At 42.3% G+C, this 57,671-nt stretch carries 46 protein-coding genes (2 of these 46 cut by a window edge); 32 read left to right on the top strand and 14 right to left on the bottom strand.

What is annotated here, in order from left to right:
• The 8 genes from BM015_RS15680 to BM015_RS15645 all read left to right on the top strand — a co-directional run.
• Positions 1 to 32: the final stretch of a sulfatase gene (locus BM015_RS15680; RefSeq protein ID WP_090660587.1), read on the top strand. Its footprint begins 1,399 nt before the window's first position; the window shows 32 of its 1,431 coding nt (coding positions 1,400–1,431); its start codon lies off the left edge, out of view; its stop codon occupies positions 30 to 32.
• Entirely contained in the window at positions 22 to 2,703 is a 2,682-nt protein-coding gene (locus BM015_RS15675; RefSeq protein WP_090660583.1) for a DUF4962 domain-containing protein, read from the top strand. Before BM015_RS15680 ends, BM015_RS15675 begins: the two co-directional genes overlap by 11 nt.
• Before the next feature lie 6 nt (positions 2,704 to 2,709).
• Complete coding sequence (locus BM015_RS15670; RefSeq protein ID WP_090660580.1) at positions 2,710 to 4,305, top strand: sulfatase family protein; 1,596 nt, start codon at positions 2,710 to 2,712, stop codon at positions 4,303 to 4,305.
• Positions 4,306 to 4,311: 6 nt separating this feature from the next.
• Positions 4,312 to 5,841, top strand: a complete 1,530-nt coding sequence (locus BM015_RS15665; RefSeq protein WP_177191931.1) for a sulfatase family protein — start codon at positions 4,312 to 4,314, stop codon at positions 5,839 to 5,841.
• 52 nt (positions 5,842 to 5,893) lie between these two features.
• Positions 5,894 to 7,447, top strand: coding sequence for a sulfatase family protein (locus BM015_RS15660; protein WP_090660574.1), 1,554 nt, complete (start codon positions 5,894 to 5,896; stop codon positions 7,445 to 7,447).
• Positions 7,448 to 7,484: 37 nt separating this feature from the next.
• Positions 7,485 to 9,026 carry a glycoside hydrolase family 28 protein gene (locus BM015_RS15655; protein WP_090660572.1) on the top strand — a complete coding sequence of 514 codons (1,542 nt, stop codon included), beginning with the start codon at positions 7,485 to 7,487 and terminating at the stop codon, positions 9,024 to 9,026.
• A gap of 81 nt (positions 9,027 to 9,107) precedes the next feature.
• On the top strand, positions 9,108 to 10,724 hold the full coding sequence (locus BM015_RS15650; RefSeq protein WP_090660570.1) for an arylsulfatase: 1,617 nt from the start codon (positions 9,108 to 9,110) through the stop codon (positions 10,722 to 10,724).
• 62 nt (positions 10,725 to 10,786) lie between these two features.
• Positions 10,787 to 12,943, top strand: coding sequence for a hypothetical protein (locus BM015_RS15645; protein WP_090660566.1), 2,157 nt, complete (start codon positions 10,787 to 10,789; stop codon positions 12,941 to 12,943).
• A gap of 4 nt (positions 12,944 to 12,947) precedes the next feature.
• On the opposite strand, the gene BM015_RS15640 is transcribed toward BM015_RS15645, so the two are convergent.
• The 6 genes from BM015_RS15640 to BM015_RS15620 form a co-directional block, all read right to left on the bottom strand.
• Positions 12,948 to 14,144 carry a glycoside hydrolase family 88 protein gene (locus BM015_RS15640; protein ID WP_090660563.1) on the bottom strand — a complete coding sequence of 399 codons (1,197 nt, stop codon included), beginning with the start codon at positions 14,142 to 14,144 and terminating at the stop codon, positions 12,948 to 12,950.
• Positions 14,145 to 14,246: 102 nt separating this feature from the next.
• Complete coding sequence (locus BM015_RS15635) at positions 14,247 to 14,960, bottom strand: sensor histidine kinase (protein ID WP_143075892.1); 714 nt, start codon at positions 14,958 to 14,960, stop codon at positions 14,247 to 14,249.
• Positions 14,912 to 16,552: a tetratricopeptide repeat protein gene (locus BM015_RS15630; RefSeq protein ID WP_090660557.1), complete on the bottom strand. Its 1,641-nt coding sequence runs from the start codon at positions 16,550 to 16,552 to the stop codon at positions 14,912 to 14,914. Before BM015_RS15630 ends, BM015_RS15635 begins: the two co-directional genes overlap by 49 nt.
• A gap of 39 nt (positions 16,553 to 16,591) precedes the next feature.
• Positions 16,592 to 17,062, bottom strand: a complete 471-nt coding sequence (locus tag BM015_RS21885; protein ID WP_245751455.1) for a sigma-54-dependent Fis family transcriptional regulator — start codon at positions 17,060 to 17,062, stop codon at positions 16,592 to 16,594.
• Between the two features lie 27 nt (positions 17,063 to 17,089).
• On the bottom strand, positions 17,090 to 18,466 hold the full coding sequence (locus tag BM015_RS15625; protein ID WP_245751453.1) for a sigma 54-interacting transcriptional regulator: 1,377 nt from the start codon (positions 18,464 to 18,466) through the stop codon (positions 17,090 to 17,092).
• Positions 18,467 to 18,822: 356 nt separating this feature from the next.
• Complete coding sequence (locus BM015_RS15620) at positions 18,823 to 20,118, bottom strand: epoxide hydrolase family protein (RefSeq protein ID WP_177191930.1); 1,296 nt, start codon at positions 20,116 to 20,118, stop codon at positions 18,823 to 18,825.
• A 531-nt stretch (positions 20,119 to 20,649) separates the two neighbouring features.
• Here BM015_RS15620 and BM015_RS15615 point away from each other — a divergent pair.
• The 5 genes from BM015_RS15615 to BM015_RS15595 all read left to right on the top strand — a co-directional run bounded on the left by BM015_RS15615 (position 20,650) and on the right by BM015_RS15595 (position 25,951).
• Positions 20,650 to 21,168, top strand: a complete 519-nt coding sequence (locus BM015_RS15615; protein ID WP_090660554.1) for a LytR/AlgR family response regulator transcription factor — start codon at positions 20,650 to 20,652, stop codon at positions 21,166 to 21,168.
• Positions 21,169 to 21,532: 364 nt separating this feature from the next.
• Positions 21,533 to 22,288: an alpha/beta hydrolase gene (locus BM015_RS15610; protein ID WP_090660551.1), complete on the top strand. Its 756-nt coding sequence runs from the start codon at positions 21,533 to 21,535 to the stop codon at positions 22,286 to 22,288.
• Between the two features lie 59 nt (positions 22,289 to 22,347).
• Complete coding sequence (locus tag BM015_RS15605) at positions 22,348 to 23,649, top strand: epoxide hydrolase family protein (RefSeq protein ID WP_090660548.1); 1,302 nt, start codon at positions 22,348 to 22,350, stop codon at positions 23,647 to 23,649.
• Positions 23,650 to 23,742: 93 nt separating this feature from the next.
• Complete coding sequence (locus tag BM015_RS15600; protein WP_090660774.1) at positions 23,743 to 24,837, top strand: redoxin family protein; 1,095 nt, start codon at positions 23,743 to 23,745, stop codon at positions 24,835 to 24,837.
• A 61-nt stretch (positions 24,838 to 24,898) separates the two neighbouring features.
• Positions 24,899 to 25,951: an alpha/beta fold hydrolase gene (locus BM015_RS15595; protein WP_090660545.1), complete on the top strand. Its 1,053-nt coding sequence runs from the start codon at positions 24,899 to 24,901 to the stop codon at positions 25,949 to 25,951.
• 178 nt (positions 25,952 to 26,129) lie between these two features.
• Here the strand turns inward: BM015_RS15595 and BM015_RS15590 are convergent, their stop codons facing one another.
• Complete coding sequence (locus BM015_RS15590; protein ID WP_090660542.1) at positions 26,130 to 26,993, bottom strand: AraC family transcriptional regulator; 864 nt, start codon at positions 26,991 to 26,993, stop codon at positions 26,130 to 26,132.
• A gap of 239 nt (positions 26,994 to 27,232) precedes the next feature.
• Between BM015_RS15590 and BM015_RS15585 the strand changes: the two genes are divergently transcribed.
• From BM015_RS15585 to BM015_RS15520, 14 genes are all read left to right on the top strand, one after another.
• Positions 27,233 to 30,328, top strand: a complete 3,096-nt coding sequence (locus tag BM015_RS15585) for a SusC/RagA family TonB-linked outer membrane protein (protein ID WP_090660539.1) — start codon at positions 27,233 to 27,235, stop codon at positions 30,326 to 30,328.
• A gap of 17 nt (positions 30,329 to 30,345) precedes the next feature.
• Positions 30,346 to 31,980: a RagB/SusD family nutrient uptake outer membrane protein gene (locus tag BM015_RS15580; protein ID WP_177191929.1), complete on the top strand. Its 1,635-nt coding sequence runs from the start codon at positions 30,346 to 30,348 to the stop codon at positions 31,978 to 31,980.
• 55 nt (positions 31,981 to 32,035) lie between these two features.
• Complete coding sequence (locus BM015_RS15575; protein ID WP_090660533.1) at positions 32,036 to 34,864, top strand: hypothetical protein; 2,829 nt, start codon at positions 32,036 to 32,038, stop codon at positions 34,862 to 34,864.
• Between the two features lie 27 nt (positions 34,865 to 34,891).
• Positions 34,892 to 36,271, top strand: coding sequence for a GH39 family glycosyl hydrolase (locus tag BM015_RS15570; protein WP_090660531.1), 1,380 nt, complete (start codon positions 34,892 to 34,894; stop codon positions 36,269 to 36,271).
• A 77-nt stretch (positions 36,272 to 36,348) separates the two neighbouring features.
• Positions 36,349 to 37,206 carry an amidohydrolase family protein gene (locus BM015_RS15565; protein WP_090660528.1) on the top strand — a complete coding sequence of 286 codons (858 nt, stop codon included), beginning with the start codon at positions 36,349 to 36,351 and terminating at the stop codon, positions 37,204 to 37,206.
• Positions 37,203 to 38,198 carry a zinc-dependent alcohol dehydrogenase gene (locus BM015_RS15560; RefSeq protein WP_143075891.1) on the top strand — a complete coding sequence of 332 codons (996 nt, stop codon included), beginning with the start codon at positions 37,203 to 37,205 and terminating at the stop codon, positions 38,196 to 38,198. The genes BM015_RS15565 and BM015_RS15560 overlap by 4 nt, the downstream gene beginning before the upstream one ends.
• Before the next feature lie 19 nt (positions 38,199 to 38,217).
• Positions 38,218 to 39,369 carry a mandelate racemase/muconate lactonizing enzyme family protein gene (locus tag BM015_RS15555; RefSeq protein ID WP_090660522.1) on the top strand — a complete coding sequence of 384 codons (1,152 nt, stop codon included), beginning with the start codon at positions 38,218 to 38,220 and terminating at the stop codon, positions 39,367 to 39,369.
• Positions 39,370 to 39,372: 3 nt separating this feature from the next.
• A complete protein-coding gene (locus tag BM015_RS15550) occupies positions 39,373 to 40,140 on the top strand; it encodes an MBL fold metallo-hydrolase (RefSeq protein WP_090660519.1) in 768 nt (255 codons plus the stop codon).
• A 41-nt stretch (positions 40,141 to 40,181) separates the two neighbouring features.
• Positions 40,182 to 40,865, top strand: a complete 684-nt coding sequence (locus BM015_RS15545; RefSeq protein ID WP_218148512.1) for an RraA family protein — start codon at positions 40,182 to 40,184, stop codon at positions 40,863 to 40,865.
• A gap of 14 nt (positions 40,866 to 40,879) precedes the next feature.
• The gene (locus BM015_RS15540) at positions 40,880 to 41,587 is read left to right on the top strand and encodes a PIG-L deacetylase family protein (protein WP_090660513.1); all 708 of its coding nucleotides are present in this window, start codon (positions 40,880 to 40,882) and stop codon (positions 41,585 to 41,587) included.
• Positions 41,584 to 42,363 carry a hypothetical protein gene (locus BM015_RS15535; protein WP_090660511.1) on the top strand — a complete coding sequence of 260 codons (780 nt, stop codon included), beginning with the start codon at positions 41,584 to 41,586 and terminating at the stop codon, positions 42,361 to 42,363. Before BM015_RS15540 ends, BM015_RS15535 begins: the two co-directional genes overlap by 4 nt.
• A gap of 39 nt (positions 42,364 to 42,402) precedes the next feature.
• Positions 42,403 to 44,007, top strand: a complete 1,605-nt coding sequence (locus BM015_RS15530) for an SLC5 family protein (protein WP_090660508.1) — start codon at positions 42,403 to 42,405, stop codon at positions 44,005 to 44,007.
• A gap of 361 nt (positions 44,008 to 44,368) precedes the next feature.
• Positions 44,369 to 44,620, top strand: coding sequence for a hypothetical protein (locus BM015_RS21425; RefSeq protein WP_143075890.1), 252 nt, complete (start codon positions 44,369 to 44,371; stop codon positions 44,618 to 44,620).
• Positions 44,621 to 44,936: 316 nt separating this feature from the next.
• Positions 44,937 to 45,773 (top strand): carbohydrate-binding family 9-like protein, encoded by an 837-nt coding sequence (locus BM015_RS15520; RefSeq protein WP_090660503.1) that lies wholly within the window; start codon positions 44,937 to 44,939, stop codon positions 45,771 to 45,773.
• A gap of 25 nt (positions 45,774 to 45,798) precedes the next feature.
• On the opposite strand, the gene BM015_RS15515 is transcribed toward BM015_RS15520, so the two are convergent.
• Together BM015_RS15515 and BM015_RS15510 are read right to left on the bottom strand one after the other, a co-directional pair.
• Positions 45,799 to 46,320, bottom strand: a complete 522-nt coding sequence (locus BM015_RS15515) for a hypothetical protein (protein ID WP_143075889.1) — start codon at positions 46,318 to 46,320, stop codon at positions 45,799 to 45,801.
• A 155-nt stretch (positions 46,321 to 46,475) separates the two neighbouring features.
• Complete coding sequence (locus BM015_RS15510) at positions 46,476 to 48,038, bottom strand: hypothetical protein (protein ID WP_143075888.1); 1,563 nt, start codon at positions 48,036 to 48,038, stop codon at positions 46,476 to 46,478.
• A gap of 202 nt (positions 48,039 to 48,240) precedes the next feature.
• On the opposite strand from BM015_RS15510, the gene BM015_RS15505 reads away from it, so the two are divergent.
• From BM015_RS15505 to BM015_RS15490, 4 genes are all read left to right on the top strand, one after another.
• The gene (locus tag BM015_RS15505) at positions 48,241 to 48,582 is read left to right on the top strand and encodes a cupin domain-containing protein (RefSeq protein WP_090660771.1); all 342 of its coding nucleotides are present in this window, start codon (positions 48,241 to 48,243) and stop codon (positions 48,580 to 48,582) included.
• A 61-nt stretch (positions 48,583 to 48,643) separates the two neighbouring features.
• Positions 48,644 to 49,312 (top strand): ribose 5-phosphate isomerase A, encoded by a 669-nt coding sequence (rpiA, locus tag BM015_RS15500; RefSeq protein WP_177191928.1) that lies wholly within the window; start codon positions 48,644 to 48,646, stop codon positions 49,310 to 49,312.
• Between the two features lie 162 nt (positions 49,313 to 49,474).
• On the top strand, positions 49,475 to 49,789 hold the full coding sequence (locus BM015_RS15495) for a hypothetical protein (protein ID WP_090660488.1): 315 nt from the start codon (positions 49,475 to 49,477) through the stop codon (positions 49,787 to 49,789).
• Positions 49,790 to 49,969: 180 nt separating this feature from the next.
• Positions 49,970 to 50,695 (top strand): DNA-formamidopyrimidine glycosylase family protein, encoded by a 726-nt coding sequence (locus BM015_RS15490; RefSeq protein WP_090660485.1) that lies wholly within the window; start codon positions 49,970 to 49,972, stop codon positions 50,693 to 50,695.
• Positions 50,696 to 50,713: 18 nt separating this feature from the next.
• Here the strand turns inward: BM015_RS15490 and BM015_RS15485 are convergent, their stop codons facing one another.
• The 5 genes from BM015_RS15485 to BM015_RS15465 all read right to left on the bottom strand — a co-directional run bounded on the left by BM015_RS15485 (position 50,714) and on the right by BM015_RS15465 (position 54,483).
• Complete coding sequence (locus tag BM015_RS15485) at positions 50,714 to 51,823, bottom strand: carboxylate-amine ligase (protein ID WP_090660482.1); 1,110 nt, start codon at positions 51,821 to 51,823, stop codon at positions 50,714 to 50,716.
• A 117-nt stretch (positions 51,824 to 51,940) separates the two neighbouring features.
• Positions 51,941 to 52,897: an ATP-grasp domain-containing protein gene (locus tag BM015_RS15480; RefSeq protein ID WP_090660477.1), complete on the bottom strand. Its 957-nt coding sequence runs from the start codon at positions 52,895 to 52,897 to the stop codon at positions 51,941 to 51,943.
• Between the two features lie 375 nt (positions 52,898 to 53,272).
• Complete coding sequence (locus BM015_RS15475; RefSeq protein ID WP_090660474.1) at positions 53,273 to 53,704, bottom strand: SRPBCC family protein; 432 nt, start codon at positions 53,702 to 53,704, stop codon at positions 53,273 to 53,275.
• Positions 53,705 to 53,714: 10 nt separating this feature from the next.
• A complete protein-coding gene (locus tag BM015_RS15470) occupies positions 53,715 to 54,053 on the bottom strand; it encodes an ArsR/SmtB family transcription factor (protein ID WP_090660469.1) in 339 nt (112 codons plus the stop codon).
• Positions 54,034 to 54,483, bottom strand: a complete 450-nt coding sequence (locus BM015_RS15465; RefSeq protein ID WP_090660466.1) for an SRPBCC family protein — start codon at positions 54,481 to 54,483, stop codon at positions 54,034 to 54,036. Before BM015_RS15465 ends, BM015_RS15470 begins: the two co-directional genes overlap by 20 nt.
• Positions 54,484 to 54,763: 280 nt before the next feature.
• Between BM015_RS15465 and BM015_RS21880 the strand changes: the two genes are divergently transcribed.
• Positions 54,764 to 57,671: the 5' portion of a glycosyltransferase family 117 protein gene (locus BM015_RS21880; RefSeq protein ID WP_245751452.1), read on the top strand. The gene runs 521 nt beyond the window's last position; 2,908 of the gene's 3,429 nt are visible here — the first part of the coding sequence; the start codon lies at positions 54,764 to 54,766; its stop codon lies off the right edge, out of view.

The raw sequence follows: 57,671 nt of genomic DNA, 5'->3' as shown, positions 1-57,671 counted from the left end.
ACGGAAAAAAACAAAAAGGTGATGATGATTAAAACCAAAGCTTTGAAAGAAATGATTACTTGTAATACTATAAAACTGACTTACATAAAACGCTGCCTTTTATACATTTTTATCTGCTTCTCCGTAAAAGGTTTATCCCAGCCTGTTACGGCGGCAAATTTTTCTGCTGATTATCCTGTTATTCATCCGCAGTTCAGGCAATGGCCGTCGCCGGCGTTGAATAATGTGGCTGATTGTGTTTCGCCAACATTGCTTTGGCCCAATAATAAAAAAGCAACCGGTTACGATATTCGTCTTTCACAGGATGCTTCTTTTGCTGCTGATAAAACCATCAGCAAGCAAAATATTCAATGGACGATGTACACGCCACACCGTGCCTTAAATGAAGGAACATGGTATTGGCAATACAGGCAGCACGATGGTAAATGGTCTGATGTGCTGGCTTTTCGCATAACAGGCGCATCCAATAAAAATTTCTCTCCGCCGGTTGAAAAAATGTATGCAGCCATTCCCGCCGCGCATCCCAGGGTATTGATTGATAAAAGTGGGCAAAAAACATTTTCAGCACAAAATAAAAACACGGCTGATGCAAAAATGATTATTGAAGAAGCCGCTAAACTGGTAAAACTTGCCCCTCCACCTGAAACAGATGCAAAAAGTAAATTAAAGGGGAAGTCAAAAGCAGAGAATGATAAGATTGCACTTGTAGCCAGTTCCCGCGCCAGCAATAAAATTTATAATGCGGTCCACCTCTTTTGCAAAGCCTATATATTAACCGGCGATCAGAAGTATGCAAAAAAAGCAATTGAATGGGCCATGTCTGTTTCGGGCTGGGACCCAAACGGGCTAAGTTTATTAAGCGATTTTGGTGACGCCCGCTGTATGTTGTCTATGGCGCTTGCACTCGATACTTTTTACGACCAGTTAACCCCATCACAGAAAAAAATATTAACAGATGCCATTCATATAAGGGCAGACCGCTTTTACCATAGCTGGATTAATAACATTGATGCCAAGGTGCTTTCCAATCATGTATGGCAATATATATTTCATTATTTCTTTCAAACGGCTATTGCGGTATATGGCGAAACGCCCGATGCTGCCAACTGGATAAATTATGCTTACGAACTGTGGCTGGCAAGGGCGCCGGTATTAGGCGGCGATGACGGCGCCTGGTGCGAGGGCGCTTCTTATTTCCGGCTTAATATGGAAACCCTGCTGGATGTGCCAATGATTATAAAACAATACACCGGTTACGATTTTATAGCCAATAAGAAATGGTATGAATTGAACCCTTACTGGATGGCCTATTCTTTCCCTCCCGGTTCTTCAACTGATGGTTTTGGCGATGATGTTGAAAAAATTTATTCGCCGGGAACAGAATATCTGGCGTATGCAGATGCCTTGTCTAAGCTAACCGGCAATAAGCTGGCTGCGTGGTATGCCGGTGAAATTGAAAGGATGGGAAAAAACAATACAAAAACAGAAGAAAGGGTGAACGGCGTTACGTCGTATAAAAAAAGCGCCGATGATAAACTGAAGTTATCTGATGCAGATATGCTTCGCTGGTTCAGGATGCGTTACCTGTATGGTGTAAAAAGGCCTGATCCTATTGATGTATCAACGCTTTCTGCTGCACAAAAATTTCCGGGCACCGGCGTGGCAGATATGCACTCGGCCATTACAAACAGGCAAAACGATGTAATGGTTTCCATGCGCTCCAGCCCTTATGGTTCTTATGGCCATTTGCTGGGAGATCAAAACACATTCAATGTATTGGTTGGCGGCGACAGGTTGTTTTATATGTCGGGCCACAAAGTGGCAATGCAGGACCCGCACCGGCTCGGCTGGTATAAAGCCACCCAGGGGCACAACGGTATTCTGATAGATAATAAAGGGCAGCCGTTTAACTCAGAAGCCTATGGTTACCTGCCCCGGTTCATAGATGGTAAAAACCTTGGCTATGTGGTGGGCGATGCATCGCAGGCATATTCCAGCCAGGCTGAGAAAGAGCAAACAGGCTTAACAAAATTCCGCCGCCACCTGCTGTTTCTTTATCCGGACATTTTGATTGTGTATGATGAGCTTGAAGCAGACCATGCCGCAAAATGGTCATGGCTTATCCACAGCCCTTATCAAATAAAAATAGATGCAGGAAAGCATGCGTTTTATTGCAATTCCGAAAAAGTATCAGCCAATACTTCTTTATTCACTACACAAAACCTGCAATGGAATATAACTGACACGTTTGCCGTGCAGGCTGTAAACTGGCTGGGAAGGGAAGATGAAGATGGCAACCTCATTGAATATAAAAATGACCAGTGGCATTTAACGGCAGCCACAACAACAAACGTTGATAAAATAAGGTTCCTCGCTGTAATGAAGATAAACCAGCATGGCGAAGTAAATGCAGCGCCGGTATCGTATCAATTAAACAGCAAAGGCGAATTAATTATAGACAACTGGGTTATAAAAGCGGAATTAGATGCAGCCAAACCCGCTTTACTGGAAGCGTTTAACAATGATAAGCGCATTGCTTTTACCTCCGGCGGTGATGAACTAAAAATGGGTAATGAAACATTTAATGGTAAAATAAACGGGAGCAGCAAACTGGCAGAATGGATTGATGGAAAGTATGTTTTTTCTGAAGCGGGAGATGTAATGCCTGATGCTGTTAAAAATATCCCTGTTGAAAAACATTGATTGCTTATGAAGAAGATAAAATTGCTGGTAATAATGCTGACGGCTTTTGGCAGCATCGCCGTTATTATTGCATGGAAAGAAAAACAAACTGCTGCGCCCGCAAAAAGGCCGAATATCCTTTTTGTGATTGCAGACGACCAGTCTTATCCTTATGCATCCATCTATGGCGCAAAAGGTGTGCAAACACCGGCATTTGATGCTGTAGCCAAATCAGGCATTTTATTCAACAATGCTTTTGCAGCGGCACCGCAATGCAGTCCTTCCCGTGCGGCTATACTTACCGGTAAAAATATTTGGCAACTGGAAGAAGCGGGCACACACAGCAGTTATTTTCCAAAGAAATTCCAGGTATTTACCAACCTGCTGGAAAATGCAGGTTACCGTATTGGTTACACAGGGAAGCCCTGGGGGCCGGGCAACTGGAAAGATGCAGGATGGGAAAGAAACCCGGTTGGGCCTGAGTTCAATTCAAAGAAACTGCAGCCGCCAACAAAAGGCATAAGCAATATTGATTACTTCGAAAACTTTGTTGATTTCTATAATCAAAGAAAAGGTGATAAGCCATTTTTCTTTTGGTTTGGTGCGAATGAACCACACCGTGTTTATGAAGAAGGTTCAGCAAGAAAAGCCGGTAAAAATATTCAGGAGGCATTTGTTCCCGGCTTTCTTCCAAATGATGCTGTTGTGCAAAGCGATATAGAAGATTATGCCCTTGAGATAGAATGGTTCGATACGCAGTTGGGAAAAATGATTGATTTTCTGAAACAAAAAGGTGAATTGGAAAACACCATGATTGTTGTAACATCTGATAATGGTATGCCTTTTCCATCTGCCAAAGCCAATCTTATGGAATATGGATCGCATGTGCCGCTTGCTGTAAGCTGGCCCTCAAAGATTAAGGGCGGCGCCACTTCAGATGATCTTGTAAGCCTTATTGATCTTGCGCCAACATTTCTTGATATTGCCGGTGTGAAAGATGCACCCGCCATGACCGGCAAAAACCTGCATGATATCCTTTTCAATAAATCATTTAATAAAACCAATTACAGAACATGCGTGTTAACAGGAAGGGAAAGGCATACACATGCACGGCCTGATGATGTGGGTTATCCGTCCCGCGCCATTCGTACAGATAGTTTTTTATTGATCTGGAATATAAAGCCAGACCGCTGGCCGGCCGGCGACCCGCCACCGGATAATGAAGAAAAGCCAGACCCTGCAAATAAAGATATTAAGGCAATTGGTGTTGGATATAATGATATTGACGATCCTTCGCCAACAAAATTATTTATGCTGGAAAACAGGAACCGGTGGCCTGATTTATTTGATGATGGTTTTGCCAAACGTGAAGAAATACAGTTATTCAATATCAGGAATGATGCAGCCTGCCTTAACAACCTTGCAAATGACAAATCTTATACTGCAATAAAGGATGCATTGAAGGATAAACTGCAGCAATTGCTTACGGAACAGCATGATCCGCGCATGCTTGGTTATGGGGATATTTTTGAAAGTTACCCGCGCTTTGGGCTTATGCGCAACTTTCCGGGATTTAAGGAAAGGGGAAAGTATAACCCGGCTTATCAAAACAAAAAAAACTAAATGCGTATGAAACAAATTGTTGTTTTTATTATAGGCGCATTGATTGTTCAGCAGCAGGCGCTTGCTCAAACAAAACAGGCGCCCGTTATAATCATTATGTGCGACCAGTTGCGGTATGATGCAATTGGAGAATATACGCCGCATATCAACGAGCTAAAAGCCGATGGTGTGTCATTTAACAGAACTTATTGCGCTTCGCCGCTTTGCGCACCATCGCGGGCTGCTTTTTTTACAGGAAAATATCCTAACGATAATGGCTGTCTCATTAATGGCTGGCAGGATGAAGATGCCCATTATGGCGAAGTGAAATCCGGCACCCTAAACATGTATGGTTTGCTGGGCGATAACTGGAATAGCCGGCATATAGGCAAACAGCATTTTGTAACGCAGGATAAAATAGACAAAGACCCGCAATCAAAAACAAAATGGATTACACCGCAAACCTATAAGCAATGGGTGAAATCGGTGAATGAAAAAGCGCCGGGCGGCCCGCAGTTTAAAGCTATGTTACCGGAACTTGTATCAAACAAATACACACAGTATAAAAATTATTCCACACCTAAATACGATGTGTATAAACCCGGCTTGCAATATTTTGATGATAATTATTATACAGACAAGGCTATTGAAACCATTAATGAAAGCAAGCACGATAAAAAGCCTTTGTTTTTAAGCCTGATGTATTTGTCGCCGCACCCGCCTTTTGATGTGCCCGAGCCTTACTACAGTAAATTTAAACCGGAAGACTTTGCTATTCCTGATAACATCGGCGAGTGGTATGCCGGCCAGTCAACATTGCAATTGTATAATTTAACAGGCTTTATTGGTACCCGTTATACCAAAGAACAATGGAAGCAGGTATGGCCAAAATATTTTGGGCTGGTAAGCCTTGTTGATGATGAGATTGGAAGGGTAATAGATGCCCTAAAAACGAATGGTTTGTACGATAAAGCATTGATCATTTTCACATCCGATCATGGCGAAATGCTGGGCAGCCACTCGCTGTGGCAAAAAATGTGCATGTATGAAGAATCAGCGAGGGTGCCATTCATTATAAAATTTCCTTCAGATTATAAACCGGCATTAAAAGAAGTTAACGATAACGTCAGCCTTATTGATGTATGGCCAACATTGATTGACTATCTCGATATCGATAATGCCGGGAACACAGACGGGCAATCGCTTATGCCTTTACTGCAAGGGAAAGCAACAGGCAGAAAAAATGTATTTATTCAGTATGATGGCAACGGCGCTTATGGCAATAATCAAAGATGTATTGTAGAGGGTGATTATAAACTGATAATAGACACATTTAAAGATGAAGTGTTTATTGAACTGTATAACCTTTCCACTGATCCGCTGGAAAAAAATAACCTGGCCGTTAATATAAAGTATGAAGCCATCGTTAACCAGCTCATTGAGAAAGTAAAAAAACACATGAGCGATACAAATGACCTGTTGAAGTTGCCGGATAATATCTATCAAAATTTTGTTACGCATTATACAACCAGCAATAAGAGCAGTAGCGGCGATTAGCATTAATATGTAAAACCAAACTGCTTTATTCAAAGTAAAAAATCATTACTAAATGAAGTGTAAACGTTATTTGTTTTTATTAAGCGTCATTGTTGCCAGTTGCCATTCAAAAGAAAAAGAAAAGCATATTGATGTTGCGGAAGCCAGCCATCCTAACATCATTTATATTTTGGCCGACGATTTAGGGTATGGTGATATTTCAATTTATAATCCCGGTTCAAAAATCAATACGCCTAACATTGATGCTTTTGCAAACCAGGGCATCCGCTTTACAGATGCACATGCAGCATCATCTGTTTGCACGCCTTCGCGTTATTCCATATTAACGGGAGAATATTGCTGGCGAAGCCGGCTTCCGCAAAGCGTGTTATCGGGATATGGGCGCGCATTAATAGAACCCGGCACACCAACTGTAGCCTCTTTATTGCAAAACCACGATTATGCTACCGCTATTATTGGTAAATGGCATTTGGGTTTGGACTGGGTTGTGAAGCCCGGCCATGAAAAAGCATTGATCGTTCCGGAGAATGATCCTTCCGGCGCCAGGATGATAAAGGATATGAATCCCGATGATATTGATTTTACAAAACCACCAACCGACGGGCCTTTGAAACATGGTTTTCAATATTCGTATATACTTCCCGCTTCGCTTGATATGGCGCCTTATTGCTACCTCGAAAACGATACGCTTACGCAGCCTTTAACTGCCTCAACAAAGGGCAGTGAATTAAACCCGAAGAGCAGTCCCAACTATGCAACCGGCGCATTTTGGCGGACCGGCCCCATGTCGCCCGGTTTTGACTTCACTAATGTATTGCCACATTTTACTGGTAAGGCGGTTGATTATATTAAAAGCCATGCACAGGCAACCAAACCATATTTTCTTTATTTCGCCATGCCAGCTCCGCATACGCCCTGGCTGCCGTCGAAAGAGTTTGCAGGCAAATCAAAGGCCGGCGCTTATGGCGATTATGTAATGGAGGCAGACGCCATGGTAAAACGCATACTGGATGCAGTTGAACAAAGCGGTGATGCTGACAATACCATAGTGATTTTTACCAGTGATAACGGCCCTTACTGGCGACCACAGTTTGTGAAAGAATACAATCATCATGCTGCTTATGTTTACCGGGGCATGAAAGCTGATGCATGGGATGGCGGCCACAGGGTGCCATTTATGGTAAGATGGCCCGGTCATATAAAAGCGGGAACTGTAAGTAATATCACAACAACGCTTGCCAACCTTATGTCAACCTGTTCGGCATTGATGGGTGGAGATAGTTTGAGTAAAAAAGCGCCGGACAGTTACAGTGTTTTACCGGTGCTGCTCGGCAAGCCAGATTCATTATTATGCCAGCAGGTAATAATGAGCGAGTCTTCCCAGGGTTTGTTTGCCGTAAGAAAAGGCGAATGGAAATTAATTGCCGGAAGAGGTTCAGGCGGGTTTAGCGAGCCCGTAAATTATACACCCAAACCAGGAGAGCCCAAAGGCCAGTTGTACAACATAAGGGAAGATTCTTCGGAAGCAAATAACCTGTATTTGCAATACCCGCAACGCGTGCAGGAATTAAGCCTGTTAATGGACAGCATTAAAAAATTAAAATAAATCAAGACCAAATAAATCAAAAATAAAACAACAAAAAATGAGAATTATCTTATTGCTTATTTCCGTAGCCCTGTTTGCATTTGCCCCTCCTGAAAAAAATAAGACCTATAATATCGTTGATTTTGGGGCTGCAGGCAATGGCGTTAAACTTAGTACCGAAAATATCCAGGCGGCTATAGATAAAGCAAGCCAGGATGGAGGCGGCCAGGTAATTGTACCGGCAGGTAAATTCGTAACCGGAACATTAATATTGAAGTCAGGTGTTGACCTTCACCTGCTTGCCAATGCTTTTTTGCTGGGCAGCACTAACCCTTATGATTATCCTTACACAAAAAGCATATTGGAGAAAACAAAAGATGAAAACAATTACATACGCGGTTTGATTGTGGCTGCCGGGCAAAATAATATAAGCATTACCGGAAAAGGAACGATAGATGGCCGGGGGCGCACAGTAGCGCTTACACTCGACAGCCTTTTTTATGCAGGCGTACTCGATAGCAGCCATTATAACCTTAGAAGAAAAAGGCCGGAAGCCAGACCAAATGTTTTGCGGATACTCGATTGTAATAATATAAAAATAACGGGTGTAACCATAAAAAATGCTACAGACTGGGTGCAGGATTATATACGCTGTAAAAATTTAATCATTGATTCTATCCGTGTGGAAAGCGATGCTTACTGGAACAACGATGGCATTGATGTGGTGGACTGTTCCAATGTGCGCATCACCAACAGTTATGTAAATTCAGCCGATGATGGCATCTGCCTTAAATCTGAAAACAAAGGGTATTTTAATGATAGTATTTATATTGATAACTGTACTGTTCGCTCCAGCGCCAGCGCTGTTAAATTTGGCACAGCTTCCGTAGGCGGCTTTAAAAATGTTATCGTTAAAAACATCAGGGTGTTTGATACTTTCCGTTCTGCTATTGCAATAGAATCGGTAGATGGCGGCGTGCTTGAAAATGTGTTGGTAGATGGCATTAATGCCGTTAATACCGGTAACGCCATCTTTATACGTCTCGGCCATCGTAACAGAGATGAAAATGTGGGCACGCTTAAAAATGTATTCATCAGGAATATAAAAGTAGAAGTTCCGTTTGGCCGCCCCGATGATAAATATGATTTGCAGGGGCCGGACCTGCCTTTCTTCCATAATATATTTCCTTCTTCCATTGTGGGTATTCCCGGCCACCCGGTGCAGAAAGTTACCATTGAAAATGTAGAGATCAGTTACCCCGGCAGGGGTAATGACGGGCTTGCTATTTTGCCTTTATACCGTTTAAAAGATGTTCCCGAAGTTGAAGTTGGGTATCCTGAATTTTCCATGTTTGGGGAGTTGCCTGCATGGGGCTTTTATGTGCGCCATGCAGAAGGGCTTACACTGAAAAATATTAAAGTTGTAGCAAGGGATAAAGACTATCGCCCGGCTTATGTTTTTGATGATGTAAAAGGGTTAACGCTAACCAACTGTGCAGTAAAAGAAGATGACAACGGTAAGCAGTTTATCTTAAATAATGTGAGCGGGGAAAAGCTGGATGCAGATAAGGACCTGGTGCAAATAATCGCCCCGAAATAATTTTTGCGCAGGAAGGCGTTAACGGAATATTTTATTTGGATACAAACCGGGAGTTTAATTAATCACGCTTACAGAAAGCCTATGCGACTGCTCGTTTACCTGGCCATAACTGTATTATTCGGTACTGCGGATAATACACCTAAAGCGCCAACGGCAACTAAACCGGGGAAGCCAAACATTATTATCATAATGGCGGATGATATGGGTTTCTCAGATATTGGCTGTTATGGCAGTGAAATAAGTACGCCTAATATTGATGGCCTGGCAAAAGAAGGTATCAGGTTTACTCAAATGTATAATAATGCCTGGTGCTCTCCTTCAAGAGCATCGTTGTTAACGGGTTTATATCCGCACCAGGCTGGCATGGGTATATTGGCGGGGCCAAAGCCGGGGCCTGAAGGGCCTTACCAGGGTTATCTTACCGATGATTGTGTAACGTTGGCCGAAGTATTGAAACAAGCCGGTTATTCAACAGCTTTATCGGGTAAGTGGCACCTGGGCGAGTTTAAACCACACTGGCCAACGGACCGTGGGTTTGATCACTATTTCGGGTTGATTAGCGGCGCTGCCAACTATTTTGATATAACAAAAACAAAAGGAAACAATGTTGTCCGTTATATGGCGCTTGACGATAAGCCATACACACCTTCTAAAGAAGGGTTTTATATGACTGAGGCAATAACAGACTATGCCATAAAAATGCTTGATGAGAAAAAGAATGATCAAAACCCGTTCTTTCTGTATGTGGCTTATACCGCACCGCATTGGCCGCTGCAGGCTTTGCCGGAAGATATTGCCAAATACAAAAACAAGTATAATATAGGCTGGGATTCTTTACGGGCACTTCGATACAAAAAACAGGAAACGCTTGGCATACTTAGCAATGAGGCAAAGCTTTCGCCGCGTGATAAAGAAGTGTATGCCTGGGATAAATTGTCAGATGAACAAAAGAAAGACATGTCTTCAAAGATGGAGGTGTATGCAGCGCAAATTGACCGTATGGATCAGGGCATCGGTAAAATTCTGGATAAGCTGAATACGGCTGGAAAAAAAGAAAATACTATCGTGATATTTTTATCTGATAACGGCGCCTGCGCAGAAGAGGGTTTATGGGGATTTGATAAAAGAAATAACGGCTTGCCGCCAGGAGGCGAAGACTCTTATATGAGTTATGGCCAGTCGTGGGCAAACGCAGGCAACACGCCTTTTCGCTTCTTTAAAAAATGGCTGCATGAAGGGGGAATATCAACACCGCTTATTATAAGATGGCCTGCCGCAATAGCAAAAAAAAGGGAAGGGAGCATAATAAAACAAACCGCACATCTTACAGATATAATGCCTACAGTTTGTGACCTTGCCGGCGCAACCTATCCACAACAATATAATGGCAAAGCCATTCTTCCAATGGAAGGGCAAAGTTTGTTACCGGTAATTAATAATGATAAAATAATACCGCATAAACCGGTGTGCTGGGCGCTTAATGGCCATAAAGCAATATTGGCAGACGATTATAAATTGGAAGCGGTAAGTGAAGACGCCCCATGGGAATTGTACAATATTAAAAATGACCGCAGTGAATTAAATGATCTTGCAAAGGCATATCCTGAAAAAGTAAAGGAGATGGCCGGCTTATGGAAAAGCTGGGCAAAAAAAGTAGGCGTGTTTAATCAACAGCCGGCAAACAAACAAAAGAAGTAATCAATATTTATTCCGGGAATTATCAGTGTTATTAATAATTTCTAAAACTTATTTTATACAATATGACAGTTAGAATTTTGGCCTTTATTATATTTTTTATGCATGCTGTTGCAGCTTTCAGCCAGGGTAATACCATAACTGTGAAAGTGGATGAAAAGAGCGGTAATTATTTAATTGAATCCACAGGGCCGGCATATAAAATTGGCGGCAGCATCAACCATCCCTTAAGCAATGTTCAACATACAGAAGGCAAGGATGCGGCAGGTGCATATAAGGCCATTCATTTTAGCTGGCAATCAGGCCTTAATTATTCAGGCGCCATACGCTGGTATATGAAGCAGCCGGTTGTTGTTTTTGACCTCATCTTGCCCAATGGCGCAAATGACCAGGCGCCGGTAGCCTTTCCCGATTTTACCATATTGCCCGATATGCCTTATCATTATAGTTTTCACAACAGGATTTTTCCGCTGCCGCAGTTTTTCCTCGAAGAAACTTCAACGCCGTGGATGCTTTTTAATGATAATGCAGACGCCTGCCTTATTTCCCCGGCATCAGATTTTATTGTTTCTCTTATGACCAATAAAGACTCCACCGCAATATGCAGCGGCCTTAACCCTGAAGTAAAGAACCTGCCCGCAGGTTTTACCCATTCAACCATTATGGTTATGACCAATGGTATTCGCACTGCATGGAATACATGGGGTAATACCTTGAGGGCATTGTATAACCGCCAGCGGCCAGCCAGCGATTGTGATGCCGTGCTTAAATATTTTGGATACTGGACAGACAATGGCGCAGACTATTATTATAATTATGATACGGCAAAAGGATATGCGGGAACATTGCTGGCCGTAAAGGATTATTATAAACGTGCAGGCATACCCATGGGCTATATGCAACTGGACAGCTGGTGGTATGAGAAAACAAGGTATAATGTATATGGCAAGCTGGGCGCTGATATAAAAAAGAAAGAATTGCCTGCAGGGTTATGGAACCGTTCCGGCGGGCTATACCGATATACGGCAGACACATTGTTGTTTCCGGATGGCCTCGCAGATTTTCAGCAAAAACTGGGTGTGCCGCTTATTACGCATAACCGCTGGATTGACTCAACAAGCCCTTATCATAATCAATATAAAATATCAGGTATTTCGGCAGTGGATACGGCTTTCTGGTACCACATTATGCATTACCTGAAGCAGTCGGGCGTTATTAATTACGAACAGGACTGGATGAATTATATGTACACACTTAACCCCGAAATGATAGCCGATATTAATATTGGCAATGCCTTTACCGATGGTATGGCAAAAGCGGCGGCTGCCAATGGCATTAACCTGCAATACTGCATGGGTTTGCCACGATATTTTATGCAGGGCGTGAAATATAATAACCTCACAACTATTCGCGTAAGCGGCGACGGATTTAAACCTGAAAGGTGGAAGAACTTTTTATTCACTTCACAACTGGCCTACGAAATGGGTATCTGGCCCTGGTCTGATGTATTTAAAAGCAGCGAAACAGGCAATCTTATTCTTTCTGTATTATCAGGCAGCCCGGTAGGCACAGGCGATGCTTTGGGAAAGGAAAATAAAGCGAACATTTTAACGGCTTGCCGCACAGATGGCGTAATTGTAAAACCGGATGTGCCCATAATGCCTATTGATAAAGATTATATCCAGTTAGCCAAAGAAGAAAATAAGCCGTTATTAGGTTATACCTATACCCGTCATAATAATATTACAACAGCGTATGTATTTGCTTTTGCCGAGGCTTATTCAATATCAAAGCATTTCAGTTTTTATACCAATGAAATTGGAATAAATGGCAAGGCTGTGGTGTATAACCCGGGGCTTAATACAGTAAGCGTAATAAATGCTGATGAACAATTTGGTGACAACCTTCCGGCTGATAAATATGCATATTATATTGTTGCACCTGTTACGGCTTCGGGCATTGCATTTTTGGGTGATGCGGGCAAAATAACCGCAACCGGTAAAAAGAGGATTGCAGATATAATCCAGAATGATAAAGGATTGCAGGTAAAAGTATTATTTGCAAAAGGGGAGGAGCCGATTATTTTGAAAGGCTATGCAGAACATGCTGTATCAACAGATAAAGGCAAAGTAAGTTTTGATGCGGCCTCGCATATATTTACAATTGTGTTGCCTGCGCCGGCTAATGAAAGCAGCGTAACCGTTAACATCAAGGCCAGGTAAAATTTTATTTGTCTTTGTAATGTTTATAACGCCATAAGGCTTCCAGAAAATAATAATCAGCATAAATAACCGGAACATCAACGCCTTTATTTCTTGGCTTGTTTACAACGCTGTGCCGCAACAGGAAATATTGATTGGGTGCAGCGTTTGAAAAGCACAGGTATTTATCGCTGCACAAACTGGTTAGCATTTGCAGGGCAGTATTATAATATAGCTTTCGTGATGTTGGGGTATAATTGCTTAATTCTATCAGCGCCGATGCTGCAACAGCCGCCGCCGATACATCTTTTTCAATATTTGGAATACCGGGATCATTAAAATCCCAGTAAGGAATGTGGTCTGGTATTTTATTTATTTGATGAATAAAATACTGTGCGGCTTTTTCTGCAAACGATAAATAGTTTTTATTGTGCGTGTACCGGTAAGCCATTGTAAGACTATAGATTGCCCATGCCTGGCCTCTTGCCCAGCAGGAAGCATCGCTATAGCCCTGCCATGTTTTTTGGGTTAAGAGCATGCCCGAAGCAGAATCAAAATCGAGCACATGAAAAGTACTTCCATCTTTTCGGAAACGGTATTTTAAGTCGTTGTTTATGTGAGATATCGCTATATTGAAAAAGGAAGAATCATGAAAAGTTTGTGCAGCCCAGAATAACAATTCCAGGTTCATAAGGTTATCCACTATTACAGGGTAATGCCAGGGGCCGTTATCCCACGAGCGGATGCTGCCAATGGCAGGATTAAACCTTTTGCTGAGTGATTTGGCACCTTGCAATAATATTTTTTTATAAGCGCTGTCTGCTGTAAACCGTAGCCCGTTGCCAAAAGAGGTAAACAGCATAAAACCAAGGTCGTGTTTATTCGTGAGCAGGCTGGCCGGTTGCAGGTTGTTCGTCCACTCATCTGCATAATGTTTCCATTCGCTGTTATTGCTAAAACCATATAAATACCATAAACATCCCGAAAAAAAACCGCTTGTCCAGTCTTTATAGTTTACAGTTAAAAGTGCCGAGTCATCATCAAAGCTGTAAAGGTGCACCAGTGGGTTATTGTAATGATTGATGAAAGAACGGTATTTTTCTTCTGCAAGCTGAACAATCTTGTCAACAGGCAAATTATTATTTGCCTGGGCGAAAGTTTTATTGCTGCAAAAGGCAATACAGGAGATAATAAGAAGAATGTAAGTACGCAAGCTATCCATAATTAAAAACAGTATTTTTAAAATTAGAGCTTGCACATAACTTATTACTATTTTTCAACGGAAACGTTTTCATGCCACAACGGAATACTATCCCAAAACATGCTAAACCGGAATTGCGTCAGCTAATGTCGCATGATACGCAGCCGTTTTGAAGTTCAGCATAATTTCTAAACCATTATTATTTGCAAAATGCAGATCTCCTTCCAATTGCTCTGAGAACAAACGGATAAGTTTTAGTCCAAGTGAATTGGTATGCATAATATCAATGCCCTCGGGTAACCCTTTTCCATTATCTGCAATCTTCAAAAACACACTTTCGTTATCCTGCGAGTTTAAAGAGATTTGTATTAAACCCCTTTCATCTTTGGAAAAAGCGTACTTCAATGCATTGGTGATTGCTTCATTAATGATGAGGCCAAGGGGCATTGACTGTGCAATATCGAGCGCCACATTATCAATGTCAAGCCTGAATCGTATGCGGCTGTTGTCTGCAAAATTGTCTTTGATATTTTCCACCAATTCATTTATGTAGCCGGGCATATTGATTACTGTGGTGTTATCTGCATGGTAAAGTTTTTGGTGAATGATAGCGATAGTTTGCATGCGTTCACGGCTTTCTTTTATAGCGTCCAGCGCAGATGGAGTGTGAAGAAACTCAGTTTGGGCATTCAGCAAATTCACCATCATCTGCAGGTTGTTTTTTACCCTGTGATGAATTTCTTTTACCAGCCAATCCTTTTCTATTATCAATTTTGTTTGCTGCTCATTCAGCCGCTGCAATTCTTTATTGCTTCCATCAATCTCTTCCTTTTGCAATATAGCAACAACTCATTGCTTTTTTGCTTATGCCTGTATTGACGATAAAGCAAAATGATAACAGCAAGCGCCAGTATAATGCCGCCTATAGTTATATTCTTAATCAGGCTTGCCTGCCGGAGGTTTGCCTGCTGAAGATTAGCTTTTTGTCTCAGGAAAGAAATATCATTATCCTTTGCCCTTATGGAATCCTCTTTCATTTCGATTTCATATTCCATACTTATTACTTCTAATTGTTTTTCCATTTTGGTAACGGAAACAGAATCGTTCTTTTGCTTATACAGCAGCAAATACCTGAACGCGGAAGGTATGTTGCCTTCTGCAGAATCGAGCTTATACCGCAATTGAAGGTTTAGGATCAGGCCGGTTTCAAATTTTATGCTGCTATCTATTTTTTCTGCTTTAACCAGGTAGTTACGGGCTTTGGGTAATTGATGCGTTTTAAGATAATAAGTTGCTACTGCCCGGTAACTCCATGTTCGCAATGTATTCCAGAGCATAGGGTCGTCAACTCTTTGTAACAATTCTTCACAATACCTCCAGGCTTTATCATACTGTTTAAGATTAAGATACAACGAGACATAAGTTACGCAAACGCTAACCTGGTCAGAAATATTCGGATAGGACAAAAAACTCGCAGGAATTAAATTCATCATTTTAGCGCCCTCATCCGGTTGCCCCTTATTGATATACATTTGTGCAAGGATGCTTGCTGTCGCATAAATATCATATTCATCCTTGTTTTTTTGCGCTATTTCCAATGACATTTTATAGTAATTGATTGCCATTGGTATTCTGCCGATAGACCTGTACACTGAACCCAAATTAGTAGCAATCTGGCACACCTGTGTACTGCTATCATGCAACTGTTGTGCTATTTTTAAAGCCTTCAGCGTATTCGATAGCGCCTGCCCGTTATTCCCCAGCCACCTGTATGCAATGCCAAGCAAAACATACACCCCCTGCACGTTCTCATATTTTGCTGCATTATAAGCAGCAAGCGCCTGGTTAAGTATTTCTACTGCCTTTGAATAATTTTGCATATTCACATTCAGGTCGCCCAGCATTTCAAGGCTGCGGCCCTTTCGTTTTAAATCATTTGCCTGCTGAAAAGCAACTACTGATTGATTGACAAGCTCTAATCTTATAGGAAGTTCTGTGCTGTCTGCATAATTATAATACCATGAAAGGGCAAAATATGCCTGCCCGAGATAGCTTTTATTGGTACCGGATTTTAAAATATCAATGGCATCTTCCAGCATTTTTTTTGCTTTATCGGATTGGCCTTTTTCTTTGATCATACCGGCACGCACAAGTAACAGATAGCCGGTGGCATCGGCAGATTTTATACGTGCATTCAATGCTTCGGCTTTTTTTAAATACACTTCAGCGCTATCAAAGTCAATTTGATTTTCGCCCGGCTTGAGTATATAAAATTGAGCTATCCCCGCCATCAAATCAATACGTTCTATATCCGTTTTGGCCTTGCTTAATTTAACCAGCATCGAATCAGCATCGTGGCGGGAAATGCCTTGTGCTGCAACAATAGCAGCAGAAAACAGCACTAATGAAAGTAAAATAATCCGTTTCATACAAGCAGCAATTATTGGGTTATCACTATGCAAGTGAAATTATTCAATGCTCTCTTTCTTAATCCCCAGTTTTTTCATTTTTGACTTTAGAGTAGATGGCGGGAGGTTTAATATTTCCGCGGCCCCGCCTGCGCCCCATATCCTGCCATTACATTTTTTCAATATGCTGATAATGTAATCCCTTTCATTTTCATGCATCGTTTTTATGTGTAAGTCTACAGAAATACCGGGACTATTTTTTTGCATGGTTACAGGCAGAGAAATATCTTCAATTATGGTTCCTTTTGAAAGCAATACACTTCTTTCAATAATATTTTCAAGCTCACGGATATTCCCCGGCCAGTGATAATTGGTCAGGTTTTTTAATGCCTTATCCGACAAGCCGGTTATCTTTTTCCCGGATTTACGATTATAATGGCTGGCAAAATGATTGGCGAGAAGAGGAATATCTTCCGTGCGTTCGCGCAGTGGCGGCAGTTCAACCGGGAATACGTTAAGCCGGTAATACAAGTCGAGGCGGAAGCGGCCTTCTGCTACTTATTTCTCCAGGTTTCGGTTCGTTGCAGCAATCACGCGCACATTAACTTTTGTAATATCCCTGGTGCCAATCCTTTCAATATATTTTTCCTGCAATACCCTTAGCAACTTCACCTGCAAATCGAGCGGCATCTCTCCAATTTCATCTAAAAAGATAGTGCCGCCGTCTGCCTTTTCAAATTTTCCAATGCGTTTATCCAATGCCCCGGTAAATGCTCCTTTCTCATGCCCGAATAATTCAGATTCTATCAATGTGGAAGGCAATGCTGCACAGTTCACTTTCACAAAAGGCTTATTTTTTCGGGGTGACAAATTGTGAATGCAATCTGCAATTCGCTCTTTACCTGTTCCGCTTTCTCCAAGTACAAGCACAGATGTGTCGGACGGCGCCACCTGCGTAAGCATGTCAAAAACATTTAACAGCGCCGGGCTTCTGCCAACTATGCCCTCAAAACCCTGCCCGGTTCCAGGAAATTCAGTCGCCGGTGTTTTACCTGCAATGGTAACACTGCCAGGTTCGTTTTTATTGAATAAGGTTTCGACAACCGAAGTAATTGCTTTTTTAAAATGCGTTAATAATGCGGTTAGCTCCGGAGTATAAGTATCCTTCTGACGGGAATAAAATGAAATCGTGAATTGCCCGCCGCCGGAAAGCTGCAAAGGAAGTGATGTGCGAGAATTTATATGAAATGTTTGCGACAGCAGTTCATAAAAAGATGAAGTATTGATAATGGAGATAACTTCTTTCAACTTCAACTTCGTTATGGTTAACAATTCCGGGACCCCGATTTGCTGGTACTCGTCAAAGCCTGTTCGCAGGAAACTGACGGCCTCATTGGGTTTGTCTTCAATTGCATCAAATCCTGCAGTTACATAATCGAAAGAGATAAAGGGTTGTAATGCCCGGAATAAAAAAAGCAATTTATTATTATTTGTTTCTGAAGTATGAACCAGGGCCGCTAATTTATCATTTAGAATGTGCTCCTTTTTCAGTTTCGATTCAATGCTGTGCTCGTGCCTGTAACGGGCAATTTCGAGCATGATTAAAAGGTCCTTTTCCCGGAATGGTTTTACCAAAAAACCGTAGGGTTGCGTAGCTTTTGCTTCATTCAGCACCTCTTCATTGGAACTTGCAGACAAGTAAACAAAAGCAATATTTTCCTGTGCTAATTGGCGTGCAAGATCAATGCCGGTCAATTTTCCTTTTACAAAAATATCCAGCAATACTATATCAGGTTTTTCCCTTGCTATCAGTTCCTGTGCCTGTGGAACAGAATGCGCTATGCCTGTAATCTGGTAACCCGCCCTGGTGAGCATCATGCGCAGGTAATCTGCTTCCATAAACTGGTCTTCCACAATAAGAACTTTCTCCTTCATAACTCGATAAAAGCCTTGATTTTGTTTTTCGTGTATTCCTTTCAATCCCGTGTTCAGGCAAATTAATCGTCGGACAGTTAGCTGCTTCAACGGTTATTAATTGTCAAATCTACAACAAAAATAATGGTACATATATTCATTTGCAGGCGATTTTCCTCTCTTTTCGCCCTGATCCTTGCTGCCACTTTACTTGCTGATTTATGCAATAGCTCAGGATTTTAAAATTATACGAAATCATCCGGTAGCCATGTCTTTAATTTTTTCGGAAGAAACCGGGCCTCTTGGTAACGCCACACTAAAAAGGGGCGTGACCTGCGTCACGCCCCGTAATTTCCAAAACAAAACCAACTGCTGAACTAACGAAGTGTTTTAAAGGCAGCACGCAGGTCTTCAGTAAGAAGCTGAGGTTGTTCCCATGCTGCAAAGTGCCCGCCTTTATTATGTTTATTGAAGAAGATCAGTTTCGGATATGCCTTTTCTGCCCAGGGTTTTGGGACTGCATAAATTTCGTCGGGAAATGAACTAACGGCAACAGGTATCTGTACATTCCTTGGGTCAAAAAAGCCGCCACCGGTTGAGGCTTGTGTTGCTTCCCAATAGAGCCGGGCTGAAGAGACACCGGTATTTGTAAACCAATACAAAGAAATGTTATCCAATATATCATCCTTCGATAATCCTTCCGTTTCACCATTAAATATACGTGTGATGAGTTTGTAACTTGCGTCATCATGATCCAGCATCCAGGCAGCTAATCCAATTGGTGAATCTGCAATGCCATACAATGTTTGGGGGCGAAGCCCCATTTCCTGTGCGTATGCCAATCCTTTTTTATTAAAGAAATCCAATTGCTTATATGCTTTCTTTTCATCGTCTGAAAGGCCATCGGGCATGGTGCCGGCGGCCAATGCTTTTGAAATTTCTGCCGGTTCGGCTGCCGCCATATTGGTGTGAATACCCAATAATTCAGGTGGGGCAATTAATGCCATAGATTCTGAAATTGCATTTCCCCAGTCGCCGCCCTGGGCAACGAATTTTTTGTACCCTAAACGTTTCATTAATTCAATCCATGCTTTTGCTACCCTAACAGGGTTCCATCCGAGTTCTGTTGCTTTGGCTGAAAATCCATGGCCCAGGAGAGAAGGGATGACCACGTCAAACGCATCTTCCGCTTTGCCGCCATAAGCGGTAGGGTCTGTAAGCGGCCCGATAATCTTTAGCTGTTCAATTATAGAACCCGGCCAGCCATGCGTAATGATGACCGGCATTGCATCTTTATGTTTAGAACGGACGTGTATGAAATGAATATCCAACCCATCGATGTTTGTGATAAACTGGGGATAGGAATTAAGCTTTGATTCTATTTTACGCCAGTCATATTTGGTTGCCCAGTATGCTGCCAATGCTTTCATTGTTGCCAGTTGAACACCTTGTGACTCATCTTCCACCAGTTCCTGGTCTGGCCATTGTGTTGTCAATATTCTTTTTTTTAAATCATCAATTTTTTCCTGCGGAATATGTACCTGGAAAGAACGTACTGACTCGTCGAGTGAGAAAGTTGTGCCTGTTTCTGTTTGAGCGTTGCTTAATGTGCTTTGTAATGCGAGGGCGCCTGCCATCACGGCATTTGCAATTATTTTTTTATTCTTTTTCATTTTAAGATGTTTTTTATCTGGTTTTTTAAATAAGGTCTAAAGTTATCCGGGTGGCAATGCCATGGCAATCTTAAAATGTTCCAGGCAGACATCTTTGTGGATAAAACGGACATTATTATGGCCGGACTAAATTGTATTTATTGACTTCTTCGATACGTTTTACGATTTTTTCTGATAGCTGCGGTATGCTGCCGTTCTATTTCGTGGCCAGCGCTGTTTATCGCCGCGCTATTTCGCTGTGATAAATAACGCTCTAAGAGCAATTGATTGATATATAATGATTTATTTCTAATGGCATCCCGTTTGAATACAATATGGCACAAACAACAACAGGATGGCAACTTTTCAAATTCGTCTGTTTTTATTACTGAACATTTATAGTCACAAACAGCTATGTTGAATCAAATCAAATAGGTATTTCCTGTTTGGAGTATTCGAGTGGAAATAAGAAGCGGACTGCACCGCAGCATTGGTTGCAGTTTCTGAATAAATCTGTAATTCATCTTAATCTATATCATAAAATCTATTGAAATGGAAGCTCGTTCGGTTACTAACAATGTAAACCCGGCAGTGGTATTGCCGGAGATACTTTTTCAGCACACAACTTCGGACATCAATGAAACAACAAAGGAAGAACTCAGAAATTTCTTCCGCCACATTCGTTTTCCATGGTTGGAAGAAGCGCTGAATAAATTAACATCAACAGCAGGAAAAAAAAGTTTCCTTGTCTTTAAGAATAATAAGTATGTAAATGTACTTACCGACAAAATTGCTTTCTTCTATATAAAATATGAGTCGGCAATGATTATGACTTTTAATAGAGAAGAATACTTTGTCAATTATTCGCTCGAACAGGTTCAAAATTTGTTACCGGAAGAGCAGTTCTTCCGTTTGAACCGGCAATACCTGATCAATTTTAACGCTGTAAAAGAAGTGGAGCATTATTTTGCCAGGAAGCTATTGGTAAACCCTGTAATCCCTATGAAAGATAAACTTATCGTTTCCAAAGAAAGAGTGACTGAGTTTTTACAATGGCTGGATAACCGGTAATCCACCCTGCCTGTTCATGCAGCAATGTGCTCAAACAATTGTTGGAGATATTATTAGCAGCTGCTTCTTATCCTGCACAGTTAATCATGAACAACTTCACGCGCATGAGAAATAAAATAGCCCAATGTGAATGAAAAAACTGCAGAGAATTTCAGGGATGTATTTGGCCGGTCTGACTTTTATTTAGTCCATGTGAAGTAGTTGAAGCTTGTTCACGGAGCGCTCTTGCTAATATTTTTGAAAACCGGTTTTCAGCTTAAATAAACGCGTTGATTTGACATAACCGGCACAGCGCGAAACAAATGCAGGCTTCGTTATCGGGAGCTTGACCTTCTTCATACTATAAACAATAAAAACATAAAAAATGACAAAGACAAAATTGCTTTTTGCGACCATCTTCCTGGGTATGGTTAGCATTACTGCAGTAGCCCAGGTTAAAAACATTGTATTGGTTCATGGCGCTTTTGCTGATGGCTCCGGATGGAATAAGGTGTATTCTATTTTGAAAGACCGTGGCTACAACGTAAGCGTAGTTGGTAACCCCAATACCGGCATGGAAGACGATGTAGCAGCAACCCAACGGGTATTGGACAGGCAGGATGGCCCCGTAATTCTCGTTGGCCATTCTTATGGAGGTGCAATCATTACTGTAGCAGGTAATTCGGCCAAGGTTAAAGGCCTTGTGTATGTTGCCGCTTTTGCGCCGGATGAAGGAGAAACTTTAGGAAAATTATTCGGTGATTATCCTGCGGATCCTATTAATGGAATACTTCCGGCGGTGAATGGGTTTGCCTGGTACGATCATGCAAAATATCATTCCGGGTTTTGCGCCGATTTGTCCAAAGAAGAAAGTGAATTTATGTACGATTCCCAGGTTCCTGTAGCATCGTCTGCTTTTACTTATGTATTCGACAAAAACATAGCGTGGAAAACAAAGCCGAGCTGGCATATCATATCAACAGAAGATCATTCAATTCCGGTAGCGCTGGAAAGGTTTATGGGCAAACGGGCCGGCGGCACTATTACGGAAATCAAGGCCAGCCATGTCGTTTTTATTTCTCATGCCAGGGAAGTTGCAGATGTTATTGACACTGCAGCAAAATCAATAAGCGAAAAATAGAAATGAGGCCAGTTAAAAACAAAAAACATACATACCATTTAATATTAAAAACTTAAGCAATGAAAAATGTAAAAGCCGGTTTTAGCTATATAACTATAATTAGTTTAATGGCCCTTACTTCTTCTACGGGATGTTCTGATACGTCGTCGTCTGCATCACTTCCGGAAGCACACATTGACAACACAGTAGTGCCTTTCAAAATCAATATTCCGGATGCGGATTTAAATGAACTTCGGCAAAGAATAGCAGCCACACGCTGGCCCGATAAAGAAACGGTTGCAGACCGTTCACAAGGAGTGCAATTGGAAAGGTTTAAAACACTTGTAAATTATTGGGGCACTGCTTACGACTGGAGAAAGATAGAATCAAAACTGAATGCACTGCCACAGTTCAAAACAAATATTGATGGACTGGATATACATTTTATCCATGTGCGTTCAAAGCACAAAAACGCATTGCCACTGATTGTAACGCACGGCTGGCCCGGCTCGGTTATCGAACAACTTAAAATAATCGGGCCGCTTACCGACCCTACAGCTTATGGCGGAAAGGAAGAAGATGCTTTTGATGTGGTGATTCCTTCAATGCCGGGTTACGGTTTCTCCGGCAAACCGGAAAATAGCGGTTGGGGCCCCGACCGTATTGCAAAAGCCTGGGACGTATTAATGAAGCGATTGGGGTATACAGAATATGTGGCTCAGGGCGGCGACTGGGGCGCGGTAATCTGTGATGCAATGGGCCGCCAGGCGCCGAAAGGATTGCTGGGCATTCATGTAAACATGCCCGCAACTGTTCCTGCAGATATTGCAAAAGCGCTTAAGAATGGCGACCCCGCGCCTGAAGGCTTATCAGAAGAAGAAAAGAAAGCATACGAATCAATGAATGATTTGTACACAAAAGGAGGAGCGTATGCGGGCATCATGGTAACCCGTCCGCAAACGCTGGGTTATAGTCTTGCCGATTCACCTTCTGGTTTGGCTGCATTCTATTACGACAAGTTTAATGACTGGACATTCAGTGGGGGCGATGCAGAGAAATCTCTCTCGAAGCATGATATGCTGGATGATATTACGCTGTACTGGCTGACAAATACAGGAACTTCCTCTGCACAATTATACTGGGAAAACAATAATAATAATTTCAATGTGGTGGAGCAAAGAACTGCAGAAATTTCGGTACCGGTTGCCGTTACCGTATTTCCCGGAGAAATATACCAGGCGCCAAAAACCTGGACAGAACAGGCCTACAAAACCCTTATCTATTATAACAAAGTTGATAAAGGCGGCCATTTTGCAGCCTGGGAAGAACCGCAATTATTTACACAGGAGCTAAGGGCTGCATTCAGACCGCTCCGTAAATAGCAATTATAGCAGGCGAGACGTGAACGGCGCCCAGTCCAGTGTGCCACTTCAGTTTCTGAATTACATTATTTGAAACTGGTTCAAATAAAAAATATGATAAAAAAATTTATTTCTGATTCACGCCGTAAGCTGGGTGCATTAGTGATAACAATTTGTTTCGCCGGCATTGTTTCTATGAGTTTTTCGGGTAACTATTCTAATGAATCAATGCAAAATGATAAACCTTATATGAAAAGCGAATTGTCATCTATCAGCAAGGCCGATGCCTGGATTAATGCTGACGGGTTAACTGCAGAGGTTTTAAAAGGAAAAGTAGTCTTGATCGAATTCTGTACATATACCTGCATTAACTGGTTGCGTACGATGCCCTATGTTCGGGCCTGGTCGGAAAAATACAAGAACAAGGGGTTAGTGGTAATCGGGGTGCATACACCTGAATTTCCCTTTGAAAGAAATATTGATAACGTGCGGAAATCAATGCAGGATATGAAGATTCAAATTCCGGTTGCAATTGATAATAATTATGCAATCTGGAATGCGTTTAGCAACCGGTATTGGCCTGCGCTCTACTTTATAGATGTAAAAGGCCGCATCCGTTATAGCAAATTCGGGGAAGGTGATTATGAGGAATCTGAAAAGGTGATCCTGCAATTGTTGAAAGAGACGGGAATTAATGATTCAGATAATGATTTAGTAGCTACGGAAGGTGAGGGGATTGAGTTGGCTGCCGACTTAAATAATTTAGCCTCGCCGGAAAATTACCTGGGGTATGAACGAATGGAAAATTTTTCATCGCATGGTTTGGTACATGAAAAGCCATATAGCTACACATTGCCCGGTTATTTAAATCTTAACCAGTGGGGTGTTTCAGGGAAATGGACTATTGGTAAAGACCGCATAAGCCTGAATGAAGCTAATGGGAAAATAGTTTACCGTTTTCATTCCCGGGACATGCACATCGTGATGGGGCCATCATCCCCTGATGCTTCTATCCGTTTCCGTGTATTGATAGATGGTAAGCCTCCGGGGCAGGCACATGGGATTGATATTGATGAACAGGGATATGGTGATGTAAAAGAACAACGATTATATCAATTGATCCGTCAGCAGGACACCATAATTGACAGGGATGTTGAAATTGAATTTCTTAATGGAGGAGCCGAAGCTTTTTCTGTGACGTTTGGCTGATATATATTGATATGTCAATATTAACCAGGGTTTAAATTTTATCACTTAAAAATTAAAAAAGATGTTAGAAGAAAAACAATATGGCCGCCGCCATTTCTTAAGCAATTCAATACTGTCAATCGTAGCTGTTCCGCCTGCAATGACTGTATTAACCGATGGATTTTTGAACCATTCAAACGAACCGCGTATGAATAACCGAAGGCCGGCTAATAACACTGTATTCGAAAATATAAAACAGGTTAACGCCGGGGATTTGAATGTTGGTTATGTGGATGAAGGGCCGGCAAACGGGCCTGTAGTTATATTGCTGCACGGGTGGCCTTACGATATTCATAGCTTTATTGAGGTTGTTCCAATATTGACAGCAAAGGGCTACAGAACAATTGTTCCTTATTTGCGTGGTTATGGAACAACACGCTTTCTGTCTGATGCAACCATGCGTAACGGCGAACCTGCCGCATTAGCTTATGATGTTATAAACCTGATGGATGCCCTGCATATAAAAAGTGCAATTATTGGGGGATTTGACTGGGGCGCACGCACTGCTAATATTGTGGCAGCGATCTGGCCTGACAGATGCAGAGGAATGGTATCTGTAAGCGGTTACCTCATCGGAAGCCGGGAAAGCGGTAAGCAGCCTTTGCCTCCGGCTGCGGAGTTGCAATGGTGGTACCAGTTTTATTTTGCAACAGAACGAGGAAGGGCAGGTTATGAAAAATACGCGAATGATTTTAACAGGTTAATATGGCAACTCGCTTCTCCAAAATGGAAGTTTGATGATGCTACTTTTGAAAAATCTGCGGCCTCATTCGCCAACCCAGATCATGTGAGTATAGTTGTTCATAATTACTGCTGGCGCCTCGGGCTCGCCGAAGGAGAAGCGAGGTACAATGATATTGAAAAGAAGCTCTCCACATTTCCTGTAATTAACACCCCTGCTATTACGCTTGAAGGAGAGGCAAATGGCGCTCCCCATCCGGATAGTAGTGTGTATTCAAAAAAATTCACAGGCAAGTACAAGCATTTATTACTTAAGAATGGTATAGGTCATAATCTTCCGCAGGAAGCGCCAAAAGATTTTGCAGAGGCAATTATTGAAGTAGGTAAACTTTAGAAAAGAAGCGATTAATTTAGGAGTTGCTGAAACGTATAGAAGAAACGCCGCCTGATATGAGCATAGTTCTACAAAAGCTAAAGCAGAAATTGGACTTATTTATCAGCATGCGAATAATGTTCTTTCTGTAATGCCTTAATTCGCCCGTATCATATCAAAGCATATTCAGGGATATAAATCATACCGGCTGGTACATTAGCACCTTCTGAAAGTTTATGCGATAAGCTTTAGGCTGGCAATCTTTAAATTTCTTAAACTGCCTGTAAAAAAAGGGGATGCTTTCAAACCCGGAAGCATAACATATTTCGCTGATCTGTTTATCTGTTTCAATAAGCAATTTGCAAGCCCTGTTGATTTTATATTCATTCAAAAATTCGAAGAAGGGTTTTTTCATTGTTTTGCTGAAATAACGGGAGAAATATTCTTCGCTCATATTTAATCTTGAAGCAATATCTGCCAGGGATACCTGGCGCTGATAGTTTTTCTGAATGTAGTCATAAACGCAGTTGATGCGTGTTTTGTCCGTGTCATCCAGGTCAAACGTAAACTCCTGCCCGCATAAAAACCTGGATTTGTGATTATGGGAAAGATACTCAAGCACCTGCAGCAAAATCATCAATTTTTCAAATGGCGATGCATTAAGCAGTTCATAGAATTTCAGCTTAAGTGCCGAAGCTACTTCCGGGTCAACTTTTATTCCCTTATTCATTAATACAGACAGGTTCCTGATGCTTTCAAATTCAATACTGTGCATCCAGTTTTTATCAAAAAAATCTTCCTTCAGGTAAATTACAATCGCAGTTACCGGCTCATCCTGTTCTGTCCATACATGCGGCAGGTTTGAGCCAAGCAGCACCAGTTCTTCCCCATGAAAATTTTCAATGGAATTACCCACATATCGCACACCCTGGCCGCTTAATATAAAAGTTAATTCAAGCTCGGCATGGTAATGCCAGGGATAATAAAACTCCTGGCTTGTTTTCTGAAATTCAACCTTAAACAGCTTTGATTCTGATGGAATTGGTTTGTAATGCGGCTTCATTATTCAAACATAAGCAAATGGCAAAACCTATCCTGATTTTGTATGCTATATAGCAGAATAAGATAATAATAAGTCAAAATAGGATAATTAGTGTTTGAGTGTTAACAAGATAAGATATTGATTAAGCAAGATTGTGTAAAAAATGCGCGGGCCTGAAAAATAGTTTTGTTTACGCAATCAAAATAAAACTGATTGTCCGGTATTAAACCAATTAAAGTTAAACAAACAAGACGATTGCTATGAAATCAGCGCATTCAAAATTTATCTCTCTCAAGCAAACATTCTTTGCATTGTTTGTTTTTTTGCTTTTTGCGAAAGGAGTGGTTGCACAGACAACATTTACATTATCCGGTAAAGTTACTGATGGCGAAGCAGCCCTGGCGGATGTTTCTGTTATGGTAAGGGAAACGCAGCAGGGCACGGTTACCAACGAAGCCGGTGAGTTCACACTGTCTGTTTCACGCGGGCAAACACTTGTAGTTTCTCACACAGGTTTTGAAACACAAAACGTAAAAGTGGGCAACGGGGACCATATCTCCATTAACCTTATTGCTTCGGCAGGAAATGTGCTGAGCGATGTGGTAGTGGTAGGATATGGAACACAGAAGAAGACTTCCCTAACGGCTGCCGTATCAACCATGCGTGGAAAAGAAATTGCCTCTGTGCCCATTGCCAATTTAAGTAATGGATTGGGCGGCAGGGTATCCGGTGTTATTTTCAAACAGGGGTCCGGTGAGCCGGGCAGGGATGGCTCCAATATTTATATAAGGGGCCTGTCCTCTACAGGGTCTAACCAGCCTTTGCTTATTGTTGATGGCATACCAAGAACTTTCCAGCAACTTGATCCCAACACTATAGAATCCTTTACAGTATTAAAAGATGCCGCTGCTGTTGCGCCCTATGGTGTTGCCGGCGCCAATGGTGTAATACTGGTTACCACTAAAAGGGGAAAATCAGGTGCGCCTTCTCTCACGTATAATGGTTATGTGGGTTCTCAAAACCCGGTTGTATTACCAAAATTTGTAAACTCCTACCAATATGCCACGTTGAGAAATGCAGCCGCTGTAAATGAAGGCTTACCCGAGCCATATTCCGCCGAAGAACTGCAGAAATTCCAGGATGGCTCAGACCCTGATGCTTATCCTACTTTTAAAGATATATGGGGTATGATCACCAATAAAAATGCCTTGCTGACACAGCATAATGTTGAAATTTCCGGTGGTTCGGAAAGAGTGAAATATTATGCAGCATTGGGTTACCAGTACCAGGAAGGCATGTGGCCAGCCACCAATACCCGCCGGTTTAATCTCGTGCTTAATTTAGATGCGCAGGTAACATCCACTACCAATGTATCATTAAATGTAAACGGGCGAAACCAGAAAAATATGTATCCCGCGGTTTCCACGGGCCGCATTTTTGAGCTCATTGGTTATTTGCACCCATTGTACGGGCCACTGCGTTTCAGCAATGGAATGCCCGGAACTTTTCTTACCGGCAGCTTGTTTAACAGCGGGTATCAAAAAATTCTTACCAATGCGCTTTATACGCAACTTTCCGTTGAACAGAAATTACCTTTTATACCAGGCTTAAAAGCAAAAGGTACCATCGCATTCGACCCTTCTTATGCCATGAATAAACTATGGACTTTGCCGGTGCACAAGGCAAGCCTTGATAAATCGCAAACACCTTATGTGATTACAGATGGTATTTGGGGCCAGACAAAGCCTTCGCTCAGTCAAAATATTGATTATGCTACACAGCTTACTTACCAGGTTGGCCTGAACTATGACCATTCATTCGGACAGCATAATGTTTCAGTATTGGGTTTATTTGAAGCAAAAGGCAACGACCTGGTAAGTCTTGCAGCCTCCCGCAGAAATTTTAATCTCACGGTTGATGAGATTAATATGGGCAGTTCCAGTGCTGCGGATATGACCACAGGCGGCGCCTCCAGCGCTGCAAGACAGGAAGGGCTGGTGTACAGGGTGGCTTACAATTATGCGCAGAAATATTTGCTGGAAGCAAGTGGCCGTTATGATGGAAGCTACTATTTCGCACCGGATAAAAGATGGGGTTTCTTCCCTGCATTTTCGGTGGGCTGGCGTTTGTCTGAAGAAAAATTCCTGAAGGATAAATTTAACTGGCTTGACAACCTGAAAATAAGAGGCTCTTATGGTGAAGTAGGGGCTTTGGCAGGAAGTCCGTTTCAATACATGAGTATATATAATGTGTTGGGTACAAATTATGTTTTGGGCGGCAATGCGGTGCAAGGCATCAGCGAAAGTGCAGAACCTAATCCTAACATTACCTGGGAGCGGGCAAGAAAAACGGATATTGGCCTGGAAGTGAATTTATGGAAAGGGTTACTGAATGTTGAGTTCGATTATTTTCATGAAAAAAGGTCTAACATGCTTGTAAGCCCCGATGTAATTGTACCGGCTGAATACGGCGTAGGACTTAGCCAGGTTAATGCAGGCATCATGTCAAACCAGGGTTTTGATTTTACCATCGGGTCCGTGCATGAATTTTCAAAAGACCTGAGTGTGTCTTTATCGGCCAATATGACTTATGCAAAAAATAAATTGCTCCAGGTTTTTGAAACGCCTACCACCTATAATAATCCCAATCGCCGGGTTACCGGAAGGCCGCTCGGAACGCAATTTGGTTTTCATGCTTTAGGTTATTTCCAGGCTGATGATTTTGATGCGGATGGTAATTTAAAATCCGGTATTGCAACACAACCCTGGGGCGCAGTTCAGCCCGGCGACATCCGGTATGAAGATATGAACAAGGACGGGAAGATTGATAATGATGACTTAACCGTAATTGGTAACCCAACAGCCGTGCCGGGCATTGTTTATGGGTTTGCGCCTGCCGTTCGCTATAAAGGTTTTGGGCTGGAATTATTGTTCCAGGGTGCGGCAAAAGTTGACTGGTACTATCATGGCTCTACTATTATGCCGTTCTGGGAAACCATGCTTCCGTACGTACAGGATTTTGATTACTGGACGCCGGAAAATACCAACGCTAAATTCCCAAGGCTTACATCTTCTCCAACCGTTAATAACTCTCAAACATCTTCTTTCTGGATGGGGAATGCAAATTACCTGCGGCTGAAAAGCGCTACATTATCTTATACAATACCGGCTTCGGTAATGAGCAGGATCAAGCTTCAGTCTGCCAGGATTTATTTATCAGGACAGAATATTTTAACCTGGACAAAACTGATGAATTACGATCCGGAAATTGGCCCCAACAATTCATGGATACCCAACGGAAGCTGGGGCTATCCAAACCAGAAGGCAATTTCAATAGGTATGAACATTACTTTTTAACCGGCAAACCAAACATTATGAATAAGCAATTTTTTAAAATAGCATTTGGCATCATTATCATTTCATCATCTGTTTTGATAAGCTCCTGCAAACGATACCTTGAAGTGGTACCCAAACAGCAGGTTTCAGATGCAACATTATGGGCAACTTCAGATAATGCAGATTTATTCCTGAACAATATCTATGCGGCCGTACCTACGCTGGACGTGAGCGACCCCTGGGAGAATTTTTCAGATAATTCCCTCAACGGGCAGGCAGGCCGCACAAGCACAAATATTTACGGGCCCGGAATTTATACCCCGGCCAATACGCCCAACAAATGGGGACAGTACGCTAACATCCGCAAATGCAATTTGTTCATAGAAAAAGTTACGGCTTCATCATTGCCCGAAGACTGGAAAAAAACAAGGCTGGCAGAAGCGCGTTTTCTGAGGGCTTATTTCTATTCTCTGTTATGGACGTATCATGGCGGTGTGCCCATCATTACCGATGTATTGAATATTAACGAGCAGGGAGATGCAGTATTCCGTTCGAGAAATACTTCCGAAGAAACCGCTGGCTTTATCATCTCTGAATGTGCGGCCATTGCGGGTGACTTACCGGTAGATGCTGAATCCGGAAGGGCAACGAGAGGCGCAGCGCTTACGCTTGAAGGTTATACAGAGCTGTTTAATGCAAGCCCGTTAAAAAACCCTTCAAACGATTTATCCCGCTGGGAGCAGGCTGCAGCCACATATAAAAAAGTAATAGACCTGAATAAATACAGTTTATTCCCTGACTATTCAACACTTTTTTATGAAGACAACAATAATAACCAGGAAGTGATATTCAGCCGCCAGCATCTCGGTGGTACTTCCCTCGCGAATTATATCGGGCAGATAGGGCCGCGTTTTGTAAATGGCTCTCTTACAGGATGGGGGCATGTGGATCCTACTCAAGACCTGGTGGATGAATATGCCATGGCTAACGGACTGCCTATTACCGATCCGGCTTCAGGTTATGATGCGCAGCATCCTTATGAAAACCGTGAAAACCGCTTTTACCAGTCCATCATATACGATGAATCCGTTTGGCTGGGCGCTACCATGATCATGAAACAGGGTGTAGGCAGCCTGAATGCAACAGATTTAAATAACAGCAGCATATCAACAAGAACAGGCTATTATGTTATTAAAGGCGTAAACCCGAAATATGCAGGCGCACAGGATAATGGCAACAGCGCTAACTGGATCATTTTCCGCTATGCGGAAGTATTGCTTAGCTATGCGGAAGCCAAAAACGAAGCCGCCGGTCCTGATCAATCTGTATATGATGCTATTAACGCCGTAAGAAACCGCTCAAACCTGCCGGATATTCAAACCGGCTTAAACAAGGAAGAAATGCGTAAGGTAATTGCCCGTGAAAGGAGGGTGGAGCTTGCTTTTGAAGAAAAAAGATTACCGGATTTATTAAGGCTTAAGCTTGCAGAAACAAAACTTAACGGAACAGTGCATGCTATAAAAATTGATATAGTTGGCGGAAATACAGTTTATACGGTTGTTCCGGCCGGCGGCGGCGCAAAAGTTTTTGATCCTGCAAAGAATTATGTACTTCCTATTCCGCAATCGGCAATTGATAAAAATCCTAACCTGGAACAAAATCCCAATTATTAAATTAGCATAGAATTAAATATAATTGTAGCTGTATATCAGCGATGGAAGGATTATTATGAAAAGAACAACGCGTTTTATAACCGGAGTTATTACAGTATGGGGGTTGGTTACCTGCCTGGCTGGTGCAGCACAGCCACAGTTAGGTAGTACGGAAAGAATACAGGTAAAACTTTCGCTGGGGCATAAAGCTTCGGTGCGCAATGCACGTTTTGTACAATTGGTAAGTGGCTCTTCCGGTGTTATTGTTTCAGAAGTATCAGGCAGGCAAACAGAAAAAAATGATCGCTTAAGTGCGGCTTCGGCTATGCTTAACTGCGGCGCAGGTGATGTGGACGAACTGGTTGCGGATATAAATTATATCAAACCTTCAGCACCTTTAAGAAAATTGGCCGGGCATAAAGATTCCTATACGCTGAAAGATGATGCCATGTGGGGCTATCTGATGGAAAACGGTTCTCCGGGACAGTCGGCAAGTTTAAAAGATGATTCATGGTTCAGGCCCGACGCACCTTTACTTACCATACGCCTGAATGATGACAGCACTGCAGGTTTTACCATCGCATTGGAGCAACTGCTAAAACATGGTGCTATGTGGCTGCCGGAACAGGATGTTTATATAACCCTGGCGAATAAACCTGTTGATTTCAAAAAACATCTTGCTTCTTTAAAAGGAAGCAGGGTGCTGGATGAAGTGGCAAAACAACCAGATGCTTCAAGAGAAACTTTTAACCGGTTATGGCCGGATATTGGCAATCCATACCAATGGGACGTATCCTGGCAAACACAATGGATGGGCACCCGCGGCCATCTTACTGTAACGGCAGCGGCAGCAGGATCAATATATAAATTTGCTATCGACCGTTGGGGTAATGTACGGCCCGATTTTGCGTCCCCGCACAAGTTCAGGCTTGATCTTACATGGCCTGAAAGCAGGTGGAAAGGCCAGAAAATCAGTGACGGACTTCCGGTTATTGTTACTGCACTTGAAAAGAATGGGCAGCAAGCCACGATAGAACAGTTTGCCGGGCCGCTGGCTGATCTCTCAACCACTATACGCGGTTACATTCCGAGTTTGATATATAGCCGGGTAAAAATATCAGGAAAACCCGGGCCATTCAATTTTAATATATCACTAAGCAATGAATTAAAAAGCCATGATATTGAGGCAATACAAGATGCAGGTAAATGGATTATTGCAGATAAGCAAAACGGCAGTATTCTTTTAGTGCTCGATGCAGGAAAAGATATAACTGTTACGCCTAAAAATCCTGTAACTGCCGATAATGGGCAGCAACTTACCTTAACTGTTTCAGGCCTGCTTTCAGAAGCGGGAAATGCTGAGTTTATAGTCAAGCTGCCTTCTCCTGCTATTGCCCCGTCTGGATTAACGAGATTGTATAACCTGGATTATGCAGCGGAAAAACATAAAACAATTGCTTATTGGGAAAACTGGCTCGCAAAAGGGGCACAGTTTAAGGTACCCGAAGAAGCCGTTAATGACTTATGTCGCGCCAATCTCTGGCATGCACTCATCCTGCCGCGGCACACATTGGATATAGATGGAAAACCGCACATGGATTTGCCTTACGCCAACACGGCTTATGGGCAAAGAAATGCTGACTGGCCCATTAACCAGGCAGTTTATGTGGATTATATGATTTATGGTTTACGTGGTTATGATACAACGGCGCAGGAAGAATACGCCGCCATGTTTAAAAGCCAGCAACAGCCTGATGGCAGGATAGGCGGTTTTGCCAACTGGGGTGTATATTCTCCCGGCCAGTTATATGCTATTGCGCAAAATTTTTTGTTGTCTGGTAATAAAGAATTGTTTGATCAGCTTCTGCCCAATTCACTTAAAACGCTTGACTGGTGTATATCGCAGGTAAATAAAGCAAAAGAAGGTTCCGGTAAAAACGGGCTGATCTTAGCGCCGCTCAATGACTTAACCAATGCCGAAAGAGAATGGGCTTTCACACAGGCGTATTATGTTGGCGGGCTTGAAATGTTTGCGAGGGCGCTGGCATTATACGGGCATCCGCGGGCTGATGAAACAGCTAAAATTGCAGATGAATTAAAAGCATCAGTAGTAAAGGAATTCTCAAGAAGCAGCGTTAAATCCCCTGTGGTACGACTCGCCGATGGCACCTGGATTAATTATGTGCCCACAGATGCGCTTACCCCGCGCCGCATGATGGAACAATGGTACCCAACAGACGTTGATTGCGGCCCTTTGCATTTATCACGTCTTGGTGTATTTGATGCAAATAGTTGGTTAACTACGGCCATGCTGCATGATAATGAAGATAACTTGTTCCTGAAAAACCAGGGCGCTGCGAACGAGCCGGTGTATGTGCAGCAGGCAGCCCCGTATTTTTTAAGGGATGATGTTAAGGCTGTGATACGTGCATTTTATAGTTTGATGGCCTGTGGGTTTTCCCACGAACAATTTACGTCGCTTGAACATCGCTGGGCATGGGGACAATATTACGGCCCTCCAAGCACAGACGGCGCCTGGTTTGAAATTTACCGGAAAATGTTATTGAATGAGTTGGGCAATGATACGCTTATGATTGGCCAGGCAATACCCCGGCAATGGCTGGAAGAAGGAAAGAAAATAGACGTGAAAGATGCGCCTACTTATTTCGGTAAAATATCATTTTTAATAGAAGGTTTGAACAAGGAAAACGAAATCAAAGCAACGCTTGAAACGCCGGAACGCAATCCGCCAAAACAGTTGATTATCCGCTTTCGCCATCCATTGGGAAAACAAATCAAATCTGTAATGGTAAACGGAAAGCGTTGGACGAATTTTGATATTAAAAAGGAATATATCAGCATTCCTGCACCGGCAGGAAAATATAATATCACGGCAAAATATTAAAGATCATTTCCGGCTCAATTAAACAGCATGCTTAAAATAAAAAATATCATTGTTTACATTTTGATTAGTGTGCAATTACATGCACAGGTTACTAATGTAAAAGTGGAGTTTGACAAAGAACTCGGCCCCATGAAAATGGAGCAAATGGCTTTAGGCCAGGGCGGGCTCTCCGAAGAACCAATGTTGGCCAGCCGGGTAACGGAAATAAGGGCTTTACATCCCGGCATTATAAGAATATTTGTGAGTGAATATTATGATGTTATCCCGGAACCCGGAAAATATCATTTTGCTACGCTCGACAGCATGGTGTCTAATATCCTTCAAACCGGCGCCAAACCATTTATGAGTTTTTGTTTAAAACCCAAACAGTTTTTCCCGGTGGTAGATCACGATATTGTTGAGCCCAATGACTATGCAGGCTGGGAACAATTTGTATATGACGTAGTAAAACATTACCTGGATAAAGGAGCGGGCATTACTTACTGGGAAGTGGGAAATGAAGTGGATATAGGTGAAGATGGCGGTACGCCCTATCGTTTTAAGCCGGAGAGTTACGCCAGGTATTACAAACATACAGTTGCTGCCATCCTTCGTGCAGACCCCAAAGCCAAAGTGGGCGGCCCTGCACTGGCCTGGTATAAATCACCGATTTTACCCGAACTGCTGCGCGTTTGTTCAGCAGAAAAACTGCCACTGCATTTTGTTTCTTTTCATCATTATAACAACAGCCCAACTGTTATACGGGGCCAGATAGAATATGTAAAAAATCTTATCAGCCAATATCCCGGGCTGAAACCGGAAGTGATCATGGATGAATGGAACATGGATCTGTTTAACCCACCTCTGGATCCCAGGTTCCAGCCCTGTTATGTGGCTGAAACAATCTGGCAAATGAAAGATGCGGGCCTTGACTGGTCGTGTTATTATCATATCCGCGACTGGTATGTGTCGTTTGATACATTCTCAAGATTTTTCTCACCTCACGGCACGGCATTTATGACGCGCTGGTGGAACCGGCAGGCGCAGTTCAGCGGGTTGATTGATTATCAAAACCAGTTGCGCCCGGCCTACTATACATTCAAATTATTGTCAAGGCTGGGCGGAAACAGGGTTGCCGTTAGCTCTGATAACGATAAAGTACACGGCTTTGCTGCACACGACACAAAAATGCTGATGCATAACCTGGTGCTCTGGAATTTTTCGGATCAGCCGGTAACGGTTAAGCTTAGCCTTGATGATATGCCAAAAGATATGCAGGTTCGCCATATTGTGCTGGATGCATCAGGATCAGGCCTGGAAGAAAACCAGCGGCTGCGGCCAGACCCGTTTATCAAACTAAAAAAAGGTACGCAAACCATCGACGTGAAGTTTGAACCCTGGGGTGTGCATTACTGGTCGTTTGAGTAGGGGCAATGGTGAATGGTGAAAAATGAATAATGAGGCTGAAAGCTGATAGCCGATAGCTGAAAGCAAAAATAAAAGCTATGATTATTGATATACATACACATGTTTTTAATGCTGCGCATCATTTCGGGCCAAAGCTCAATGCCGACCTGGAAAGATGCAGTGTTAACCCGGATGTGTGGGGCAATGTGGAAGAAAGGCATCTGGAAACAACTAAAGCTGCAGATGTGGCCGTAGTGTTTGGTTTGCAGGCCTCGGCAACAGGCTGGAATATTCCCAATAATATGGTGGCCGGGCATGTGGCAAAAGCGCCTGAAAGGTTGTTGTTTTTTGCATCCATTGATCCGCTGTGCGACAATTTTATGGAAGAATTGCAAAGCTGTCATCAGCAATTGGGCGCTGTTGGCGTAAAGCTCTCACCCTTATATCAAAATGTGCACCCGCAGGATAAAAGGTGTTATGAAATATATCATTACTGCCAGCAGCATGGGTTGCCCATACTTTTTCATACAGGAACTTCCTTTGTAAGCGGTACGCCTTTGGATTATTCCCGCCCTGTTCATTTTGATGCTGTGGCGATAGATTTCCCTGAACTGCGCATGGTGCTGGCACATCTTGGCCATCCCTGGGAAGGAGAGACGATTGCCGTGATACGCAGGCATGCTCATGTGTATGCGGATATTTCTGCACTTTATTACCGCCCCTGGCAATTTTATAATTCCATGCGGTTATTGGTTGAATATAAAGCGCAACATAAAGTATTGTTTGGTTCCGATTTTCCTTTTACAACAACCGGTGATTCAATAACACAGGTACGGGCACTAAACAATGTTACCGGCAGAAGCGGTTTACCCGAAGTGCCTGCGGACGTAATAGAAGAAATTATTCACCGTGATGCATTGCATTTACTCAACCTGCCTAATCCTTTAAAAAAGTGAACACAATTCCACCATATATGCAGGCGCTGCAATTGCAGGGTATAGATCAACTGGTGCAGGTAACGCTTCCTGTTCCCGTGCCTAAAGAGAATGAAGTATTGATTCAAACAAAAGCTGCCACAATATGTACATCGGATCTCCATGATATTAGTAGCAACCCTTTTGGAATACAATATCCCCGTGTAATGGGCCATGAGGGTGCGGGTATAATTGTTCAGTGTGGCGCCGGTGTTAAAGAATTGAAACTTGGGAACAGGGTCGCCGTCCATCCCGTTGTTCCCTGTGGTGTTTGTGAAGAATGTATGCGTGGCCTGGGGCATTTGTGCTCAAATATGGGTCATTTTGGAATAGACCGCGATGGTTGTTTTGCTCAATATTTTTTGCAGCGTGAAGACAGGGTAAGGAAAATTCCTGAGGATATTCCTTTTGCCGTGGGTGCTTTATTGGAACCTGTAGCCGTTTGCCTGGAAGCAGTTTCCCGTGCTGGCGATATGAAAGATAAAACAGCGCTCATTGTGGGTGACGGGCCTTTTGGGAATATTATCGCACGGCTTGCAAAAAGGGCCGGCGCACAGCGGGTATTGGTTAACGGGCGCACACCGTTCCGCCTGCAAATGATACCTGGTGCAGAAATACTTACTGCCGTTCCGGACAGGGTTGCAGATATCGCCATCCTGGCCGTGGGAAATGCAGAAGCTATAAATACCTGTATGAAAGCCTTACGCCCCCGTGGGAGAATGGTGATTTTTAGCTCAGTTCACCAACCGGTTTCTCTGGATCTTTTTAGTGTTCATGTGCGTGAACTGGAAATAGCCGGCGCCTGCAATGATGAGCATAAGATAGATGACGCACTGGCATGTATTTGCGATGCATCACTCCAACTGGAAAATATTGTTACACACGAAATAGCATTTAATGATTGGAAAGAAGCTTTTGATCTTGCCAGTAACGGGCATGATAAAGCATTAAAAGTTGCGTTGGTATTTAATTGAACTGTTAAGATATAGATAGATGAAAATAACAAATGTAGAACCGTTTATTCTTCAGTCTCCTTTTGAGATCACGAACCCGGCGGGCAGCGAGGAGGCGCGTGGCGTAAAGCATTGTCTTTTGCTTAAAGTAAGTACAGATGAAGGCATTACAGGATGGTCGGATGTTGAGACATCACCACATGTGGGTGAAGCCGTGGTGAATGCACCGGAAAGCGGGATAGGCATGTTTGAAGGGCTGAAGGAATTGGTAACAGGCGAAGACCCTTTTGATGTGGAGCGTTTATGGGATAAAATTTACCGGGGCACTATTTATTTTGGGAGAAGGGGCGTTGCCATGCAGGTTTTGTCAGGCTTTGACATTGCCTGCCATGATATCATTGGCAAAGCCATTGGCAAACCTGTACATAAAATACTGGGTGGAGGAAGAAGAGATAAAGTGCAAGCCTATGCTTCCACACTTTTTCGTCCAACCACTGATGCTATCCGGCATGCCTGTGAATTTTATATGCAGCGCGGGTTTAAGGCGGTAAAGTTTGGATGGGGCGTATTTGGGCAGGACAGAAAGCTCGATATAAAACTGGTGGAAACAGCAAGAAAAACGCTTGGCCCTGACATAGCTTTAATGGTGGATGCCGGCTGGATGGTGAACCGGAGTGCGTACGACGCCATTGAACTTTGCCGCCTGCTGGAACCTTATAACATTTACTGGTTGGAAGATTTTTTGCATCCTGAATTATACACAGGATATAGGAAGGTAAAGGATGCAGGCGTTAAAACGCGCATTGCCGCAGGCGAGCAGGAGGCTACAGCCTGGGGGTTCAGGCAATTAATTGCGGAAGGTGGCGTAGATGTGGTGCAACCTGATCTTTCAAGGTGCGGTGGGTTTACCCAGGCAAGAAAGATTATGTGGGAAGCTGAATATGCAGGTATTGACGTTTGTCCCCACGCATGGCTGACTGATTTGCTTACGGCAGCAAGCCTTCATCTCAATGCTGTTTTACCGAGGTCGCTATTTCTTGAATACAACGTAAGCGATAATCCAATGTTGCGTGAAATCATCCGCAACCCGGTACAGTTGGATGCAGATGGATATATCCCGGTGCCGCAAGGCCCTGGTTTGGGAATTGATATTGACGAAAAAGCAGTAAAACGGTTTTGTATAAACCTGTAAGGCATGGAGATGAAAATAATTACGGATTATTTGTTGCAACCTTCCGAAGCGGCTTTATGGTGGCTGGGGCAGGCCGGGTATATTTTAAAATCAGGCGGAAAAATTATTGTTATCGATCCGTACTTATCTGACAGTGCCAGCGGGGGAGTTGCCGGTTTTTCCCGTGCTTTTGCAGCGCCACTATTGCCTGAATCATTAAATGCAGATGTATATATTATTACGCATGACCATCTTGATCATCTTGATCCGGTCACCATCAGGGCTTATCCCCGTAAAACTGAAACATGGTTTATAGCGCCCAGGTTAGCGGCAAAAAAGCTGCCCGGCTTAGGTGTGCCGGAAGAACGTATTCTCGTGGTAAATGCAGGTGAAAGTGTTACCGTTGATTCGGTTACTGTAACGGGCGTATTCGCATTACCTACCGGGAAAGATGTGATTGACACCACCGGGTATCTTATTGAGTTTTCAAATGGCAGAACTGTGTATCACACCAGCGATACACAGTTTCACCCATTGGTACTGGACGCGGCGCCTTCAAAACCCGATGTTATGCTGGTTCCCATAAACGGTAAATGGAAAAACACCAATGCTGAAGAAGCTGTATTGTTTGCAAAGGCAGTGAGCCCCGGCTATGTAATGCCCAATCATTATGACCTTATGCCGCTGAACGCTGAAAATCCGGAAGTGTTTGAATGGTTTTGCCATCATCACAGATTATTGAGCAAACCCGTTATTCCTAAACATTTTAAACCGTTTACCTGGGATATTTAATAAAAAATTACAATTAAAAGAACTACCAAAATCAACAAATCATGATGACAGAATTCAAACTTGCCAGTGACGAAGAAAAATTCAGGTGGATTAAGGACAACCTGTATGTGGCAATTGTTTGCGATGTATTAGATATACTGGGATATAGAAGCCAGGCCATGCACCAGCGGTTAAGGCCACTTGACGCCGATAATTGCACTATTGTTGGCAGGGCAAGAACCTACCGCTGGATGGAAACCGATTATATTGAATATGAGGATCCTTATGGTTTGGAGATTGAAGCTGTAGATTCTCTTAAAAAAGGCGATGTTGTTGTGCATTCCACGGATTTTGCAGGCACCAATGCCCCATGGGGAGAACTGATGAGCACAATTGCCAAACGCAACGGCGCAGTGGGTTGTATATGCGATAGCATGATAAGGGATTGCAGAAGAATAATGGAAATGGAATTCCCTATATTTTGCGGCGGCATCCGTCCGCTCGATAGCCTCGGCCGTGGCCGTGTAATGGCGTATGATGTACCGGTGCGTTGCGGCGACGTTATTGTAAAACCGGGCGAGTTGATATTTTCAGATTTTGATGGCGTAGTGGTTATTCCTAACGAGGTTGAAGATAAAGTGCTGGAACTGGCGCATGAAAAGGTGTTTAAGGAAAATGAATCACGCAGGGACCTTTTAAACGGAGATTCTCTACGTGTTGTGTATGACCGTTATGGCGTGCTTTAATAATTGAATTTTTTATGAATATACTTTGTATAGTTGCTCATCCGGATGATACGGAAATACTTTGTGCAGGCACGCTTATCCGCTATATACAGGCGGGGCATGCCGTTACTATAGCCATCTTCACAGATGGAAGTATGGGTGATGCAGTTATTGAACCGGCTGTTTTAAAAAATATACGTGCAAAGGAAGCCAGGGCGGCTGCGGACCTTATCGGCGCAAATCTTGTTTGGGGCGATGTAATAGATGAGCATGTTTTTCCTGATGCAGCGCAAAGAATAAAGATGATTGATATTTTAAGGAAGGCTGATCCTGACATTATCTTCACGCATTCCCCTAATGACTATCATCCTGATCACCGTTATGTATCACAATTAGTGTTTGACGCTTATTTCCAAAAAGGCCTTCCGCATATACCCAATCAGCAAATGCCGGCATGCAGGTTTGGCAAAGCCCGGGTATATTATATGGATAATCTTGGCGGCATTGGTTTTTCACCTGCGGAGTATGTAGATATTTCGGATGTATTTGAACTGAAAAAACAAATGCTTGCCTGCCATAAAAGCCAGTTTGAAGCCATGAAAGATTTAGCAGATACTAACCTGTTTGATATGATTGAAGTGCAGGCACGGTTTCGCGGAATGGCCGCTGGTTGCCGTTATGCAGAAGCGTTTACCAGGCTTGATGCTTTTCAACGCGGGCTTACAAGCAGAATATTACCATGAATGTAAGCTTTGAGCGATGGAAAAGCAACGATGCCGTGCAATGTATTGCAGGTCAAAATACTTTAGCAATAGGAGTTGCTGTTGGCCCGAGAATACTTTCATTTACGCATAATGGCGGGGAAAATATTTTATATGAAGATCATACCGGCTTCAGCGTGGGAGCGTGGTATATGTATGGCGGGCACAGGTTTACCACAGCGCCCGAAAATGACGAAAGTTATCATCCCGACAATGATCCGTGTGAAGTAAGGCTTGAGGGCACATCGGTACACATATCAGCAAAACAACGGCCAAATGGGTTGGTGCTTTCACTTGTAATCAGTGAAGCATCGCAGGGTGGTTTTTATATAGATCATGTTCTTTTTAACGCAGGAGTAAGGGAGTGGGAGGGTGCTTTATGGGCCATCACCTGTGTGCCGCGTTCCTGTAAATTATCTGGTTCCTGTACAACAAAGGCCATTAATTTCTGGCCCGGCACAGATGCTTCAAAATGGAAGCTGGATGATGGTAAAATAAAAGTGGAGGACGGGAATTTCAGGGGAAAGGCAGGCTGGCACAGCGTTTCTCCTGAATTAACAGCGATAAGCCAGCAAGGCAAATTCACTGTAAGCAGTCCTGATATAACTACCGCGGAATTATGTGTTGATAAAGGATCCAATACGGAAATATTTGTTTGCCCGGGTTGGGCAGAGCTGGAAACACTTAGCGAAAGGTTTTTAGTGGCCCCGGGAGGCTCGGTGACTCACAGGCAACACTGGAAATTTAAATCAAGATAAAACCAGGCAGCATTCAATCACAATTGCAGCAGCATTATTATGGAAAATTTTCATCTCTCCGCACTTGATGTTTTGATCATAATTGCCGAGATTCTTTTAGTTGTCATCATTGGTTTTTTAGCAGCGCGAAAGGTGAAAAGAACGGCTGCGGGTTATTTCCTGGCATCCGGCAATATGCCCTGGTATCTTATTGGCGCTGCGTTTGTATCTACTTCCATTTCAAGCGAACAGATTGTGGGAACGATAGGCGCTGCCTATAAAGGCGGGCTGGGTATCGCCAACTGGGAATGGTGGGCCTTACCAACTTATTTATTGACGATGATTTTCTTTATACCCCTGTACCTGCGCAATAAAATTATGACCGTACCGGAATTGCTGAACCGCCGTTTTGGCCCGGCCTGCGGTGCCATCTATAGCTTTGTTATATTAATCGGATATGTATTCGTTTTTCTTCCGCCGGTTATTTATGGAGGAAGTATCACGTTGAGTGAATTAACCGGGTGGAACCAGGGATATGTGATGGCAGGCATCATAATCATTACAGCCAGTTATACGCTTGCCGGTGGCCTCAGTTCTGTAATGTGGACGGATGCCATTCAATGCATCATGCTCATTGGTGGCGGCATAATATTTTATTTTGTGGCCTTACGCCATATTCCCGGCGGATGGGATGCAATGGTTGCTGCAGCGCCTGAACGGTTCCATCTCTACCAGCCTGCTTCCGACCCGGAAGCGCCATTTGCAGGCCTGATCCTTGCAACATTTGGCGTGTTTTTATTTTACCAATCTTCCAACCAGGTAATGATACAGCGCATACTTTCAGCGCGGAGCCGGTGGGATGGCGTAATGGGACTGATATTTTCCGGCTTTATTAATATTGTCCGCCCATTGGTAACCTGTCTTGTGGGCCTTATTCTTTATCATTGGCTGGAAGTGTTACATAATGGCCCGTCTTTGTTGCCTGATAACCAGGACAGGGCTTTTCCGCTGGCGCTTCAGCTTTTTGCACCGTCGGGGTTAAAGGGGGTTATTTTGGCTGGTTTTTTTGCAGCGGTTATGGCCAGCATAAGCTCCTTGTCTAATTCAATTGCCACAATTTTTTCTTTAGATGTTTATAAGAAATTTATTAATAAGAACGCCAGTGATAAAAAGCTGATTGCTACCGGGCAGTTATCGGGCGGCGCTGCGTTGATCATATCTGCCCTCCTGGCCCCGCTGGTGGGAAGCATTGGCCTCTTTAAATATTTTCAAACCGGCGTTACGTATATGGCTACGCCATTTATTTCGGTATTGCTGATGGGTATATTCTGGAAACGCACCAGCTATGCAGGCGCTGTTGCCGGATTAACAGGCGGCGTAATCATTCAAATAGTATTAGGCGCTTTTCTGCTGGCTGCAGATATAAAACTTCACTGGTTATATGCCGGTGCTATTGCAGAAGTACTAACAATGTTACTGATAATAATTGTCTCCCTAAAAACAACTCCTCCCGATTTAAAAGAGATAGATCGTTTTTTGTGGAAGTGGTCCTGGGTTAAAAATCTTGATGATAAGGGAACGCAACGGCCATGGTGGAAGCAGATTAAATTATGGCTGGCTTTATATGCACTTGCCTGGTGTTATATCTATTGGCGATTCTGGTAACAATTTATCTATGATTGAATCAGCTTCCCTGTTGATTAATCTGCCCTGCTGATGTTGACCGCTGTTTGAATTCGATGGCAGTCTTGTCGTGCGGTTTGAAGCAGGTTATATACTGTCGGGGAGAAGCCAGAACATTATCATGCAAATAAATTGCGGGAAAAGTAAAAAACACAACTGTCACGAAATACAATGCAGCGTTTACATATATGCAGTTACCTGTTATACTGAAATTTTGTTTTTTTACAACACGATTTTTAAACAACCAGTGTAACAATTATCCGGCTGTTTAAAGTAAATTAAAACTAACTTCTTATTAAGGTTCTTTTACCTGACACTGCTTAAAAACGTAAAACGATTGTTTATGACTAAAATCATTGAATTCAGCCATTGCGGAGAACAGATACGTTCTGTCGCCATCTTTAATTTTGAATCATCAGGATGTTCTGTAATGATAATGCCATACGAGCATAAAGATGAACTTGGAAACTCAATTGTAATAATCCATAAAGACCATCACTGGCAAAGCGAAGCGCCCATAGCAACTACACACAAAACTACTTACCGGAATATTCTCAGGCAGCTTAGTTTATTGGTTGGCCCATATAAGAACTGAGTGTTTCAGATGAAGGTGCAGCTTTACTGCATCTGTCTTAAAATTTATCCATATTCTATAGCGGTGCAATTACTAACCAGAAGCGCTCAAAACCCTGGTAGAAAAGGTAAGTTATGAGGCATTCCAGCCCTATTGCTATCCGCATATTTTAATAGGGCAGTAACCCGTTGACGGTATTTCTTTCTTGCTTCAGCTAAACGCCATCTTTGTAGCTCAATTATAATTCCGCATTAATAGAAGAAATAAATTACCTCAAACATTTTTATTATATCTTAAGCCGGTAAATATTTTATTCCAAAAATCAAATGCTCAAACGATGCCTGCTAAACGATACGGCTGCGATGAAACTGAAGTAAAACATTATACCTGCAGCAAAATACAAACGCATCTCACCATAAACGGCGATTTAACCAAACAGGAATGGATAAATGCAGTTAAATCGCCCAGGTTTGTAGATATGACTGATGGCAGCCCGGCTTTTTATGACACCCGTTGTGCTGCCCTTTGGAATGATGAATACCTGTACATTGCTTTTTGGGCCGAAGAACCTTATGTAGCAGCCACCATAACAGAGCGCGATGGCATTATATTCCGCGAAAATGACCTGGAAGTATTTATTGACGGCGGTGATTGTTATTACGAACTGGAAATAAATGCGCTGAATACTGTGTATGAAGTTTTTTTTATATGGAAAGATGCTTATAAAAAAGGTGGAAAATTTGATGTTCCTGCCTTTGATGTTTATAAAGAAAAGGCTTACACTTTTGGCGGGAATGATGACCGCCAGGAAGATTCATTTTGGACGGGACGGCATCCAAGAGGTGTTAAATGGGCCTTTTTGGATTACGACATGGAAGGGCTGCAAACAGCCGTGCAAATTGATGGTAAAATAAATGATCCTAATCACGCAGATAAAGGCTGGACACTGGAAATAGCCATTCCCTGGAAAAGCATGCACTGGCTGGCTAATGGCAGGTCATTACCGCCTGCAGAAGGCGATACCTGGCGTATTTTTTTTGGCCGTTTTCAGAAGCTTATATCAGGCGGAAAGGAAATACAGCCGCATCCAGCATGGGCGTTTAATAAGCACGGCGTTAGCGATACGCACGTGCCTGAATGTTTTACTTTCGTTCATTTTACGGCTAAAGATTAACTGCAAAATATGCAGCCGCCGAAAATTACAACTTTGCCTTTGTAGTATCGGTGTTTGCCGGGTTAGCAGGCATTGCATGTAAGCTATCAGCGGGTGCAACTGCTGCTTTTTGTTTTTGCTGGAAAGCGTATCTTTTATACGCTTTTAGTTCGCCGGCATAATATTCGGTTGGCCAATCTTCATCTTTATCCATGATCGCGATTAAATCACTGTCATTCTTTGGAATATCAATTGGCTGATTATTTTTATATAGAGAGTCGTAATGGTTTAGCCGGTTTTGCAGCGTTATAATATGCGCTTTGGCTTTGCTTTTTATATCTGATTCTTTCACACGCAACACGGTCACTTTTAACCCGCTTATTTTTTCCTGTGTTACGGATTGCTCAATAATTTTTTCCTGTTTTTCCTGGCGGCTGCCACCTGCAATGGCCACAATGCCATGCGCTGCAACCTTTGCTGCGTTTACACCCAGTTGGGCAGATATATTATTTGTTGGGAGTATATCCAGCAATACCATTATAAAGAAAAGCCTGTGCAGTAGTTTCATTTAGAGTTGTTTTTAGTTTTAATGAGTTAATATCCCGTGAAAATAGAATATGTTTAGATTTATCCTGCACGTTTTTAAATTATTCGGGCTATACTTCAATTTCAATTAATCTTCTGACCACAGGATCAGTTGGGGCATCAATAGATAAACCCCGTCTATTTTCCATCGTAATAAAACACAATCCTTGCATTCGTTTTCATATCGGTTTTAACTGATAACCTGTAGCTCTGTTTGCCTGCCGTTATCCGCATTAGCGCTGAATTTGGTGGAATACTTCCAAGGTTTTCCGCTACCAGCACAAATTCATGTTCGCGGCTTGCTGTATCAGCATGAATGTTTAGTGTGATGGGTTTTTTATCCAGCATTTCGTTGCTTACAATAAGCGTGTCGTTATGATATACGCTAACCCTGTCGCCATCAATTTCAGCGTTGTCAAACAGTTCAATCAAAATATCCGGTGAAGTAATGTGATACGTTCCTAATAATACATTGGTACGGGTGGTAAGTGCTTTGCCAGAAGAAGAACTGTCTGCCGCTGACGGCGGAACTGTTTTAGCCAAAGCTGCCTGCTGAAGGGAATCAGCATATTGTTGTTTATGCACTGCTGCTAAGGAATCGGCTATTTGCTGTTGCCGTCTTTTTTGTTGTGCGAGTAAAGTAGAATCATTTATTTGCTGTTGTCTTATTCTTGCAACATTATCCAGCGAATCTTGTATTCGTTGCTGTTCTTTTTGTTGTACAAGATTGAGTGAATCAGCGATTTCTTTTTCCCGCTTTTTCTGTTGTGCAAGCACAATGGAATCGGCAATTTGCTGTTGCCTTATTCTTGCAACATTATCCAGTGAATCCTGTATGCGCTGCTGTTCTTTTTGTTTTGCGAGATTGAGAGAGTCTGTTATTTCCTGCTGCCGTTTATTTTTTTGTGCAAGCAGAATGGAATCGGCAATTTGCTGTTGCCTTATTCTTGCAACATTATCCAGCAAATCCTGTATGCGTTGTTGTTCCTTTTGTTTTGCGAGATTGAGCGAGTCTGTTATTTCCTTATCCCGCTTTTTCTGTTGTGCAAATAAAGTAGAATCTTTTATTTGTTGCTGCCTTATTCTTGCAATATTATCCAGTGAATCCTTTATACGTTTCTCTTTTTCTGCTGCATCATTTATTGCTGCGTTGGGAACAACATCGTTTTTTAAAGGCTCATTATTATCGTTGGAGGCAACCGGTATATCTTCCTGCGGGCGGCGTGGCCGGAAACCAATGATGTCTGAAGGTCTTCCAAACCGGTCAACAAGATATCGTTGCGTGGCGCTGTCATATTCAGTAAGCAGCCTGTAAAAGAAAGTTTCACCATTGCATTTTTCGTCACAATTTGAAATGCTGTTAACTAAAACAAGGCTGTCTTGTTTTATAACTATTTTAGTTACCGGCGTGCATGCAGAACAATCATAACCCTGGCTGGTTGGCTGTCCTTCACCACGTAGAACTTCCCCATCCTCCAAATACAATCCTCTTCCCCTGAAAGCGCCGGATATTGCAGTAGTAATTTTATGATTATTGATGCCAGATGTTTTAGTACCGCTAAAGCTTCCACCTGAAACATCATCAATCTGAATTATTCCGCCTGTACCTTTCCAGGTACCCATCATCCAGCCCAGAGATTGTGCATGTGATATTGCACAAAAAAGAATAAATAAAACAGGCAGTATTAGTTTTTTACGCATTACCATTACAGGGTTTTGCCGGATACTTGAGAAAGGTTTAAAAATAAGAAACATCTGCAAAAATGAATTAATGCTAAAGTAACAGAATAAAGAAACAATATTGCATCCGGGCCGGTTATTTATGCGTATGCCGGAGATAATCTCCGGTTTGCATTTTTGCCATGAAAGGCGTTGGCCATAATTAATGCATTATCTTGGCCTTATGGACAGCAACAATTTTTTTCAGCTTAATAATAATATTGAATGGACTGATGCCGGCAACGGTGTTTCAAGACAAATATTTGGTCACAACGATGCAATAATGATGGTGAAAGTAAAGTTTGAAACCGGCGCTGTGGGCGCTATGCATAAACATCCGCATGTGCAGGTAAGTTATGTGGAAAGCGGCAGTTTTGAACTAACCATTGATGATGAAGTGAAAACATTAAAACAGGGCGATGGTTATTTTGTTCCGCCTGGTATTTTGCATGGTTGCGTTTGCAAAGAAGCGGGTGTATTAATAGATGTTTTTACGCCTGCACGGGAAGATTTTTTGCAACAATAGTTTTGTATAAGAACTGGTCAACCGAAGTTTGCGGCCGGGTAAAATTTATTAAACGATGCAAATGAATTTTAAAAAAATAGCTGCTGAAGCAGCCATTCGTTTTATTGAAGGTAATACAATCATCGGCCTGGGCGATGGCGCTGCAATAAGTTATATGGTTAAAGCTTTAACGGTAAATAAAAACAATTCACTTACGCTGTTCACTTCTTCTTTCTCTACAAAAAAATTATTGGAAGATGCTGGCTTTACCGTAAATGAAATATCCGCCGTAAGCGCTTTAGATATTTATTTTGATGGGTGCGACCAGTTTGATAAAAATCTGAATGCACTTAAGAGCGGCTCTGGTATTCATACCACAGAAAAATTACTGGCTTCAATGGCCGGGCAATTTATTTTAGTGGGCGATGAATCAAAATACGTTGATGCGCTGCAAACAAAATACCCGGTTGTTATTGAAGTAATTCCAGATGCTATACAATTTGCACAGGAACAGGTGCATAAAATTTTCCCTTTTTGTAAAATGCAGGTTCGTGAAAGCAAAACCCGTTATTCAAATTTGTTAATTGATATTTGGTTTGATGAATTTCCTGGATTACCTATCCTTAATTCTGCCTTAAAAAATATTACGGGCGTGCTGGAATCATCGTTGTTTTATAACATGGCGCATAAAGCCGTTATAGCTGGTGAAAATGGTTTGCGTGTTATAGAAAAACAGGGATATTCATCTTAAGCATATATTTCTTTTTCTGCAAGGATTTATTTCGTAAAACTGTTCATATAAAAGGTTCGCAGCCGGTTAACCCTTTGGTCATTCTATATCACCGTTCGGCAACTGTAACATTTTAAGCTGTTCTTCGTTAAGTAATTTACTAAGCATATAAAAAACTTTTACATGGCGCAATTTTTCATCGACCTGCCAAACAACAGGCAGGGAAACGTTAGAACAGGTATTAAACGTAAAGAACAAAAAACTTTTCTGCATTTGCTGATGCCGTGGAAAAAAATTGATACAGAAGAAAAGCTGGCTTATATAGTAGAAGTAAATCCTGTGGACGATATTCGTGAATACCGGTTACTGAAAACAAAAGATGGGAAATGGCTCCAGGAAGGTGAAGATAAATGGCTTTGCGAAGGTGATGGCAAACTGAACCTGCTTATTAAAAAAGCTATTGATGAATATGAAAGTGGCATTCGTAAAACGGCTTGACGATAGTTGCCTTAAAGTGTTCTTTTCTCTTTGTTTGGCATAACCTTCGAACCCTGGAAACAATTACAATTATCTGCCACACATTTTTTACGAAACCGGATTGGTGTTATCTATGCGACGAGTATTACAGCCTGTATTTAGGCAGACATTTTGCCTGTGCTTTTACTAAGAATTTTGTATATGCCTGAAGGCCCGTCTATATTACATATCAGGAACCAACTGCTGCCATTTAAAAACAGAGTTGTTAAGAAAGCCGGTGGTTATGGACCAATGCCTGCCGGATGGATAAACGGAAAAAAATTACTTGATATTAAAACATGGGGAAAACATTTATTGCTGCTGTTTGCAAACGGAACGGTAAGGGTGCACCTGGGTTTATTTGGAGATATACTAATCAATGAACGCAAAAAGGTTAACCGTTCATTTTTTCTTGAATTTACCAATGGTGAAATAAATGGTTATGTTGTGCGTGCAGAAAAATTGAAAGCACCTGTTACACAAGTATATGACTGGCGCACTGATATTTTAAGTAAAGATTTTGATATGGTTTATGTGAAAAAGTTGCTGAAGATGCAAAGCGGCAAAACCATTGGCGACGTATTAATGGATCAGCAAATTTTTACCGGAGCAGGCAATATTATCCGTAATGAAGTTTTATACCTGGCCGGCATTCATCCGCAAAGCATTGTTGGAAAAATACCGGCAGCAAAAATTACAAAACTTATAAAAGAAACAGTGAAATATGCAAAGCATTGGTATGAAATTATAGAAAGGAATAAGCACCTGCATTTTTCCGTGTATCGCCGGCAATATGCCGCTGATGGGAGTGAGGTAACCATGAAAATTTTAAGCCGTTCAAAACGTAAAATATTCTTCAGTGAATACAGGCAGCGGTTATATGAGTGATAATATAGCAAGCAGGCCTTACTGCACTAAAAACTGGCTGTGAATATAATCCACCACATCGCTGAAATTCTGACGCTGGTTATATACATCAATTTGCCTGTCGGCGCCTGTTCCCTGTTCCAGCATTTTGTGTACATATTCAATAGCATGGCGGCTGCCTAATTCATCCACAACATCATCCACAAAATCCAGCAGTTCGTAAATCAAAACACGGGTATTTACTTCTGATTCTTTGCCAAAATCAATAAGGCTGCCATCAATGCCATAGCGGCTGGCACGCCATTTATTTTCGTTCACCAAAGCACGTTGATAAATGATGAAGTTGAGATTTTGTAATCGCAGTTTATACAGCTTGGCGCAAATAGCCTGGAACAAAGCAGCAATGGCAATGGTTTCATTAATGGTCATGGGCACATCGCAAATCCTGAACTCAACTGTATTGAAAAAGGGGTGTACCCTTAAATCCCACCATATTTTTTTTGCATTATCAATGCAGTTGGTTTTTATGAGCAGGTTTACATAATTATCATACGATTCTATGCTGTCAAAAAATTCAGGGATGCCGGTTCGCGGAAATTTATCAAACACCTTGGTGCGGTAAGATTTGTAGCCCGTAATTCTTCCTTCCCAAAAAGGCGAATTCGTACTTAAGGCATACACGTGCGGCAAAAAATAACGTGCAGAGTTTGCTATGTGAATAGCCATTTTGCGGTCTTCCATTCCCACATGCACATGCAACCCGAAAATAAGATTGCTGCGGGCAGCTTCCTGCAGTTCATTCACTATTTGGCTGTAACGCACATGATCGGTTATCAACTGTCTTTCCCAGTGGCTGAACGGGTGCGTGCCGGATGCGCCCATCCAAAAGCCATTGCTTTCGGCTATTTGTGAAATTACCGTGCGCAGTGTGGTTACATCGCGCTGGGCTTCTTCAATATCCTTGCAAATGTCAGTGCCCACTTCCACAACAGCCTGGTGCATTTCAGCCTTTACTTTATCCTTAAGCATTTTATGCCCTTCGTTTACAATCTTCTGTTCATGGCTTTTTAACTCCCTTGTTTCGGGATCAACAACCATGTATTCTTCTTCAACGCCAAGCGTAAAATGATTATAATTGATGTGTAGCATACAAGAACGCCCCCATTCCCTGAAGGGAGTTTATAAATTCGTGGTTACGAAAATTGTTATAAAAAAATTTTGATGATGATAGCATCATTCAGTAGTTAAAAGGATTTTCCATCTGCTTCAGTCTATCAGGCTTACTTTATCAGCGCTTCTTTTTACATATTCACCCCAGGTAAGGTTATCTTTTCCCTCTTCGTTTGATTGCGCTTTTTCAATAGCATAACCAGCAGCCGTTTCCACTACCCATGCAAAATTCTCTTCACCCACGCTGTTCCGGTCTGCATCAGGCGCCGGGTTACAGAAATCTATTGCATACGGAACGCCGTCACGCAGTGCAAGCTCCACCGTATTAAAATCATAGCCAAGATATTTATTAATGCGCAATACAATGTCTTCCATCTCCTTCAGTTTTTCAGCGCCGGGCGTAAAACCTGCAACGTAACGCAAATGATGCGGGTTACGGGGCTCATAAGGCATTATGCGCACGTGCTTGCCACCAATGCAATAACACCGGTAGTATTCTTCAAACACTATCTCTTCCTGCAGCAGCATTACCAACTGGCCTGTTTCATTATGTTTCGCATAAAAATCTTCTTTGTCGTTCAGCTTATAAACATTTTTCCATCCTCCGCCGGCGAACGGCTTCATGTAAGCGGGGAAACCGATATAATTGAAAATACTTTCCCAGTCTAAAGGATATGCAAGATTTGAAAAAGACTCGCCGGTGGTATCAGTGGGTAAATCGTAAGAAGGCAGTATCACCGTTTTAGGAACAGGCACATTAATTTTTGTAGCAAGGCAGTTATTAAAAAACTTTTCATCGGCGCTCCACCAGAATGGATTATTGATAACAGCCGTTCCGGTGAGGGCTGCATTCTTTAAAAAGGCCCGGTAAAAAGGCACATCCTGGCTTATGCGGTCTATTATAACAGAATAACCGCAGGGCTCTCCCTGTATTACTTTATCTATGTGCACGGGCTCTGCTGTTATGCCATCAATATTTTTACTGTTTACTCTTTCTATAAATGCCTCAGGAAAGGTTCTTTCTTTACCGAATAAAATACCGATCTTTTTCATACGATTAAATGTTTGGAGTGAATAAAAATAAGTGCTGACACGGATAAAACTTTGCGCTGTTAATTTTTATTGAAGATAACAGGTTCAAATTAAACTATCATAAACAACAGCGGTTTATTTTTTACGCTTGAAATTTATTGATGCCGGGCCCGGCGGTTTAGGTTATTTAACTTTAAACAGGCAGTTTAAATAAATAACATGAGTTTGGATAACAGTTTTTAACTAACCCAATGGTTTAGCTTTGGGTGAATAAATTGGTTTTTAAAAGGCTTTAGCCAAAATGCACTTTGGCCAAAGCCTTTTAGCAAATATTATTTATTCCCAGGCCTGAAGGCCTAGGTTATTCAGAACTTGCCTTAAATATTTATAGCTTTTTTATTTATTTGCCAAATACTTTTCCAGCATCACATTCACAATTTCGTTCCAGCCGCCATTAAAGCTTGTAACTGTAAAATCAGGCCCGTTTTCTGCAAAGCTTTCCAAGCCTTCATGTGTAAGCTTTAAATGCGTTTTATCACCCTCTTCAAATAATTCAAACGTTACAACCGTATAACCGGGATAGCCTTTGTAAGCCCAGCTATACTGTAATTTTTTATTGGGAATAACTTCCAGCACCTTGCATATATGCACATATTCTTCTCCTTTGCTGCCCTGTCCTGCAAAGCTGAATTCAAAACCTTTTTCGGGCTTAAAATCGCTTACATTAAAATACCATTTACGCATTTCATCTTTATCAGTTAAGGCGTTCCAAACCTGTTCAACAGGTGCGTTATAAAGTTTTTCAACCGTTACAATGCCATTACCCATGTTATTTGTTTTAGTGGTTATTGATCTTTTTTTCAGCTTTTATATTTAAAACATCTTCCAGCTTTTTAAGTTTTGTTTGCCAGAAACTGTCGAAATAATTTATCCATTGCTGAACAGCGTTAAAGCCATCCTGTTTTAATACGCAATGCCGTTGTCTTCCTATAGTTTGAATAGATATAAAACCGCCATTGTATAATACTTTTATATGCTTTGAAACAGCAGGGCGGCTCATGTCAAAATTTTCAGCAAGCGCATTAATGGTTAAACTTTCTTTTGAAAGCAATTGCAATATCTGCCTCCTGCTGGGATCGGCGATTACCTGGAAGGCATCAAGGGTTGTTTGTGCCATGTTTTGCTGTATTAATAAGTTCATTAATCTTCTGCATATTCTTTAGCCATCCGGTATTCATAAGTGCAAACATATTTCTATCCGCTTCCCTGAAACCTGTATGGTTAAGCTCAAGTTCCGTTCCATTATCTTTCTCATGCAGCGTCCATTCAACAATTGAATCAAGCGTTATCTTATTATTGCCGGGGCCGCCTTTCCATGAATAAACCAATTTCTTAAACGGGGTTACTTCCAGCACTTTGCAATACACAACGCCGTCAAAATTAAAATTGGGCAAGGCGCGGGTAGTGAACTTAAAATCGTAGCCAACCACCGGCTTAAAATCATTCTTCATAAGCCATTGCTCAATTAATTCGGCCTTTGTAAGATACTCCCATACAATATTTGGCGGTAATGAAAAGAAAATTTTGTGTTGAATACTGGTTTGCATAATATGTGACTTAACGGTTACGCAAATATATATGTAACTTTTTAGTTACGCATTTTTTTTGTTTTTTTTAATGATAAAAACAATTGTTTCTACAGCAGATTGAGTGCAGCTGCCGGAACTGCAAAAACCGAATATTTATGGCCTGGCCGCACATGAAAAATTTGCAGGAAATGCAGCGCCTGAAAACTATTCTTAAAAAAACAATCACTTTTCCCATTTTCATTTGTTTACATTAGGTTTGCTGCCACTTTAAAAAAACGGGACATTCAAAATTTTTTACATGAACTTCAAGCGCATTAATAATTATACGGGCTGGATAGTTTGCCTTATTGCCTGTACTGTTTATATAATGACCAGCGAAGCTGGCGGCAGCCTTTGGGATTGCGGTGAATTTGTGAGCAGTGCTTTTAAAGTACAGATTCCGCACCCGCCCGGTGCGCCATTGTTTGTTTTGCTGGGCAGAATTTTCATAGTGCTGTTTGGCGATAACCCTATGACCGCCGCTAAAGCCGTGAATATTATGAACGCTCTTGCCAGCGGCTTTACCATCTTATTTTTATTTTGGACGATAACGCATTTTGCCCGCCGTATTGCGCTGGGCAACAGCAAGAACAATAACGAGCTAACCAAAACGCAACTGGTAACCATTATGGGCGCTGGTATAATTGGTGCATTAGCTTATACATTTACCGATTCATTCTGGTACAGCGCTGTTGAAGGTGAAGTATATGCATTAAGTTCTTTCTTTACCGCCATTGTTTTCTGGGCCATTCTTAAATGGGAACATACGGCTGATGAACCCGGTGCTGACAGATGGATTGTGTTGATCTTCTTCCTGATGGGCTTATCCATTGGTGTGCACCTGCTGAACCTGCTAACCATCCCTGCTATTGTAATGGTTTATTTCTTCCGCAAGCGCGAACATTTCCGTTATGAGGTTATAAGAAAATATTTTATAAGGCTTACTGTTATCGGTGGTATTTTAGGTTTTATTGTGGCGTTGGCAAGCGCCAGTGCGCAGGCCGACAGTTCAAGGGGTGTGCCAATGGACGCTACTGTTGCGGGCCTTATTCTTTTAGGTGCAGCAGCAGCAATAGGTTTATTATATTTGGTTGAAGGCTATAATAAAGACCGTAAAGATTTTTATGGTGGCACTTACATATTCTTTGTACTTAGCTGTATTATCGTTGGTGTAGTACAGGTGGGCGTAATCCAGGTAACAATTAAGGCTGCCGGTTATTTCGACATCTTTTTTGTGAATTCACTGGGCATGCCATTCTTCTCCGGCTTTACCGTATTTTTTGTGCTTTTGGCGGCGCTTATATGGCTCGGCCTGCGTGTTGCTTCAAAAAAAAGCTGGTATTATTTGCGCCTCGGTTTATGGTGCCTGGCTTTTATGCTGATAGGTTATAGCTCTTATTTAACCACGCTTATACGCAGTAATGCAGATCCTGCTGTTGACATGTATAATGTAGATAACCCTATGAGCCTGGTTGGTTATCTTGGCCGTGAACAATATGGTGATTTTCCCATACTGTATGGACAAAAATTTACAGCGCAGCCCATCGATTCTAAAGAATCTGATTCTTACCAGAAAAGTAAAGACAAATACATAAAGGTTGTCCGCAGCTATAAATACGTTTACAATAAGGAAGATAAAATGGTTTTCCCGCGTATGTGGGATGCCAGCAACGACCAGAACCATGCGGATTATTATGCCGTGTTTATGGGCATTCAGAAAAAGCAGGACGGCACTTATGAGCGCCCGCCTACTTTCATGGATAACATGCGTTTCTTTGTAAGCTACCAGAATTACTTCATGTACCTGCGCTATTTCTTTTGGAATTTTAGCGGCAGGGAAAATGATTTGCAAGGTTTATATGCAGGCAATGTACGCGATGGCAACTGGATTTCAGGCATTCCGTTTATGGATAGCGCATTGTATGGCGATCAAACCTATTTGCCTGACAGCATAAAACACAATAAAGCGCATAACACCATGTTTATGCTGCCCTTTATTCTGGGATTGATCGGCATGTTCTATCATTTCCGCAAAAAAGGCAGTGATGCTTTGGTTACACTTTTACTTTTTTATTTCACCGGCTTTGCCATTGTCATTTATCTTAACCAGGCAGGTTACCAGCCGCGTGAACGTGATTATGCTTATGTGGGTTCTTTCTATGCATTTGCAATATGGATTGGCCTGGCGGTACCTTACTTTACAGAAATGGCCACCAAATGGGACCCGAAGGCGTTAAAATCAATGTTAATCTCAGGCGGCATTTTTGCAGCGCTGTTTTTATTTGGCGCACTTGCAGCGGGCGGCGGCATAGGGCTCGGTATTGGTTTTGCCATTTTGTTTGGCGCTATTGCAGCAGGCGTTCCTTATATTTTTAAAATGCTGAAAAGCCCCTCAACCATTGCTTACGCAGCTATAGCTGTATCACTGGCGGTGCCGGTGTTAATGGGCCAGCAGGAGTGGGACGATCATGACCGCAGCAAAAAGCAACTGGCCCGCGATATAGCCAAAGATTATCTTGAAAGCTGCGCGCCCAATGCTATTCTTTTCACCTTTGGCGATAATGATACTTACCCGCTTTGGTATGCACAGGAAGTAGAAGGTGTGCGCCGCGACATTCGTGTTATTAATACAAGCTTGCTTGGCACAGACTGGTACGTGAATCAGCTTCGCTATAAAGTGAATGAAAGCGATCCGATTGATTTAATTCTTTCCGCAGACCAGATTGAAGGTAACAACCGCGACGTGGTTTTCTTTAACGCAAACCCGCAATTTCCTGAAGACCGCTTTTATGATCTTTACCAGATGATGAAAGATTATGTGGGAAGCGATGTTTCGCTGGTTGGCGCACAAAACGGTAACCGGTATAATACTTTCCCGGTACATAAAGTTGCACTGCCGGTTGATAAGCAGCTCGTATTAAGCAATGGTACTGTTAACGCAAACGACAGTATTGTGGATGCCGTTCGTTTCAGCATTCCTAAAAATAATTTGTATAAGAATGACCTGGCTATTTTATGCGTGATTGCTGCCAATAAATGGAAACGTCCTATCTATTTCACCATGCCTTACGGTGAACTTGGATTTAGTAATTATATACGCAGGGATGGTTTGTCTTACCGCCTTGTGCCGGTTGAAGGCAGCGGTGTAAATACTAACTGGACGTATA

Source organism: Parafilimonas terrae, assembly GCF_900115755.1.
Classification (GTDB): Bacteria; Bacteroidota; Bacteroidia; order Chitinophagales; family Chitinophagaceae; genus Parafilimonas; species Parafilimonas terrae.
Note: the sequence above shows the minus strand (reverse complement) of the source record. Positions and strands in the feature narration are given on the sequence as shown.

Excerpts from the sequence above, each read along its gene's own strand:
- BM015_RS15550 (WP_090660519.1), top strand. The coding sequence starts at position 39,373 with ATGGAGATGAAAATAATTACGGATTATTTGTTGCAACCTTCCGAAGCG.
- BM015_RS15650 (WP_090660570.1), top strand. The coding sequence starts at position 9,108 with ATGCGACTGCTCGTTTACCTGGCCATAACTGTATTATTCGGTACTGCG.
- BM015_RS15495 (WP_090660488.1), top strand. The coding sequence starts at position 49,475 with ATGGCGCAATTTTTCATCGACCTGCCAAACAACAGGCAGGGAAACGTT.
- BM015_RS15645 (WP_090660566.1), top strand. The coding sequence starts at position 10,787 with ATGACAGTTAGAATTTTGGCCTTTATTATATTTTTTATGCATGCTGTT.
- BM015_RS15505 (WP_090660771.1), top strand. The coding sequence starts at position 48,241 with ATGGACAGCAACAATTTTTTTCAGCTTAATAATAATATTGAATGGACT.
- BM015_RS15640 (WP_090660563.1), bottom strand. The coding sequence starts at position 14,144 with ATGGATAGCTTGCGTACTTACATTCTTCTTATTATCTCCTGTATTGCC.
- BM015_RS15580 (WP_177191929.1), top strand. The coding sequence starts at position 30,346 with ATGAATAAGCAATTTTTTAAAATAGCATTTGGCATCATTATCATTTCA.
- BM015_RS15590 (WP_090660542.1), bottom strand. The coding sequence starts at position 26,993 with ATGAAGCCGCATTACAAACCAATTCCATCAGAATCAAAGCTGTTTAAG.
- BM015_RS15470 (WP_090660469.1), bottom strand. The coding sequence starts at position 54,053 with ATGGCACAAACAACCCTTGATGCCTTCCAGGTAATCGCCGATCCCAGC.
- BM015_RS15545 (WP_218148512.1), top strand. The coding sequence starts at position 40,182 with ATGATGACAGAATTCAAACTTGCCAGTGACGAAGAAAAATTCAGGTGG.
- BM015_RS15540 (WP_090660513.1), top strand. The coding sequence starts at position 40,880 with ATGAATATACTTTGTATAGTTGCTCATCCGGATGATACGGAAATACTT.
- BM015_RS15515 (WP_143075889.1), bottom strand. The coding sequence starts at position 46,320 with ATGAAACTACTGCACAGGCTTTTCTTTATAATGGTATTGCTGGATATA.
- BM015_RS15595 (WP_090660545.1), top strand. The coding sequence starts at position 24,899 with ATGTTAGAAGAAAAACAATATGGCCGCCGCCATTTCTTAAGCAATTCA.
- BM015_RS15600 (WP_090660774.1), top strand. The coding sequence starts at position 23,743 with ATGATAAAAAAATTTATTTCTGATTCACGCCGTAAGCTGGGTGCATTA.
- BM015_RS15485 (WP_090660482.1), bottom strand. The coding sequence starts at position 51,823 with ATGCTACACATCAATTATAATCATTTTACGCTTGGCGTTGAAGAAGAA.
- BM015_RS15575 (WP_090660533.1), top strand. The coding sequence starts at position 32,036 with ATGAAAAGAACAACGCGTTTTATAACCGGAGTTATTACAGTATGGGGG.
- BM015_RS15570 (WP_090660531.1), top strand. The coding sequence starts at position 34,892 with ATGCTTAAAATAAAAAATATCATTGTTTACATTTTGATTAGTGTGCAA.
- BM015_RS15625 (WP_245751453.1), bottom strand. The coding sequence starts at position 18,466 with ATGAAGGAGAAAGTTCTTATTGTGGAAGACCAGTTTATGGAAGCAGAT.
- BM015_RS15520 (WP_090660503.1), top strand. The coding sequence starts at position 44,937 with ATGCCTGCTAAACGATACGGCTGCGATGAAACTGAAGTAAAACATTAT.
- rpiA (WP_177191928.1), top strand. The coding sequence starts at position 48,644 with ATGAATTTTAAAAAAATAGCTGCTGAAGCAGCCATTCGTTTTATTGAA.
- BM015_RS15665 (WP_177191931.1), top strand. The coding sequence starts at position 4,312 with ATGAAACAAATTGTTGTTTTTATTATAGGCGCATTGATTGTTCAGCAG.
- BM015_RS21425 (WP_143075890.1), top strand. The coding sequence starts at position 44,369 with ATGACTAAAATCATTGAATTCAGCCATTGCGGAGAACAGATACGTTCT.
- BM015_RS15565 (WP_090660528.1), top strand. The coding sequence starts at position 36,349 with ATGATTATTGATATACATACACATGTTTTTAATGCTGCGCATCATTTC.
- BM015_RS15510 (WP_143075888.1), bottom strand. The coding sequence starts at position 48,038 with ATGCGTAAAAAACTAATACTGCCTGTTTTATTTATTCTTTTTTGTGCA.
- BM015_RS15475 (WP_090660474.1), bottom strand. The coding sequence starts at position 53,704 with ATGGGTAATGGCATTGTAACGGTTGAAAAACTTTATAACGCACCTGTT.
- BM015_RS15585 (WP_090660539.1), top strand. The coding sequence starts at position 27,233 with ATGAAATCAGCGCATTCAAAATTTATCTCTCTCAAGCAAACATTCTTT.
- BM015_RS15535 (WP_090660511.1), top strand. The coding sequence starts at position 41,584 with ATGAATGTAAGCTTTGAGCGATGGAAAAGCAACGATGCCGTGCAATGT.
- BM015_RS15615 (WP_090660554.1), top strand. The coding sequence starts at position 20,650 with ATGGAAGCTCGTTCGGTTACTAACAATGTAAACCCGGCAGTGGTATTG.
- BM015_RS15675 (WP_090660583.1), top strand. The coding sequence starts at position 22 with ATGATGATTAAAACCAAAGCTTTGAAAGAAATGATTACTTGTAATACT.
- BM015_RS15465 (WP_090660466.1), bottom strand. The coding sequence starts at position 54,483 with ATGCAAACCAGTATTCAACACAAAATTTTCTTTTCATTACCGCCAAAT.
- BM015_RS15490 (WP_090660485.1), top strand. The coding sequence starts at position 49,970 with ATGCCTGAAGGCCCGTCTATATTACATATCAGGAACCAACTGCTGCCA.
- BM015_RS15555 (WP_090660522.1), top strand. The coding sequence starts at position 38,218 with ATGAAAATAACAAATGTAGAACCGTTTATTCTTCAGTCTCCTTTTGAG.
- BM015_RS15480 (WP_090660477.1), bottom strand. The coding sequence starts at position 52,897 with ATGAAAAAGATCGGTATTTTATTCGGTAAAGAAAGAACCTTTCCTGAG.
- BM015_RS15630 (WP_090660557.1), bottom strand. The coding sequence starts at position 16,552 with ATGAAACGGATTATTTTACTTTCATTAGTGCTGTTTTCTGCTGCTATT.
- BM015_RS15670 (WP_090660580.1), top strand. The coding sequence starts at position 2,710 with ATGAAGAAGATAAAATTGCTGGTAATAATGCTGACGGCTTTTGGCAGC.
- BM015_RS15660 (WP_090660574.1), top strand. The coding sequence starts at position 5,894 with ATGAAGTGTAAACGTTATTTGTTTTTATTAAGCGTCATTGTTGCCAGT.
- BM015_RS15655 (WP_090660572.1), top strand. The coding sequence starts at position 7,485 with ATGAGAATTATCTTATTGCTTATTTCCGTAGCCCTGTTTGCATTTGCC.
- BM015_RS15610 (WP_090660551.1), top strand. The coding sequence starts at position 21,533 with ATGACAAAGACAAAATTGCTTTTTGCGACCATCTTCCTGGGTATGGTT.
- BM015_RS15620 (WP_177191930.1), bottom strand. The coding sequence starts at position 20,118 with ATGAAAAAGAATAAAAAAATAATTGCAAATGCCGTGATGGCAGGCGCC.
- BM015_RS15605 (WP_090660548.1), top strand. The coding sequence starts at position 22,348 with ATGAAAAATGTAAAAGCCGGTTTTAGCTATATAACTATAATTAGTTTA.
- BM015_RS15530 (WP_090660508.1), top strand. The coding sequence starts at position 42,403 with ATGGAAAATTTTCATCTCTCCGCACTTGATGTTTTGATCATAATTGCC.